Genomic DNA, 55,892 nt, shown 5'->3' with positions numbered 1-55,892 from the left:
TCCCTGCTGCGCGGTATCCAGCGATATCGCCGCGAGCGGCGCGGCGTGATGACCACCAATTTCGCCGAATGCGGCGGCTTCCTGAAAACCCGGCCTGATCTCGACGTGCCTGATATCCAGCTCCACTTCGTCATCGCGATGCTCGACGACCACGGCCGCAAGAAACACAAGGAGGCGGGCTTCTCATGCCATTTTTGTCTGCTCAGGCCGAAGAGCCGCGGCAGCATTTGGCTGAAAAGCGCCGATCCGCTCGCAGCGCCGATGATCGACCCGAACTTTCTGGGCGAGGCGGAGGATCTCGAGGCGATGGTCGCCGGCTTTAAGACGACGCGGCGACTGATGGAGACACCTGCGATGCGGGCGCTGCAGAAGAAGGACATGTTCACATCCGACGTGAAGACGGATGACGACATCCGCGCTATTCTGCGCGCGCGTGTCGACACCGTCTATCACCCCGTCGGCACCTGTAAGATGGGCACCGACGCGATGGCCGTGGTCGATCCGGCGTTGAAGGTGCATGGCATCGGAGGATTGCGCGTCGTCGACGCCTCGATCATGCCGACGCTGGTCGGCGGCAACACCAATGCGCCGACCATCATGATCGGGGAGAAGGCGGCGGATATGATCCGTGGAGAGATGCGCTAAGTCGTTTTCCGTCATTGCGAGCGCAGCGAAGCAATCCAGAGTCTTTCCGCGGTGGGATTCTGGATTGCTTCGCTACGCTCGCAATGACGACGCGGATAGAGCGACGCGTGTACTCGCCGTCTCGAATCGCGGAGGCTCGCCCTCACCCGGAATTTGCTTTCGCAAATTCCGGCCTCTCCGCACGCGGGAAGAGGCGAAGACACGTTCAACTCAGCAAGAACCCGCCGTCCACGGTCACCACGCTGCCCGTCATGTAGCGCGACGCATTCGACGCCAGCAGCAGAATCGCGCCGTCGAGATCGGACTCGGCGCCGACGCGGCGTTGCGGGATGCGCTTGGCGAGGCGCTCGCCTGCCGGCGTCGACCAGAAGGCGTGGTTCATCTCGGTATCGATATAGCCGGGCGCAAGCGCGTTGATGCGGATGTTCTGGCCAGCGAGCTCGAGCGCCATCGCTTTCGTCGCCTGGATGATGCCGGCCTTGGAGATCGCGTAAGGCGAGAGCGCCTTCAAGACGCCGGTGCCGAGCACGGAGGCGATGTTGACGATGTTGCCCGGCTGCTTGCGCGCGATCATGCGCCGCGCTACTTCGGTTGCGAGGAAATAGGCGCCTTTGAGATTGGCACCGATCACGGCGTCCCAATCCGCCTCGGTCTGCTCGGTCGCGAGCTTCTCGATGGCGATGCCGGCATTGTTGATCAGCACGGTGACGGGGCCCAGCGCGGCCTCAGCGGCATCGACCGCCTTGGCGATCGAGGCAGTGTCGGTGACGTCGAGCGCGACCGCAGCGGCGCGACCACCCTTGCCGCGGATCTCCTCTTCCAGGCCCTTCAATTTGTCGGTCTGCCGCGCAGCGAGCGCCACGGCCGCACCATGCGCCGCCAGCACCCGGGCAAATTGCCGGCCGAGCCCCTGGCTCGCACCCGTGACGAGGATGGTTTCTTTACTGACGTCGAATAGGTCTGACATGACGCGTTCCTTGGACGGTTCCTTTAAGCTTTGAAGCCACCAATACAGACGATTTTAGCGATCTGAAACCGGAATGATCGGCTCGGCGTTCATTCGTTCCGTCGAGGCAGGGCTTTCGCGCATGAACAGTTTCGATCTCGCCGTCTGTGCCGCGCTGGCAGTGGCGGTCGGCTTGGGGTTCAGGACCGGGCTGCTACGCAGCGCCATGACCATCCTCGCCTATCTGCTCGCCGCCCCGATCGCGGTGGCGCTGATGCCGCTGATCGCACCGCAGATCGCCGGCAATCCGAACTCGCCGCTGCTGCAGAACTGGATCTGGTTCTTCGCCATCTTCGTGGTCGTCGGCATGCTGTTCGGCCATATCGGCCGCATCGCGCTGAACGACACGATCGGCGAGGCCGGCATCGGCGACCGGCTCGGCGGCGCGGCGCTCGGCGCCGTCAGGGTCGGCCTCGTCGCCACCACCTTGGTGCTGGTGTTCGATCAGATCGTGCCGACGAACCGCCAGCCGCCCTTCCTCGCGGGCTCGCATCTGCGGCCGCTGTTCTCGACCGCGGGCCAGATGGGCTTCAAGTCCCTGCCGCCGGAGGCTGCCGCCGCGATCGACCGCCTCAAGCAGGAGCGGCGGATCTGATCTGGCGCATTTGCATCGCTAGCCGCGAGGCGCATGCATTTTGGTGCGGGCCGATCCCTTATCAGCGGCATCACAGTTGGCTAATGTAGCCGCCGTCCAAAACCTGCCTGACATTTACGGGAGTGAAACAGTGGATCTTGGGATCAAAGGTCGCCGCGCCATCGTCTGTGCATCCAGCAAGGGTCTCGGGCGCGCCTGCGCCTTCTCGCTGGCGGAGGCCGGCGTTGACGTCACGCTGACCGCGCGCGGCGCTGATGCGCTGAAGAAGACCGCCGACGAGATCCGCAAGGCCTATCCCGACGTGACGGTCACCGAGATCGTCGGCGACATCACGACGCCGGCGGGCCGGGAGGCGGTGCTGAAGGCCTGCCCCGAGCCCGACATCCTGATCAACAATGCCGGCGGCCCGCCGCCCGGCGATTTCCGCAACTGGACCCGCGACGACTGGATCAAGGCGATCGACGCCAACATGCTGACCCCGATCGAGCTGATCAAGGCGACCGTCGACGGCATGATGGCGCGCAAGTTCGGCCGCATCGTCAACATCACCTCGGCCGCGGTGAAGGCGCCGATCGATATCCTCGGCCTCTCCAACGGAGCCCGCGCCGGCCTCACCGGCTTCATCGCCGGCCTGTCGCGCAAGACCGTCATCAACAACGTCACCATCAACGGCTTGCTGCCGGGCCCGTTCGAGACCGATCGCCTGACCAGCACCGCGAAGGGCGAAGCAGACAAGCGCGGTGTCACACCGCAGCAGATCCTGGCCGAGCGCGCCAAGCTCAACCCGGCGGGGCGCTTCGGTCAGCCCGACGAATTCGGCTATGCCTGCGCCTTCCTGTGCGGCGCCAAGGCCGGCTTCATCACCGGACAGAACATTCTGCTGGATGGTGGCGCGTTCCCGGGGACGCTGTAGTCGCGTTTGCAGATGTACTCCCTCGCCCCGTTCTTACGGGGGAGAGGGTTGGGGTGAGGGGCTCTCTCCGCAAGCACGGTGACAGTCGGACTCGCGGAGACTCCCCCTCACCCGGCGCTTCGCGCCCACCTCTCCCCGCAAGCGGGGCGAGGTAAAATCATCACCGCTGCTTGGTCGGCTCGTCCTCATCCTGCTGGCTCGGAGCGGAGGAATCGGCGGTGGTGCGCTCATCGGTCCAGTCGATGCCGAATTCGTCGAGCCCGTTCGCGAGCAGATCGCCCAGCATGGGCTCGCCGAGCAGATAGTGCACCGTTTCGCGGCGTGGGCTGCCATATTCACGGCGCGCCTCCGACGCGCGGGCGCGCAGATCGTCCCAGTCATCGATCGTGCCATCGCCGCGTCCGAGCCAGGTCAGCGCGACGAGATCGAGCTGCTCGTCCTCGTTCAAGGCGATCATGAAGCTTCCGAGCTCCTGGACGACAGGATCGGAGCCATCGTCGTCGAGGACGTCCATCATATCGTCGTCGGCCGCGTTCGAGCCGGAGTCCGGATCAGAAGCCCCCTCCTTGACGTCGAATTCGCGCGCCTTCTCGATGATAAAGGCGACCTTTTCCGCGGAAATCGCAAGCTCTGGCATGGCGTCCTCTTCGGCTAGCATCCAGTTCCCCGCGATAACGCCACATCACCTCAGATGATCCATTGCGCCCGATGGCAGAAAACGTGCATGTTCCAGCGCAAGAGCAAGAAAATGGGAGGCGGCGGATGCAGTGGAAGGTCGGCAAGGTCAGGATCACGAAATTCGTCGAAATGGACACGGTCGGCTCGACCCGCTTCATCCTGCCGGCAGCCACCCATGACGAGATCCAGAAGCTGCCCTGGCTGATCCCGCATTTCGCCACCGACGAAGGCCGGCTGAAAATGTCGATCCACTCGCTGGTGGTGGAGACGCCGACGCGCCGGATCGTGGTGGACACCGGCCTCGGCAACGACAAGCAAGGCCGCGGCGTCCCCACCTGGAACAACCGCAGCACGCCGTTCTTGGAGACCATGACCGCGGCGGGGTTTCCGCCTGACAGCATCGACACCGTGCTGTGCACGCATCTTCACGTTGACCATGTCGGCTGGAATACGCGGCTGGTTGACGGCCGATGGGTGCCGACGTTCCCGAAGGCGCGCTATGTTTTCGGCAGGACCGAATATGATCATTGGCGTGATTACACGGCCGAGCCGGACAAGGTCGCGGTGTTCAACGACTCCGTGAAGCCAGTGGTCGATGCCGGCCAGGCCGATCTGGTTCCGAGTGACCATCGGCTTTGCGAGGAGATCGAAATGATCCCAACCCCCGGTCACAGCCCGGGGCACATGAGCGTCCTGATCGAGTCCGATGGCGAGCAGGCGCTTCTGACCGGCGACGTTGCCCATCATCCCTGCCAGATGGCCCATCTCGACTGGTGCTCGACCGTGGATACCGATCCCGCGCGTTCGGCGGCAAGCCGGCACGCGGTGTTCTCGCGCTTTGCCGACACACCCACACTGGTGATCGGCGGTCACTATTCCGCCGGACATATCAAGCGAGACGGCGACGCATTCAGGTTCGTGGCGCTGGGGTGATGCCCGTTTTGGGCGGTTGAATTTCCCGCCGCCCTGTTCCATGAAGCAGTTAACCGATCGGTCCATTCCCAGGGAGAAACGAGAATGAAGCTTGTTCGTTATGGCGAGAAGGGTGCGGAAAAGCCCGGCCTGATCGACAGATCCGGCCAGTTGCGCGACCTGTCGGCGCATGTGAAGGACCTCACCGGCGAGGCCTATTCGCCTGAATCCCTGAAGAAGCTGGCCGCGCTCGATCCCGCCTCGCTGCCCGCCGTCTCCGGCAAGCCGCGGTTCGGTGCCCCCGTCACCGGCATCTCGAAGTTCGTGGCGATCGGCCTCAACTATTCCGACCATGCCAAGGAGACCGGCGCCGAGATTCCGAGCGAGCCGATCATCTTCATGAAGGCCAATACCTCGCTGTCGGGCCCGAATGATCCCGTCGAAAAGCCGCGCGGCTCGACCAAGCTCGACTGGGAGGTCGAGATCGCCGCCATCATCGGCACCCGCGCCAAATACGTCTCGGAAGCCGACGCGCTGAACCACGTCGCCGGCTATTGCGTCTGCAACGACGTCTCCGAGCGCGCTTTCCAGATCGAGCGCCTGGGCCAGTGGACCAAGGGCAAGTCGCACGACACGTTCGGCCCGCTCGGGCCGTGGCTCGCCACCAAGGACGAGATCAAGGACGTGCAGAACCTGTCGATGTGGCTCGACGTCAACGGCCAGCGCCGACAGACCGGCTCGACCAAGACCATGATCTTCTCGATGGCCAAGTGCATCTCCTACGTCTCGCAGTTCATGACGCTCCTGCCCGGCGACGTCATCACCACGGGCACCCCGCCCGGCGTTGGCCTCGGCATGAAGCCGCCGACCTTCCTCAATGTCGGCGACGTCATCACGCTCGGCATCGAAGGCCTCGGCGAGCAGCGCCAGGAGATCGTGGCGGCGTAAGCCTCCGCCCTCTCGCCGTCATTGCGAGCGAAGCGAAGCAATCCAGAATCCCTCCGCGGCAACACTCTGGATTGCTTCGTCGCTTCGCTCCTCGCAATGACGAAACAAAACGTTCATTTGTGGGATACTCTCCATGAAGCTCACCTTCTCCCCCGCCTCGCCCTTTGCCCGCAAGGTGCGCATCGCTGCGATCGAGCTCGGGCTGATCGACAAGATCGAGCTCGTGCCCGCGAGCGTCACGCCGGGCACCGCCAACGAGGATTATTCGAAGATCACGCCGCTGAAGAAGCTGCCGGTGCTGCTCACCAATGACGGCGATGTCATCCTGGATTCCTACGTCATCGTCGAATATCTCAACGAGATCGGCGGCGGCAGCCTGATCCCGGATTACGGCCCGCGGCGCTGGAAAGCCAAGACCAATCACTCGCTGATCAACGGCATGCTCGACTCCATGCTGCTGTGCCGCTACGAGAAGATGGTGCGGCCGCAGGGCCTGCAATGGCAGGCTTGGTCGGACGACCACTGGAACAGGGCCTGGACCGGCATGGCGCGGTTCGAGAACATGCCTGACGTGCTGAACGGCCCGTTCGACATCTCGCAGATCGGCCTCGTTTGCGTGCTCGGCTATGCCGACTTCCGCTTCGCCGATTGCGGCTGGCGTAAGGCCTTTCCGAAGCTCGACGCATTCCACCAGAAGATGCTGGAGCGGCCCTCCGTCAAGATCTCGGTGCCGCCAGCGGCATAAGTCTCGGGAGTCCTCATGAGCCTCAGATTCTCGGTCGGCGATCTCACCATCCATCGCATCATCGAGCAGGAGACCTCGTTCGTCCCGGCGCTGGAGATGCTGCCGGGGCTGACGGCCGAGGTGCTGGCCGAGAACCGGGCTTGGATGCGCGAGGCGAAGGCACTGGACGATGAGGACGTGCTGCTGCTGTGCTTCCAGTCCTACGTGGTGAAGACGCCGCACCACACCATCCTGGTCGACAGCTGCATCGGCAACGACAAGCCGCGGCCGCGGCCGAAATGGAACATGAAGACCGACGACACCTATTTGCGCGGCCTCGGCGCCGCGGGGTTTTCGGTCGACGACATCGACTTCGTGATGTGCACGCATCTGCATGTCGATCACGTCGGCTGGAATACGCGGCTTGAGAACGGCCGCTGGGTGCCGACCTTCCCCAAGGCGCGCTATCTGTTCGCCAAGCAAGAGTTCGATCACTGGTCCGCGCAGAACGCGAAGACGGAGATTCCGCCCTTCGTCGACAGCGTGTTGCCGGTCGTCGAGGCCAACAGGCACGAGCTCGTCGGCAATGACCACGAAATCGGCGACCACGTCCGCATCCTGCCGACGCCGGGTCACACGCCCGGCCATATCGCCATCACGATGGGCCGCGGCAAGGACGATGCGGTGTTCTCCGGCGATCTCATGCACTCGCCGCTGCAGACGCTCTATCCGGAGCTGTCGATCAAGTTCGACGTCGATCCGGCCGCAGCCGCGAAGACGCGCCGCAGCTTCCTGGAACGCTATTGCGACACCGACACGCTGTGCTGCACCGCGCATTTCCCCTCGCCGTCGGTCGGGAAGATCAGGAGCAAGGGCAACGCGTTCGAATGTGTGGCGGTTTAGTCTGGCTGTCGTAGGGTGGGTTAGCTCTGCGGCTGCGCGAAGCGCAGACGCCGAGCGTAACCCACCACTTCTGCCTCCGCGGAGAATAAAGAGGTGGGTTACGCCGCGCGGCTTGCGCTTCGCGCAATCCCCGGGGCTAACCCACCCGCCGATACTGCCCGTGTGGAGAATACGATGACCGCACTCCCCGACATTCCCCTGCCCGCCGGAATCCGCTCGCGCACCGTCGACGGCATCAACGGCTTGCGGATGCATGTGCTGGAGGCCGGTTTCGAGACCAAGGGACGGCGCTGTATCCTCTTGCTGCACGGCTTTCCCGAGCTCGCCTTCTCCTGGCGCAAGGTGATGCCGGCGCTCAGCGCGGCCGGCTACCACGTGATCGCACCGGACCAGCGCGGCTACGGACGCACCACGGGATGGAGCGCGGAGTACGACGGCCCTCTCGCGCCGTTCTCGCTTCTCAGTCTCGTGCGCGATGCGCTCGGCCTGGTGTCGGCGTTCGGCTACAGGCAGGTCGATGTGGTCGGACATGATTTTGGCAGCCCGGTCGCAGCCTGGTGCGCCTTGATCCGGCCCGACGTGTTTCGTTCGGTGACGATGATGAGCGCGCCGTTCGGCGGACCGCCGCCGCTGCCGTTCGGCACGGTCGACAATCCGGCAAAGCCCGCGGTGGAAGACCCGGTGCATCGTGAGCTCGCCTCGCTGCCGCGGCCACGCAAGCACTATCAATGGTATTATTCGACACGGGAAGCCAATGCCGATATGCAGCAGGCACCGCAGGGCGTGCATGATTTCCTGCGCGCCTACTATCATCACAAGAGCGCGGACTGGACCGACAACAAGCCCTATCCGCTGCAAGCATGGTCGGCGCAGGAGCTGGCGAAGCTGCCGACCTATTACGTGATGGACTTGCACGAGACCATGGCCGAGACGGTCGCGAAGGAGATGCCCTCGCCGGCCGCGATCGCCGCGAACCAATGGCTGCGGGACAGCGACCTTGCCTATTACAGCGCCGAGTACAGCCGCACCGGATTTCAGGGCGGGCTGCAATGGTACCGCTACGGCACATCGGGCATGCTCAATGACGAGATGCAATTGTTTGCCGGCCGCAGCATCGATGTGCCCTCCTGCTTCATCTCGGGCAAGCAGGATTGGGGCACCTATCAACGGGCCGGCGCTTTCGAGACAATGCAGCGCAGCGCGTGCACGAAGATGCTCGGCTGCCATCTCGTCGACGGCGCCGGCCATTGGGTCCAGCAGGAGCAGCCGGCCGCGGTCAGCCGGTTGCTGCTCGACTTCCTCGCCAGGGCCGGCATGGCCTGATTTGACCGGGAACCACAATCTTCATCAAACAGCCGTTGCGAGATTCGGCCAGACTGCGCATCATCTTCGAGCAACCAGAGCGGGAGAAGCGCCGTGGCCGGATCGGAATGGAGTTTCAAGAGTGCGGGCGAATTGTCGGCCGCGTTGCGTGCGAAGAAGGTCTCGGTGGTCGAGCTCACGCAGGATTCGATTGCGCGTATCGAACGGCACGACGGCAGGATCAACGCGGTGTGCGTGCGCGATTTCGATCGCGCGCTCGTTGCGGCGCGCGAGGCGGATGCGGCGCTGGCGCGCGGCGAGCACAAGCCGCTGCTCGGCCTGCCCACGACGATCAAGGAATCCTTCAACATCGCAGGCCTGCCGACGACCTGGGGATTCGTGCCGCAGAAGGGCTTCAAGCCCGTGGAAGACGCGCTGGCGGTGACCCGCATCAAGCAGGCCGGCGGCGTGATCCTCGGCAAGACCAACGTGCCGGTCGGCCTCGGCGACTGGCAGAGTTACAACGACATCTATGGCACCACCAACAACCCCTACGATCTCGGCCGCACGCCGGGCGGTTCGTCCGGGGGATCGGCGGCAGCCCTCGCCGCAGGCTATTGCGCGCTCGCCACCGGCTCGGACATCGGCGGCTCCCTGCGTGTGCCGGCATTTCATTGCGGCGTGTTCGCGCACAAGCCGACCCTTAATCTCTGCGCGGCGCGCGGCGAGACCCCGCCGCCGTTTCCAGCCATTCCGCGCGAGGGCGACCTCGCCGTCATCGGGCCGATGGCGCGCACGGCGGCGGATCTGTCCTTGCTGCTCGACGTCATGGCGGGACCCGATCCGCTCGACGTCGGGATCGCCTACAAGCTCGACTTGCCGGCCGCGCGACATCAATCGCTGCGGGATTTTCGTGTCCTGGTGATCGACAGCCATCCCCTGCTGCCGAGCGACCGGGATGTCCGCGCCGCAATCGACAAGCTCGCGGCCGATCTTGCGAAGGCCGGCGTCACCGTCGCACGCGAGAGCGCGCTGCTCCCGGACTTCGCGGAGACGTCGCGGCTTTACATGCGCATGCTGCTGGGCTTCCTCGGCGCGTTCCTACCTCCCGACGAGCTGGCGGATGCGCAGGCGCGGGCGAGCCAGCTGTCACCGGAGGACACCAGCCTTGACGCGGAGCGGCTGCGCGGCATCACCGCGAGCCACCGCGACTGGGTGCTCGATGCGGGTAGCCGCGCCGTCCTGCGCGCGCAATGGCGGGCGTTGTTCGGGAGCTTCGACGCGGTGATCTGCCCGATCATGCCGACGCCGGCCTTTCAGCACGATCATTCGTCGGAACAACGCCTGCGAACGATCAGCATCGACGGCAAGAATTACTCCTATTCCGACCAGCTCGCCTGGCCGGGCATCGCAACGCTTCCGGGCCTGCCGGCGACGGCCGTTCCGCTCGGCCTGTCGAAGGACGGTCTGCCTGTCGGTGTGCAGATCGTCGGTCCCTTCCTCGAGGACAGGACGCCGCTCAAGCTCGCCGAGCTGATCGAGCGCGAGTTCGCCGGCTTCGTGCCGCCGAAGATGTTCGATGATTGATGCTTCGAAGTCCTGTAGCCCGGATGGAGCGAAGCGAAATCCGGGACAGCCGATCCGCGACAAAGATCCCGGATTGCGCTTCGCTCCATCCGGGCTACGAACTGTCATGCCCGGCTTGACCGGGCGATGACACCGTAACGGCCGCTAGCTATCGAACACGATCACGCTGCGTAGCGTCTTGCCTGCCTTCATGTTGGCAAAACCCTCGTTGATCTCGGAGAGCTTCAGCTTGGCCGAGATCCAGTCTTCCAGATGCAGCCGGCCGCGCAAATAGAAGTCGACCAGGCGCGGCATGTCGACCCGAAAGTGGTTCGAGCCCATCGAGGAGCCCTGGATCTTGCGCTCGCGCAGAAAGTCGAAGCCGTGCAGCTCGATCTTCTGCCCAAACGGGATCATGCCGACGATGGTGGCGGTGCCGCCGGAGGCGAGCATCGCAAAAGCCTGCTCGGCCGTCTCCTTGCGGCCCAGCACCTCGAAGGAATGGTGCACGCCGCCATTGGTGAGGTCGCGGACCTGCTTGACGACATCGCCGTCGGCCGGGTTGATGATGTCGGTCGCGCCAAGCTTGGTCGCGAGCTGGAGTTTTGCGGGATTGGTATCGATGGCGATGATACGGCCGGCGCCGGCGATCTGCGCGCCGTTGATCGCGGCCATGCCGACGCCGCCGCAGCCGATCACCGCCACGGTCTCGCCGGCCGTCACCTTCGCCGTGTTCACCACCGCGCCATAGCCGGTGATGACACCGCAGCCGATCAGCGCGGCGAGATCGAGCGGCATGTCCTTGCGGATCTTCACGATGGCATTCTCGTGCACCAGCATCTGCTCGGCGAAGGAGGAGAGATTGAGGAATTGGTGCAGCTTCTCCGGCTTCGACCACTGCATCCGGTTCGAGACGCCCGGCAGCATCTTCACCGTCGCGTCGGTGCAGAGCACGGTGCGGCCGGTGGTGCAATTGTCGCAGGTGCCGCAGAAGACGGAGAGACATGTGACGACATGGTCGCCGGGCTTCACATAGGTGACATCGGAGCCGACCTGCTCGACCACGCCGGCGGATTCGTGCCCGAGCACCGCCGGCAGCGGATGCGGATAGAGCCCTTCCATGAAATGCAGGTCGGAGTGGCAGAGGCCGGCGACGGCGGTGCGGATCAGCACCTCGCGCGGTCCCGGCTTCGGCAGGCTGATGTCCTCGATGACGAGCGGCTGGTTGACTTCATAGAGGACGGCGGCCTTCATCGAACACTCCCTATCGCGCTTTTTGTTTGATCGCAGCGCGCAGCCTACGCCGCCAGAACCAGTTCGCCAACCTCGCTCATGCCGGCTGCGCGATCGCCGAGCAGCAGTTCGGCCATCTTCGCCTGCGCGGCATTTTCCGTCAGCCGGAACGGATCGCTCGGCGTCACGCGGTGGTCGATCACGAGACGCGAGAGCAGCAGCCGGCGTGCATCGCCACGCATCTCGTGAATGCGGTGTGCTTCCCAGGCGAGCGCCACCGCGCCGGCGACATGATAGAGCACGCTGGTGGCGCGGCGCGCATCGGCTTCGTTCTCGGACTTGGCCGCGACTTCCCGTGCGAAGCCGACGGCGCGGTCGGTGAGGCCACGCAGATGATCGCGCCAGGCCTGCGGTACCGAGCCACTGTCGCCGAGCCGGGCGTGCAGATCGGCTGCGAGCGCGGATTCCGCGCCGTGGCGGCCGACTGCCCGCCGCAGCGCATCGATCGCGACGATGTTACCGGTGCCTTCCCAGACCGAGCCGAGATGCGCATCGCGCAGCAGGCGGGCGGTGGCGAACTCCTCGATATAGCCGATGCCGCCGCGCATCTCGAGCGCATCGCCGCAGACCTTGCGCGCATCGCGCGTGGCGCGGAACTTCAGCGTCGGGGTGAGAATGCGCAGCAGCGCGGCGGCGTCCTGGCTGCCGGCCTCGGCACGGTCGAGGGCATCAGCAGTGAGGAAGCTCATCGACAGGCCCTGCTCCACCGGCAGCATGATCTTCAGCATCTGCCGCCGTCCCAGCGGTAGATCGATGATGCGCTGCCCGAACACGACGCGGTTGGTCGCGACCGTCATCGCATCGTGATAGGCGCGGCGCATCAGTGCGGTGGACTTGACGCCGTTGGAGAGCCGCGAGGAGTTCACCATCTCGGCCATCTGCACGAAGCCGCGGTCGAGCTTGCCGACGGCATAGGCGATCGCGCCTTCAAGCTTGATCTCGCCAGAGGCCATCGAGCGGGTGCCGAGCTTGTCCTTGAGGCGCACGATCCGATAGTGGTTCTGCGAACCGTCGTCGAGGAAGCGCGGCATCAGAAACAGGCCGACGCCGCGCGTACCGGGGCCGGCGCCGTCAGGGCGCGCCAACAGCATCACGACCTTGGCGTCGGCATTCGAGCAGAACCATTTCTCGCCATAGAGGCGCCAATGGTCGCCCTCCTGCACGGCGCGCGTGGTCAGCGTGCCGACATCGGAGCCGCCTTCCTTCTCGGTCATGAACTGGCCGCCCTGGGTCAGCTTGCTCATGTCGGTCGAGGTCAGGCCATCCAGATATTTCGCCTTGAGCGCCTCGCTGCCGAAATTCGCCAACAGCTTGGCGCAGCCATCGGTGACGTTGATCGGGCAGCCCATGCCGAATTCGGTCTGGTTGAACAGGAAGGTGAAGGCGTGCTTGGCCACAACAGGGTATTTGTCCGACCAGCCCATGATGCCTTTGCGGATTGAAAGCGCGTGGATGCCGAACTCGCCGAACGCGGCGTTCTCCAGCTCGCGATAGGCCGGGTGATATTCGATCCATTGCACGTCGCGGCCGAACTTGTCGCGCTGGTGCAGGATTGGCGTGTGCCGGTCGGCGAGCCGCGCGCATTCGTCGAGATGGCCGCCGGCGAGCTCACCGAGCCGGTCGAGATGCGGCTCGATGTGGCGGAACAGATTCTCCGGCAGATGGATGCGGAGCAGGTCCGTGAGCGCGGGATCGGCGCGATAGAAATTCATCCCCGAAGTATCGGGCGCCAGCAGGCCGGAGGGTGCGGCCGCGATATCTTTTGGCTGCGCTTTAACCGGTCCGGGCATGATCGTCCTCTTCGTTTCCGTCCGACGGCAATTCTTTGCGCTTGCCGCTTTGGATGATGTCGATCATGCTCCAGTCGCGGACAGCGATAAAGCCGCAAAATGTCAGGGCGGCATGATCGCCGCGAGGGAGCAACTCGCCCTGCGGAATTGTGATCGCGCCGGCTGGTTGTCTGCGCGGACCATGCATAGATCAGCGGCTCCTACTTCCGAGAGATCACGCCATGGAACACCCGAAGTACAAGATCGCCCTCATCGTCGGTGCCGGCGAAGGCCTCAGCGCATCGCTGGCGCGCCTGCTATCGGCGCAGGGCATCCGCATCGCGCTCGCCGCACGCAAGATCGAGAAGCTTGGCGCGCTCTGCACCGAGACCGGGGCCAAGGCCTATGCCTGCAACGCCACCGAGCCCGACGAGGTGGAGCGGCTGTTCGGTCTGGTCGAGCGCGAGATCGGCACGCCCGACCTCGTCGTCTACAACGCCTCCGGCCGCACGCGCGGGCCGTTCGTCGATCTCGTGCCGGCCGACGTCGCGCAGGCGATTGCGGTCAGCGCCTATGGCGGCTTCCTGGTGGCGCAGCAGGCCGCCAAGCGCATGCTGCCGAACCAGCACGGCGCGATCCTGTTCACCGGCGCCTCCGCCAGCGTCAAGGGCTATGCGCAGTCCGCTCCCTTCGCGATGGGCAAGTTCGCGCTGCGGGGCCTTGCCCAGAGCATGGCGCGCGAACTCTCGCCGCAGGGCATCCATGTCGCGCATTTCGTCATCGACGGCGGCATCAGGAGCGCCGCGCGGACGGATCCGGCGGACAAGCCGGACTCGATGCTCGATCCCGACGCAATCGCACAGAGCTATTGGAACGTGCTGCAGCAGCCGCGCAGCGCCTGGAGCTGGGAGCTGGAGCTGCGGCCCTGGGTGGAGAGGTTTTGAGCGCAAGCTAACAACAATACCCGTCATTGCGAAGAGCGAAGCGACGAAGCAATCCAGACTGTCTCCGCCGAAAGATTCTGGATTGCTTCGCTTCGCTCGCAATGACGAAGGAAGGGAGAAACCATGACCACGGAAACCACCATCGATACCGGCACTAATGAGCTCCTCTGCACGATCCGCGACCGCGTCGCTGTGATCACGCTGAACCGGCCGGAGGCGCGCAATTCGCTGTCGGACGCGCTGACGCCGGCGCTGCGCACGATGATCCGGAGCTGCGGCGAGAATCCCGATGTCGGCGCACTGCTGCTGACCGGCGCGGGCGAAGCCTTCTGCGCCGGCGGCAACGTCAAGGGCATGGGTGCGCATCGCGACAAGGCGAAGCTCGACATGTCCTTCGACGACAAGGTCGCCGACCTGCAGGAGCGGCAGCGGCTGCTCACCGGCGCGCTGGTGTCTGTGCGTAAGCCGACGATCGCTGCGCTGCCCGGCCCCGCAGTCGGCGCCGGGCTCGCCATCGCCATGGCCTGCGACATCCGCATCGCCGCGCAATCCGCCTTCGTCGCCACCGGCTATGCCCGCATCGCGCTCAGCGGCGATTATGGCATCGCCTGGTTGCTCACTCGGCTGGTCGGCACCGCGCGGGCGCGCGAATTGATGTTCACCGGCGACCGCGTCGATGCCGCGCGCGCCGAGGCGATCGGCCTCGTCAACCGCGTCGTGCCCGACGACAAACTGCAGACCGAGGCCTTCGCACTGGCCAAATCGCTCGCCGAAGGCCCGCGCCTCGCGCTGCGCTACATGAAGGACAATCTCGACGAGGCCCTGCTGTTCGACTTCGAAACCGCGCGCGACCACGAGGCCGAAAGGCTGGTCCGCCTCACCACGACCGCCGACCACAAGGAGGCCGTGCAGGCCTTCATCGACAAGCGCAAGGCGGTGTTCACGGGGAAGTAGGCGCGCCTAACATTCACAGCGGGCTCGCGCTCCCCGCGCCCTGTAATGACGTTGAGACGAGACCGCGCAGCAAAAAAGGCCCGGCTCTGGATAACCAGGCCGGGCTGCAGTGGTGTCAGGCCGAGGCTGAGGGGCTATCGGCCTGACGGGAAAGGGCGGCGAGGCGCCAGCTGGCGCAGGGAATGTCTTGCGGCGCGAGGTTGATCTCCTTGTCGAAGCGCACCAGCTTCCAGTCATCGGGGTGGTTGATGAACGTGAAACCGGATTTGCGCGCGAGCGAGACCATGGCCTCGTTGGAGCGCAGCGTGTCGCCGTAGATGTGCTCGGCTCGAAGCGCGGCCGCGCGGCATTCGAGGTTCTTCATCAGCGCGGTGGCGATCCCGTGGCCCTGCCAGCGGTCATCGACCGAGAGGCCGAACTCGAGCATCGCGGTCTCGGCATGGAAGGCATAGCGGGCTTCAGCCACAATGGTCTCGAAGCCATCGACCATCATGGTCGCGACGACAGTGAAGCGATCGTGCTCGCCGACCTCGAGGAAATCGTGCAGCAGGCCCTTCGGCAATTCGCTGATCGCGCCGAAGAAGCGGTTGTAGCGCGAGCGGGTCGAGAGCGACCGGAAATAGTGCTGCACCTCGTCGGTGTCGCGCGGCTCGACGAAACGGACATTGAGCCGCTCGCCATGCCTCGCGCGCAGCACGTCCGAATATTGCTTGAGGTCGTCGAGGCGAAGGGTGCTCATGACACATGCCTTGCGGAAAAGGGACCGCCGGCGCCCCTGTGCTCAGGCGGCGCCGGCCTGGCGGCCTTTCAGGCCCGCCAGAAGGGTTTTTCGGCCTCGTAGGCAATGTCGGACCAGGACAGCCCGACGTCGTGGAGGTCGCGGGCGGTCCAGTGGGTCAGCTCGCGCCGGGTCCGGTAGCGTTCGTGCCAGAGGTGAAGGGTCTCGCCGATCTGGTAAAGGAGTCCGTGCGCATGATGATTTGTCATCGAATTGTTGGTCAATGTAGACATTTTCAGCTCCTTGAGCTAAGTTGACCGCTAATATCTGCCTTCTGTTGCGCCGCGACAAACGACAATTTGTACCTTTTCGCATGAAATAACGTCATGCATCCTGCTGCCAAATGACTGCCAGATTGCCCTCCCTGAACGGATTGCGGGCGTTCGAGGCCGCCGCGCGCCATCTCAGCTTCACGCTCGCAGCCAGCGAGCTGAACGTGACCCAGACCGCGATCAGCCATCAGATCCGCAGGCTGGAGGAGGAGCTCGGCATCCGCCTGTTCATCCGGCAGAACCGCGCGCTGGCGCTGACGCCGGAGGCGCGCGACTATTTGCCGGGCGTCCGCGCCGCCTTCAACGATTTGCGCCTCGCCACGGACCGTCTCCTGCGCAAGGACGACGACAAGGTGCTGACAGTGTCGACGCTGGCCTCGCTCGCCGCCAAATGGCTGCTGCCGCGGCTGACCGATTTCCAGGAGCAGCACCCCGGCATCGATGTGCGCATCACCACCTCGACCAGCCTCGTCGACTTCCAGCGCGACAATGTCGATGCCGCGATCCGCTATGGTCGCGGCCAATGGCCCGGCCTGCGCGCCGACTGGCTGATGGCGGACGAGCTGTTTCCGGTGTGCAGCCCATCGCTGCTGCGCGGCGACAAGCCGCTGCGCCGCCCCGAGGATCTGCGCAACCATCCGCTGCTGCACACGTCGAGCACCAACAGCGACGACTGGCGGCTGTGGCTGACCGCGGCGGGCCTGCCGGCCGATATCGCAAGGCACCCCGGCATCACCTTCGACATGATCTTCATGACCATCCAGGCCGCCATCGACGGCATCGGCGTCGCGATGGGACGGACCTCCTATGTGCAGGACGACATCGCCAAGGGCCGGCTCGTGGTCCCCTTCAAGATCGCGCTGCCGGCGGACGCCGGCTTTTACCTGGTCGCGCCGGACGGCCGTCGGGAGGCGCCGAAGCTGGCTGCGTTCCGGCAATGGGTGCTCGCGGCGGCGCAGAATAAGGCGTGAAAATGCAGCGGCTTCCCTCGGTTGTCATTCCAGGGCGCGTAGCGCGAGCCCGGAATCCATTTCTCACAGGATGTGCTGCCCGATGGATTCCGGGTTCGGTCCTGCGGACCGCCCCGGAATGACAGCGGAGACCTACAGCTCGACCACCACGTAGTCGCTCTCGACTTTCACCGGGATGGTCTCGGCGACATAGGGCCCCTTCACCACGCTGGCGCCCGGCTCGACATGGGCGGGATAGGCCTTCACGCGGAAACGGCGGGGGTCGCAATAGGATTGGCCGGTGCGGATGTCGAACTCCCAGCCGTGCCATGGGCAGCGGATGATCTCACCTAACTTGGTGTATTCGATCTCGCCGGGGTTGCTCGACTGTGCGAGACCGATCAGCGGGCCCTCACACAGCGCCGCGCCTTGATGCGGGCAGCGGTTCATCAGGCCGAAATATTCGCCCTTGATGTTGAAGACTGCGATCGGCCGCCCATCGATCTCCAGGAGTTTTCGCGTGCCCGGCGGAAGCTCGTCGACCGCGGCAATCACATGCCGCGCCATGCTATGTTTTCCGCATGATCTGACCGAAAAACCGCTTCACACTTTTTCGCATCATGCGGTTATCCCGTACAGCTTCTTTGCGTTGCCGAGATAGAACGCTTCGCGATTGTCCTCGCTGACTCCCGCCGGCAGCACGCGCGATGGCTCGTCATAGTCCCAATGCGGATAGTCGGTTGCGAACAGCAGCTTGTCCCAGCCGATCCATTTGATGACGTCGAACAGATCCTCGCGCCTTTCAGGATCTTCCATCGGCTGCGTCGTCCACCACACCTGCTCGCGGATATATTCCGACGGCGGCCGTTTTACATGCGGCACCTCGCTCCTGAGCCGCTGCCAGGCCTTGTCCAGCCGCCACGCCAGTGACGGCGCCCAGCCGAAGCCGGCCTCGATCATCACCATCTTCAATTTCGGGAAGCGCTCGAACACGCCCTCCAGAACCAGGCTCGCAAGCGCCGATTGCTGGCACTGCGAATGCCCGACCATCTCCTCGATGTAATAGGATGGCCAGCCCGACGGCGTGATCGGGTTGCCGCCGAAGCCGAAGGCGTGGACGCCGACCGGGAGCCCCGCTTCTTCTGCGGCCTGGTAGATCGGCCAATAGCGACGCTGGCCGAGCGGCTCGACATTGCGGCTGAGCAGCAGCACCTGCACGAAATTCTTGTCCCCGGCGCGCTCCCGGATCTCGGCGGCGGCCGATAGCCCGTCCTCATTGCCGACCACGATCGAGGCCTTCAACCGCTTATCTTTGCTGGTCCATTTGTCGATCTGCCAATCGTTGATGGCCGAGCACAGCGCGGCCGAGAGCTCGTGATTGCGGATGCCCTGCCCGGTGTTGAGCGGATTGAGCACGCCCAGCTGCACGTTGTTGGGATCGAGCAATTGCTTCTGCATGAAGGCGAGCGAGGAGCCCTGCGGGCCGCCTTCCGGCGGATAGGCATCGCGGCGCGAGGCGTTGGGCTGGGCCTTCGGATAGGGCGGGCCTTCCATCATGCCCTGATAGGCATGGACGCCGTAGATCTCGAGATGATGCTGCCAGCGTTTGGCGAGGTAGGGATAGAGCTCGGTGGCGGTCGTTCGTGCCGGATGGATGTCGCAGTCCGCGATTGCGGTTTTGACGGTCAGTGGGGAAGCGGCTTCTTGGTTCTCGCGGAACTGGATATTCATCGCCTTGCCTCCTTTGGCAGCGGGCTCATTTCAGGCGGGGATAGGTTGCATGCGGATTGTCGATCATGATCTTGCGCACGAGATCGGGGGACAGACCTTCGGGCAGCGCGTCCTGGCCGTCGAACTGCCAGTGCGGATAGTCCGTGGAGAATAGGACCAATTCGTCCGACTGCATATGATCAAACAGGCGAATTAATGTCTGAGGTTCCGGCGGCGCATCAAATGGCTGTAACGAGAAGCGGATGTTGCTGCGCACAATCTCCAGCGGCGCGCGATCGACCCACGGCGTCTCCATCCGCACCCCGCGCCAGAACTTGTGCAGGCGCCACAGATAGGGCGCGATCCAGGACACGCCGGACTCCAGCATCACCATTTTCAGCCGCGGATATTTGGCGAATACGCCCTCCACGATCAGGCTGGTGAGCTGGGTCTGGAACGCCTGGGCCTGCCCGACATAATCCTCGATGTGATAGGACCCCCAACCCACGGCGGTCGGCGGATTGTGATAGGCGGACCCGGCGTGGATGCCGACCGGGAGTTCCAGACGTTCCGCGGCCTCGTAGATCGGCCACAGCGCGCGCTTGCCGAGCGGCGTATCGCCCATGACCAGCATCAGCACCTGCACGAAGCGCTTGTCCGGTGCACAGCGCTCGATCTCGGCAACCGCTTTCTCGACGCTTTGCGTGGGGATCACGATCGAGCCGCGCAGCCGCGAGTCGCGATCGAGCCATTCCTTCGCCAGCCAATCATTCAGCGCGCGGCAGAAGGCGGCCTGCATGTCTTCCGAAAACACCATCTGCACGCCGTAGAGCGGATTGCAGATGGCGTATTCGAGCTTGAAAGCATCGAGCACGTGACGCTGCATGTCCGCCAGACTCTCACCGGGCTTGCCGGTCTCGGGGCGCCAGTCCGGCCGCGCGGTAATCGGCGAGTTCTGCGGATAGGATTGCGAGATAAGGTCGACCATGCCGCGCGTCGTGACCTGATCGCGCCAATAATCGTTCAGGTACGGCAGCAGGCTGGTCAGATGCGGCACGGCCGGATGCACGTCGCAGTCGATGCCGCCGGCGATCAGGGACGCCATCACGTCTCCCTTCTCACGTTTCCTCGCATGTCTCTTCTTGTCCCCGCCATTCAAGCAGGCCTGCCCGCCGCCCGCAACTCGGCCAAGCGTCCTGTCATATGCTAGGAAGGCTGAGCTCGGTTGCGAAGGAATGAGGGGTTACGACATGAAAGAGCTCGTCGGCATTGCGGAACAGGTCGCCGCCAAACTGATCGCGCGCAAACAGACCATTGCGGTTGCCGAATCCTCCGCCGGCGGTCTGATCGCGGCCAGCCTGCTCGCGGTGCCCGGCGCATCCGCCTATTTCCTCGGCGGCGCGGTGATCTATACGCGCGATGCCAGGCGCGTGCTGATGGATATTTCGGACGAAGGAATGAAGGGCTTTCGGTCGTCGTCGGAGCCCTACGCGCAATTGCTGGCCGAGCAGATGCGAACGCGCTTCGACAGCGACTGGGGCCTGTCCGAGACCGGCGCCGCCGGCCCCACCGGCAACCGCTACGGCGATTCGGCGGGCCATAGCTGCATGGCGGTTGCAGGGCCCGCGTCAGAGGTGATGACGCTGGAGACGGGAAGCAACGACCGGTTCGGCAACATGCAGGTATTCGCGGCGACGGCGCTGAAGCTGTTGTTGAGAAAGCTTGAGGGATGAGCGGAGCCCACGCTCATCTCACCATCGATACCCCCGCTCAGGGGCAAGACAAGCTATTACCGGGTTCGCGGCACAGCTTCGCGCGGACCTCGACGGCATCGATCTTGTTATCCCTGGCTCGCCGCAGGCGCGAGGCGTAAGCCGAGTAAACTCTGTCTACTGACAGCAGATTGAGCTGCTTCTTGATGGCCGCGCTGCACATCAAAGCGGGGTTGCCGCCGAGGTATCTCGACTCTGCCCCGAGCTCCTGCCGGGTGAGCTCCGCGAAAGGCCCCCGACGCAATTGCATCTCGATCGCTCCGAGCTCCTCGTCACCAGCCTGCACCCGGGCGACACCCTTTGTCTTGCGTTCGAAACCGTTCGCGATCGCCGCCCCGTGAGCCGCCCCGAGCTCTGCAAGCTCTTGTGCTGCGTCCGAAAACTCGCCGCGCTGGGAACCCGCCATGAGGAAGGACTTGCATGCCAATGGGTCGCTCATCAGCTTCAGAAGGGCTGTCAGCTCTGCCCGGTCCACCGCATTGATGTGTTCGTCATCGGCATAGGCTTCCATCTCGTTCGCCAGAATGATGTTGAGCACGCCATTCGCGGCGGGCCATCCGCCTTCATTGAACGCCGCCTCGGTCTTTCGGAGCAAGACCTCCCGGAGGGCGGGATCGCTGCGGGCGATAGACGCCGCCAGTGGGAATCGCGCGAGGTTCTGATCGAAATCGCGTGCAAACCCGCTGGGCCCGGAGAGGCTGGCATATGCCAGATTTCCGGCCAGCAGGGCGACGGCGACGAGCAGCAGGAGTGATCTTCTGGTCATGCGAGAATGTTGGCGTGAAATACCGCGAGACATCATCGCACGCCGGGGTCGGCGCCATCCATTGCAACTACAGGCTGCCGTTAACGAATCCTTTCGCAGCCCTTTCACCGCCTGGCGGATCGCATGCAGGCTGGCTTATTTTGCCAAATGCCGCATGAAAATGCGCACCACATAGCCCGGGAATCGCGGTGCCTCGTCGTAGAGGTCCGACGCGATGCGCTCGATGGTCTCGCGCAGCGACAGGAACTGCGCCTGACGTGCGCTGCTTTCGGTGCCCTGCATGCCCGCGAGCTCGTCCATCGCGGCGTCGCTGATCTGGCACTGCACGACCTCGCCGTCGTTCAACATGGTGAAGCGAAAGGCCAGCCGTTCCAGATCATGGCCAATGATCTTGTGGCGCATGAGCGGCATCAAGTCGTCCCGGTCGAGCCCCGCGCCGGACAATGCTGAAAATCGCTGCGCTTGTCAGCAGCAAAGTGCGGCTTCGGCCCTACTGGAACGCCACTTCGGCAAAGCTGCGAAGCTTGCGCGAATGCAGCCGTTCCGATTCCTGCTGCTTGAGCCGCTCCAGCGCCTTCAGGCCGATCTCGAGGTGCTGGCCGACGCGGCGGCGGTAGAACTCGCTGGCCATGCCCGCGAGCTTGATCTCGCCATGCAGCGGCTTGTCGGAGACACACAGCAGCGTGCCGTAGGGAACGCGGAAGCGGTAGCCATTGGCGGCGATGGCGGCCGATTCCATGTCGAGCGCGACCGCGCGCGATTGCGACAGCCGGCGGATCACCTCAGGCCCGGAAATTTCCCAATTGCGGTTGTCGACGCTCGCGACCGTGCCGGTGCGCATCAGGCGCTTGAGCTCGAAGCCTTCAAGCCCGGTGACGTCCTCGACCGCCTCCTCGAGCGCGACCTGCATCTCGGCCAGCGCCGGGATCGGCACCCACAACGGCAGCTCGCGGTCGAGCACGTGATCCTCGCGCACATAGCCGTGCGCCAGCACGTAATCGCCGAGCCGCTGCGTGTTGCGCAGGCCCGCGCAATGGCCGAGCATCAGCCAGGCATGCGGCCGCAGCACCGCGACGTGGTCGGTGACGTTGCGCGCGTTGGACGGACCGGTGCCGATGTTGATCAACGTGATGCCGCGATAGCCAGGTGCGACCAGATGGAAGGCCGGCATCTGCGGTGCGCGAGCCGGCGCGGTGCCGCTGATCGCGCCGCCGCTGTTCGTGATCACGTTGCCGGGCGCGACGAAAGCTTCGAGCCCGGCTTCGCCGGACTGCAGCCGCTGCTGGCACGCTTGCGCGAAGGCATCGACATAGAACTGGTAGTTGGTGAAGATCACGAAGTTCTGGAAATATTCGGGATCGGTGCCGGTGTAGTGATAAAGCCGGCGCAACGAGTAATCGACGCGGGCGGCGCGGAACAGGGACAGCGGCTCCGGCGCGCCGGGCTGGAGCTCGAAAGTGCCGTCGGCGATCGAATCGTCCATGGTCGCGAGAACGGGCACGTCGAACGCATCGCGCAGCGAGCGTGTCACGGGCGAATTCTCGCTGGTGGTGATGGCGGCTTCGATATTGATGTCGCGCGGATAGGCGAAGTGGATCGGGATCGGCTCGGCGGACTCGCCGATCTCGACGGGCACGCCGTGGTTCTGAATCAAGAGGCCGATCTGCTCGGTGAAATAGCTGCGGAACAGATCCGGCCGCGTCACGCTGGTTTCATGCACGCCGGGTCCGGCGACGAAGCCGTAAGCAAGGCGCGAATCCAGCCGCGCATGCGTCGCGGTGGTGAGACGGACGAAGGGATAGTAGGCGCGAACCCGCGTCGTGATCGCCTCGCCGCCGACATAGGCTTCGAACCGGTCGCGCAGGAATTTCGTGTTGCGCTCGTAGATTTCCTCGAGGCGGGCAACGGCGAGGGACGCGTCGGAGAAGGATGCGGTGGGGATGGAGGGTGGAGATTGCATGGTTCGACCGCCGGGTGATTGGGCCTGAGTCGAACTATAGCAAAGAAGGCGGTGTTGTAGGGTGGGTTAGCGCAGCGTAACCCACCACTTCCGCATCCTCGGTTAGAGAAGCGGTGGGTTACGGCTTCGCCTAACCCACCCTACGAGACCACGACGCGCTGCCGCGCGTCACTTCTCGCGGAAGGCGCGCATCAGCTGGTCGTGAAGCGGCTTCATCAGATAGGACAGCATCGTGCGGTCGCCGGTCTGGACGAAGGCTTCCACCGGCATGCCGGGGATCATCTTGACGTCGCCGAGCCTGGCGATCTCTTCCGGCGGCATCGAGACGCGGATGGTGTAGTAGCCTTGGCCGGTGCGCTGGTCGGTGGTGACGTCGGGCGAGACGCGGCTGACGACACCGTTGAGCTCGGGCGTGGTGCGCTGGTTGAACGCGGACAGGCGCAGCAGCGTCTTCTGGCCGATCTGGAGCTTGTCGATGTCGACCGGATTGACCTTGGCCTCGACCTGGAGATCGTCGGTCTGCGGCACGATCAGCATCAAGGTATCGCCGGCGGTGACGACGCCGCCGATCGTGTGCACCGTCGATTGCAGCACCATGCCATCCTGCGGCGCGCGGATGTCGACGCGGCGGAGCTGGTCTTCGGCCGCGACCTTGCGCTCGATCAGCTCGCCGATCTTGTCGTTGGTTTCGCGCAGGTCCTTGGAGACCTCGCTGACCACGTCCTTGTCGATCTGGATGATCTGGAGCTCGGTCTCGGTGATCTTGCCCTTGGCCTGGGCGCGCGCGGCGATGTACTGCGCGCGCTCGCCGTTGAGGCGGGCCGAGTCGCGCTCGAGCTGGGTCAGGCGCGAGATCTGCACAAGACGCTTCTCGTAGAGCTCACGCACGCCGGTGAGCTCGTTCAGCACCAGCGCGATCTCCTGGTCCTTGGCTTTTTCCTGGGCGCTGAGACCGGCGATCTCCTCGTTGAGCTGCGTGATGCGCTCGCGCAGCTGCGCCTTCTGCCCGGTGCGGCCATTGACGCGGACCTCGAACAGCTTGGTCTCGGCCGCAAGCAGCGCCTTGACGTCGGGATCGCCCGCCCGCTCGATGAGGCCTTGCGGGAACTCGATTCGGTCGAGGCCGCGCTGCTCGGCCTGCAATCGCGCCGCACGCACCTGCGCCGCATCGAGGTTCTTGGTGACGATGGCAAGATTGGCCTTGGTGACGGTGTCGTCGAGCCGCACGACGATGTCGCCGGACTTGACCAGGTCGCCGTCGCGGGCGCGCACCTCGCCGACCACGCCGCCGGTCGGGTGCTGCACCTTCTTGACGTTGGATTCGACCACGATCTGGCCCGGCGCAATCAGCGCGCCCGAGATCAGGACGGTCGAGGCCCAGCCGCCGAGGCCGACGACCAGGACCAGCACGATCACAAGGCCGAGCATCAGGTGGAACCTGATGGAGTCGCGGACGGTCTTCGCGGCCGCCTTGGTGCCGCCGATGGCCAACGTGCTCATGGCTTCGTGCTCATGGTTTGGCCACTCCGCCTTCGCTGACGATCTTGATCGGCGCCGGCGGCGTCACGCGCGGCTGCAGCACCTGGGCGAGCACCTGCTCCTTCGGCCCAAAGGCCTGCATGCGACCGTCGCGCAGCACCAGGATCTGGTCGACCGCCTCGACGCCGATCGGGCGGTGCGCCACCACGACGACGATGGCACCGCGCTCGCGCGCCGAGCGGACGGCGCGGGTCAGCGCCTCGTCGCCTTCGGTGTCGAGATTGGAATTGGGCTCGTCGAGCACGATCAGGAAGGGGTTGCCGTAGAGCGCGCGCGCCAGCGCCACGCGCTGGGCCTGACCTGCGGAAAGCGCGGCGCCCTGCTCGCCGACTTGGGTGTTGTAGCCCTCGCGCATCTTGATGATCATCTCGTGCACGCCGGCCTCCTTGGCCGCGGCGATGATCGCCTCGGAGGTGGCCTCGGGATCGAACCGGCTGATGTTCTGCGCGATGGTGCCGCCGAACAATTCGACGTCCTGCGGCAGATAGCCGATATGGCGGCCGAGCGCGTCGCTCGTCCATTGATCGAGCGCCGCGCCGTCGAGCCGCACCTTGCCGCGCACCGGCTGCCAGACCCCGACCAGCGCGCGGATCAGCGACGACTTGCCGGAACCGCTCGGGCCGATCACGCCGAGGCCGTTGCCGGCGGCGAGCGCGAAGGTGACATCCTGCACCACGAGACGCTGATCGCCGGGCGGCACCATGGCGACGCCTTCGACCGAGAGCCGGCTGGTCGGCGCCTGCAGCTGGGTTGGCATCGCCTGCGCCGGCATCTGCTCCAACAGGCGCGTCAGACGCTGCCAGCTCTGGCGCGCCGCGACGAAGGATTTCCAATGCGCGATGGCGAGATCGACCGGCGCGAGCGCGCGGGCGGACAGGATCGAGCCGGCGATGATGATGCCGGCCGTCGCCTCCTGGTGGATGACGAGATAGGCGCCGACCGCGAGCACGGCCGATTGCAGCATCATCCGCAGCACCTTTGCGACCGCGCCGAGACCACCGGCGACGTCGCTCGCCCGCTGATTGCCGGCGAGGTATTTTTCGTTGGCCTCGCTCCAGCGCTGGTTCATCCGGCCGGCCATCCCCATCGACACCATCACTTCGGCGTTGCGGCGGCTGGCCTGGGCGAGATCGTTGCGCTGGGCGGCGAGGCCCATCGCTTCCTTCGCCGGCTGGCGGGACATGAACTCGGTGACCAGCGTCAGCCCGACCAGGATGATGGCACCGACCAGCGCGGTGACGCCGATCAGGACATGGAAGGCGAAGCAGATGGCGAGATAGAGCGGCAGCCAGGGCAGGTCGAAGAATGCGCTGGGGCCCATGCTGCCGAGGAAGGAGCGGACATTGTCGAGATCGCGCAGCGGCTGCAGGCCCTCGTTGCGGCTGCCGACCAGCAGCGGCAGGCGCACGATGGTGTCGAACACGCGCTTATTGAGGGCCTCGTCGAGCGCGGTGCCGATCCGCCCCAGGATGCGGTTGCGGATCATGTCCAGCACGCCCTGCGCCATGTAGAGGAAGCTGGCGAGGATGATCAGGCCGACCAGGGTGGGGATGCTGCGGCTCGGCAGCACCCGGTCATAGACCTCCAGCATGAAGATCGACCCGGTCAGATAGAGCAGGTTGATCATGCAGCTCATCAGGCCGACGCCGATGAAGGCCGTGCGACAAGCGCGCAAGGCGTCACCGAGCTCCGAACGGCGGACGCCAGGGATGGCTGCCATCAGTCTGATCTCTTTCGGCTAACGGGCAAAGCCCTGATTTCAAAGGCGATTCAAGGAGTACTCGCCTTGGATTAACATCTGTTTTCCGGCCGTCCAACGCGGTCGAATTTAATCCGAGGCCTCATGGGCCACATCTACCCCCGATAGCCTTCCGCGCAAGTCCGGAATTCCACAGGCTTGCGGCTTTTTCTTGCAGGCTTTCAGCCGCTTCCGCGAAAAGCGCGGCTCAAGTTCCGCTCAGCCGAATGCAGAGGCTAGAGCCGGCCCCCGCCGCGCACAAGGCGTACCACCAGCAGCAGGATGACCGCGCCGATGGCAGAATAGACAATTTGGGAGATCAAGCCGCTGCCGAGGCGGATGCCGAGCTTTGGAAACAGCAGGCTCGCCACCAGCGCACCGCAGATGCCGATCACGATGTCGCCGATCAGGCCGAACCCGGCGCCCCGCACGATCTTGCCGGCGAGCCAACCGGCGACGAGACCGACGAACAGGATGACGAGAAGGCCTTCGTTGGAAATGTACATCCGTGAGGTCCCTCTCCGTGAAAGGCGCCATGGAACGGGAACCGGAATGAACGGGGTGTGAATGCTGGAAAGGCTCGCACAGCCCGGTTCAACTCATCCGAACTATGACAGCACGGTGGCCGGCTCCGCCAGGACGCATCTGGCGGCCCGACCCGGCCCGACCGCGACATTCCCGGGCAATTGCTCCAGGCAGCGCGGCTCGGCGAGCTTGCAGCGGGGAGCGAAGGAGCAATTGTGCGGCTTCTCGGCCAGCGACGGCGGCGTGCCGGGGATGGTCTCCAGCCGCTGTCCGCGCTTGGCGCCGTGGATGGTGGAGGCGAGCAGGCCCTTGGCATAGGGATGCACCGGCGAGCGGACGATGTCGCGCAAGGTGCCCTGCTCCACGATCTGGCCCGCATACATCACCGCGACGCGGTCGCAGATCTCGATGGCGACGCCGATGTCGTGGGTGACGAAGATGACGGACATGCCGAACTCGCGCTGCAGCTCCCGCAGCAAGAGCAGAATCTGGATCTGCACGGTGGCATCGAGCGCCGTCGTCGGTTCGTCCGCCAGCAGGATTTTTGGCCGGCAGGCCAGCGCCAGCGCAATCATCGCGCGCTGGCGCATGCCGCCGGACATTTCGTGCGGATAGGCATCCAGCCGGCGCTTGGCCGAGGGAATGCGCACGACCTCGAGCATCTCCAGCGCCCGTGCGCGCCCTTCTGCAAAGCTCTTGCCTTCGTGGCGCACCACGCTTTCGGCGATCTGCGCGCCGATCGTGTAGACCGGATCGAGCGCAAGCGCCGGCTCCTGGAAGATCATCGAGACGGTCTGGCCGCGGAACGACGACAGCTGCTCGTCGTTCATGGCCAGCACGTCCTGTCCCATGACGTTGACCGTCCCCGAAATCTGCGTGCGCTTCTTCGGCAATAGGCGCATCAAGGCACGCAGCGTCACGCTCTTGCCCGAACCGGATTCGCCGAGCAGGCCCAGCACCTCGCTATTGCCGAGCGAGAGACTGAGATCGTTCACGGCATAGACCGTGCGCTCGCCGGTGAAGCGGATGTTGAGGCCTGAGATCTCGACGAGGTTTCTCATGACGGCAGCTTCGGCAATCGGTCGTGATAGTCGGTGACGCGCTGGTACGCGGCGCCAATGGTCAGCAGGGTGGCTTCGTCGAAGGAGCGGCCGATCAGCTGCATGCCGACCGGCAGGCCGGTCGTGGTGAAGCCCGAAGGAATGGTCAGTGACGGCAAGCCCAGGAAATTCACCGGGCGGGTGAACAGCGTCAGCCGCTGCAACAGCGCCGGCGCGTTCGGGCCGCCGCCGACGTCGCTCTCCTCGATCGTCGGCGCCGGCACCGGGGACGCCGGCGCGATCACCGCATCGACGCCTGCCGTCGCGGCATTGTGGGCCGCGAGCGCCGGCCCGCGCCAACGCATCGCCTCGAGATAGGTGATGGCGGGAACGGCGAGGCCGTTCTGAAGCCGCATCAAGACCTGCGGGCCATAGTCCTGCGGGCGCTCGATCATCCAGCGCTTGTGGAAGGCGGCGGCTTCCGCGGCGAGCACGAGCTGGCTGGCCGAGGACAATTGCCGCTGGTCCGGCAGCTCGACCTTGACGATGTCGGCGCCCTCGCGCTTGAGCACCGCGACGGTCTCGTCCAGCACGCGCGCGACCTCGCTGTCGAGATCGTCGACATAGAACGAGGCGGGCACGCCGATCTTGAGACCCCTCAGCGAAGCCTTGGTGGCTGCGACGTAGTCCGCGAGCGGCTCGTGGCTGCAGGTCGAATCGGCGGGATCAGGTCCGGCCATCAGCGCCAGCAAGAGCGCGCAATCCTCGGCAGTGCGGGCCAGCGGGCCGACGGTGTCGAGCGATTGCGACAGCGGCATTGCGCCGGCGCGGCTGACGCGGCCCACCGTGGTCTTGAGCCCCGTGACGCCACAGAAATGCGCGGGCATGCGGATCGAGCCGCCGGTGTCCGAGCCAAGCGCCGCATAGGTCAGGCGCGCGGCCACCGCCGAGCCGGAGCCGGATGAGGAGCCGCCGGTGATATGGGCGACGTTCCAGGGATTGCGCACCGGACCGTAATGAGCGTTGTGCCCGGTCGGGCCATAGGCGAACTCGGCGAGATGCAGCGTGCCGAGCCGGACCTGGCCGGCGTCCTTGAGCCGCTGCAAGGCGGTGGACGTGACGTTCGGCACGAAGTCGCGGCGGATCAGCGAGCCGCAAGTCGCGACGTGGCCGGCATCGTAATACATGTCCTTGTGCGCGAGCGGCACGCCATGCAGGGGACCGCGGACATTGCCCTTGGCGAGCTCGGCATCGGCGGCATCCGCCGCTTTCAATGCAGCCTCGGCCTCGATCGACATGAAGGCGTTGAGATGCGGCTGCCACTGCGCGATGCGCTGCAGCAGCGCCCGCGTCGCCTCGTGCGAGGACACCTGCTTCATCGCGATCGCGCGCGCGACCTCGGTGAGCGTCATCAAGGCGGGCTCGCGGCTCATTTCGACACCTTCTGCGTCTGCGCGAGCCCGTAAGTTGCGGGCTCCAGATCGAACGGCAGCGTACCCGCGATGGCGGCGAAGCCCTCGAAGGCGGGGCCGATGGCGCTGGAGATGCGGGTTGCGATCTCGTCGTCCACGGGCACGCCGGCGATATGCGCGATCGGCTTGATCTCTTTCGGTGTCGGTCTCGTCATGCGGTTTCTCCCCTGGGGGCGCGGCTGTGGCCTGAACCCGGTATCGCCATGTAGCACGCGGCCTCGTGGCCCATATTATCCAGCGCGGTGAGCTTTGGTGTCGCATTTGCGCAGAGCGGCTCCGCAAACGGGCAGCGGGTGTGGAAACGGCAGCCGGAGGGCGGATCGATCGGATTGGGTGGGTCGCCCGTGATCGGCGGCGTTTCGGTGCGGCGATCAGGATCGGAGGACGGCATCGCGGCGAGCAGCGCGCGGGTATAGGGATGCGCCGGGCTGTCCCAGACCTGGTCGACCGGGCCGAGCTCGACGACCTCGCCGAGATACATCACCAGCACGCGGTCCGAGATGTAGCGGACGACATTGAGGTCGTGACTGATGAAGAGATAGGTGAGGCCGAATTCGCGCTTGAGATCGGCGAGCAGGTTGAGCACCTGCGCCTCGACCGATTTGTCGAGCGCCGAGACGGCTTCGTCCAGGATCACCAGCCGCGGCGACAGCGCCAGCGCGCGCGCGATGTTGACACGCTGGCGCTGGCCGCCGGAGATCTCGTGCGGATAGCGGTTGGCGAAGTTTTCCGGGCGCAGGCCGACCTTGCCGAGCAGCTCTCGCGCCAGGTTGCGCGCCGCGCCATCGGCCATGCCATGGACCTTTGGACCGAAGGCGACGGATTCCTCGATCGTCAGGCGCGGGTTGAGCGAGGCGTAGGAATCCTGGAACACCATCTGCATGCCGCGGCGCAGCTCGCGCAAGCTTAGCGACTGGCCGACGGTCATGCCGTCATAGATGATGTCGCCGTCATCGCGCGGCATCAGGTGCATCAGCAGCCGCGCGGTGGTGGACTTGCCGCAGCCGGACTCGCCGACGATGCCGACCGTCTCGCCCTTGGCGACGGAGAAGGAGACATTGTCGACGGCACGCACCGTGCGCTTGGCGGCGAACAGGCCGCCGCGCACCGGGAAATGCTTGGTCAGGCCGTTGACCTGCAGCAGCGGCTGCGCGAGCCCACCGCGGTCCTCGACCGGCTCCAGCATTTCGACGGAGGTGTTGGTTTCGCTCATGGCCTAGTTCCTGATGTCCATGGCGCTACGCAGGCCGTCCGAGAGCAGATTGAAGCAGATCGAGACCGCGAAGATCATCGCGCCCGGCAAGGCTGCGACCCAGGGATTGACGTAGATCGCGGTGCGCAGCGTGTTCAGCATCAGGCCCCATTCCGGCTCCGGCGGCTTGGTGCCGAGGCCGAGGAAGGACAGACCGGCCGCCAGGATCATCGAGACCGAGATCAGACTGGTGGCATAGACGAAGATCGCGCCCAGCACGTTGCCGAGGATGTGGACGCGCATGATGGTGAAGGCGCCCGCGCCGGAGGCACGTGCGGCCTCGACGAAGTCCATGTTGCGTACGCCCGTGGTGACGCTCTCGGCGACGCGGGTGATCTGCGGCACGAACACGATGGTCAGCGCCACGATGGAGTTGAGGATGCCGGCGCCGAGCGCGCCGGAGATCGCGATCGCCAGCAGCACCGACGGGAAGGCGTAGAACACGTCCACCGTGCGCATGATCGCGGTGTTGAGCTTGCCGCCGACATAGCCGGCAATGATGCCGAGCGAGGTACCGATGCAGAAGGCCAGGATCACGGGCAGGATGCCGATGACCAGCGACAGGCGCCCGCCATAGATCAGCCGCGCCAGCATGTCGCGGCCGAGCTCGTCGGTGCCGAGCGGATAGCCTGTGGTGCCGATGTGGCGGAGGCGGCGGATCATCGAACCCTTGTAGGGGTCTTCGAGACCGAGCCACGGCGCGAGGATCGCGGAAAGGAAGATCAGCAGCAGCACCAGCGCGCAGGCCATGCTGACCTTGTCGCGCATGATGCGGCGGCCGACGGTCGCCCAATAACCGCGCGCCTTGGTGGCGGGCGCGGCCTGCAGCGCGGCATCGCTGGCGGTGGCGGACAACGGAAGCTCGCTCATCGGCTAGCCCCGCTTGATGCGCGGGTCGATCGCGGCTTGGGCGATGTCGACCAGAAGATTGAGGAAGACGAAGAACAGCGCCAGGATCAGGATCGTGCCCTGCAGCAGCGGCAGGTCACGCTGGAAGATCGCCGAGTTGAGCAGGAAGCCCGAGCCAGGCCAGGAGAACACGGTCTCGATCAGGATCGAGCCGCCGAGCATATAGCCGAGCTGAAGCCCCATCACCGCGAGCGCGGTGGGCGCGGCATTCTTGATGACGTGGCGGAACACGCCGGTTTCGCGCAGGCCCTTTGCACGCAAAGCCTCGACGAAGTCCTGCGAGAGAATGTCGCCAGTGAGCGCGCGGACCGTGCGGGTGACGATGCCCATCGGGATCACCGACGTCGTGATCGCGGGCAGCACGAGATATTTGAGGTGCGCCCAATCCCAGGCCCAGGAGTTGGAGCCGCTGGGGCCGGCGCCGACCGCGGGCAGCCAGTTCAGCTGGACCGAGAAAATGATGACGAGCAGCATGCCGAGCCAGTAATGCGGCACCGAGACGCCGGCGATGGCAAAGGAGGTCGCGACCTTGTCGACCCAGGTCTCGCGGAAATAGCCGGCGATCAGGCCGAGCAGGACGCCCATGGTGAAGCCGATGATGGCGGCGGCAATCGCGAGCGTGACGGTGTTGCCGACCGCGCGCATCACCTCGGCCAGCACCGGACGCCCCGTCGCGATGGAATTGCCGAGATCGCCGTGAAGGGCACGCAACAGCCACAGGCCGAACTGCACCGGCAGCGGCCGGTCGAAGCCGTAGGCGGCGCGCAGCTGCGCGGCGAGCTCCTGCGACGCATCGGCCGGCAGCACGGCGACCAGCGGATCGCCCGGCGTGATGTGCACGAGTAGGAAGCACACCAGCGCCACGCTGATGACGATCGGGACGACGTAGACAATGCGTCTGGCGGTATAGGCGAGCACTGGTCTTCTTTCTTCCTTCTCCCCTTGCGGGAGAAGGTGGCGCGCAAGCGCCGGATGAGGGGTTCGGTCCGCGGACGCAACTTTTCCAATCGAAGGGTCCGCATCCGCGGAGAGAGACCCCTCACCCGGCTTCGCTAAAGCGAAGCCACCCTCCCCCACAAGGGGAGAGGGTGCACCGAGCAAATCGACAGAGCTACTGCGCGATCGACACCGGCGAGAAGTCGATGAACCAGCTCTTCGGTTGCACGACGCCTGTCACCTTCGGGCTCATGGCGCGCGGGCCGACGTCGTGGGCGACGTAGAGGAAGGCGGCGTCATCGACGGAGGCTGCGTGCAATTCAGCGAGTGCGGCGTCGCGCGCGGCGGGATCGAAGGTCTGGCGCGCCTTCTTCACCAGCTCGTCGAATTTGGGGTTGTTGATGAAGCCCCAATTGTTCGAGACCGGCGGCGCCATGCCCGACTGCAGGAAGCGCACCAGCGCGAAGAACGGGTCCATCGCCGCGTAGGTGACGTTGGTCGCGTGCGAGCCGTTGGCGCTGGGATCCTTGGCGCCGCGGCGCCAGTTGGTGAACAGCGTATTCCATTCGATGACGTCGAGCTGGACGTCGAAATAGCATTCGGCCAGCGCCTGCTGGAGATACTCGTTCATCGGCAAGGGCTGCATCTGGCCCGAGCCGGACGCCGACGTCTGCGTCTTCACGGTCAGCTTCTTGTTGGGACCGTAGCCGGCCTCCTGCATCAGCTTTTGCGCAGCCGCCTTGTCGTACTTGATCTGGAAGGTGGGATTGCCGCGCCAGGGGTGGCCGGGCTCGAAGGTGCCGGTCGCTGGCACCATCAGGCCCGCGAGCAGACCGTCCCTGAGGCCTTCGCGGTCGACGCAGAGGTTCGCGGCCTTGCGCACCCGGATATCGTTCCAGGGCGAGCCCTCGACGCGCGAGAACTGCCACGGCCAGACGTGCGGCTGCTCGTTGGAGTAGAGCTTGAAGCCGCGCTGCTTCAATTCGGGAATCGCGTCCGGCGCCGGCGCCTCGACCCAATCGACCTGCCCGGACAGCAGCGCCGCTGTGCGTGCGTTCGCCTCCGGCATCGGCAGCAGCACCATCTTGTCGATCTTGGGCACGCGATCCTTGTTCCAGTAGCTCGCATTCTTGACCAGCTCGAGCCGCTCGCGCGGGGTGAAGCTCGCCATCTTCCACGGGCCGGTGCCCGAGGCGCTCCTGGCGAAGGCGGTCCATGCGGCCTGCGACTTCGCCTTGGCGTCGGCGCCTTCGGCCTTGTCGTAGAAGGACTGCCACTTCGCAGGGCTTGCCATGAACAGGTTGGTGAGGTTGATCGGCAGGAAGCTGTCGGGCTCCTTGGTGGTGAGCTCGACGGTCATGTCGTCGATCTTCTTCGCGGAGGCCAGCGTCGGCATGCGCGAGGCCGTGACGCCGACCTGGCTGGCGTCGAATTGCGGCGCATCCTGCTTCAGCACCTTCTCGACATTCCACACCACCGCATCGGCATTGAACGGCGAGCCGTCATGGAAGGTGACGCCTGGGCGCAGCTTGAAGGTCCATTTGGTCTTGTCGGCATCGTCGACCTTCCATTCGGTGGCAAGGCCGGGGATCACCACGCTCGCCTTGTCGGCAGAGGACAGGTCCCAGCTGGTCAGCGCATCGTACATGGTGAGGCCGGTGAAGCGGTTGCCCTCGAAACCTTGATCGGGCTGGCCGAGCGTGCGCGGAATATCGGCAGCAGTCATGCCGATGCGCAGCACAGTTTCGGCAGCCGCCACCCGCGGCCATGCAGCTGCGCTGCCAAGCGCCAACAGCGCGATCAGCGCCGCCCGTGTGTTGTTGTTCTTGATAAACATTGCCTCAGTCCCTTTCCGGCTTCCGATGATTAATTTTGATGCAATCGTATGCAATGGCTATGCCAAGGGAAAACTTTTTCTGCGAATTGCCCCTGCGACGACAAGTCCTTGTGATGACGCACGGGCGAAATCGGCCCCCTGCCTATTCTGGCATCAAGATTGCAGGTTTGGTCCCAGATCCCCCTGGAGCTTTGGGCCATGCGTATTCGTCTATCGACCTGTCTCGCCGTGCTTGCACTGGCGGTGTCCGCAATCACGGCGCACGCCGAAACGGTGGTGCGTTACGGCATCTCGATGGCAGATATTCCACTCACCACTGGACAGCCCGATCGTGGCGCCGGCGCCTATCAGTTCACGGCCTACACGATCTACGATCCGCTGGTGGCCTGGGAGATGGATGTCGCCGACCGCCCCGGCAAGCTGGTGCCGGGCCTCGCCACCGAATGGAAGGTGGACGACGCCGACAAGACGAAGTGGCGCTTCGCCCTGCGCAAGGGCGTGAAGTTTCACGACGGCAGCGATTTCAACGCCGATGCGGTGATCTGGAATCTCGACAAGGTGCTCAACGACAAGGCGCCGCAATTCGACAAGCGGCAGAGCGCGCAGGTCAAGACCCGCCTTCCCTCCGTCGCCAGCTACGCCAAGATCGACGACTTCACCGTGGAGATCACCACCAAGACGGTGGATTCCTTCTTCCCCTATCAGATGCTGTGGTTCCTGGTCTCGAGCCCGGCGCAATATGAAAAGCTCGGCAAGGACTGGGACAAGTTCGCCAGCCAGCCCTCCGGAACCGGCCCGTTCAAGCTGACGAAGCTGGTGCCGCGCGAACTCGCCGAGCTCAGCAAAAATCCGGACTACTGGAACAAGAAGCGCATTCCCAAGGCCGACAAGATCGTGCTGGTGCCGATGCCGGAAGCGCTGACGCGCACCAATGCGCTGCTCGCCGGCCAGGTCGACCTGATCGAGACGCCGGCGCCGGATGCCGTGCCGCAGCTGAAGGCGGCCGGCATGAAGCTGGTCGACAACGTCACGCCGCATGTGTGGAATTATCACCTCAGCGTGCTGCCGGGCTCGCCCTGGACCGACATCCGCCTGCGCAAGGCGCTGAACCTTGCGATCAACCGCGACGAAGTCGTCGGCCTGATGAACGGCCTCGCCAAGCCCGCCAAGGGCCAGGTCGACCCGTCGAGCCCGTGGTTCGGCAAGCCTAGCTTCGAGCTGAAATATGATCTCGCCGCCGCCAAGAAGCTGGTGGAGGAAGCGGGCTATTCCAAAGCAAAGCCGCTGAAGACCACCTTCATCATCGCGCAAGGCGGCACCGGCCAGATGCTGTCGCTGCCGATGAACGAATTCCTGCAGCAGAGCTTCAAGGAGATCGGCATCGAGATCGACTTCAAAGTGGTCGAGCTGGAGACGCTCTATACGCACTGGCGCAAGGGCGCCGCCGACGAGATGAACGCCGGCATCACCTCCAACAACATCGCCTATGTCACCTCGGATCCGCTCTACGCCATCGTCCGCTTCTTCCATTCCGGCCAGATCGCGCCGGTTGGCGTCAATTGGGGCGGCTACAAGAACCCGAAGGTCGACGCGCTGATCGACGAGGCCAAGCAGACTTTCGACAGCACCAAGCAGGACCAATTGCTGGCGCAGGCGCATGCGCTGATCGTGGACGATGCCACGCTGGTGTGGGTCGTCCACGACACCAACCCGCACGCGCTGTCACCGAAGATCAAGCAGTTCGTGCAGGCGCAGCACTGGTTCCAGGACCTGACGACGATCGGGGTGGAGTGAGCAACGGGCAAGGGCGGGCACGGCGCTTTGCGCCGTTCCCCACCCGGGATAGCCGCGCTGCGCGCGATCACCGCCCCTTGGTCGGGATCTTGTTGTACGGCACGTCCTTGTCGACGCGGATGTCGCCCGGCAGGCCCAGCACGCGCTCGGCGATGATGTTGCGCAGGATCTCGTCGGTACCGCCGGCGATGCGCATCGAGGGCGAGGACAGCAGCATCTGCTGGAATTGGCCCTGCGCCGTTTCCTCGTCGTTGCCGGTGAGAACACCGGCCGCGCCCTGCAGGTCCATGGCGTAAGTCGCGATGTCCTGCAGCATCATGCCCGAGACCAGCTTGCCGATCGAATTCTCCGGGCCCGGCCGCTCGCCCTTCGACAGCGCCGAGATCGTGCGGTAGCTGGTGTATTTCAGGCCGTTCGACTTGGCCGCCCAGCTCGCAAGCTTCGAGCGCACGGCGGGATCGTCGATGGCGAGGCCATCCTCCAGCATCAGGTTCGAGCAGAGCTCGAACATCTCGGGCACGCCGGTCGCGAGCCGCGCACCGATCGACATGCGCTCGTTCATCAGCGTGGTCAGCGAGACGTTCCAGCCGTCGCCGACGGCGCCCAGCCGCTGGCTATCCGGGATCACCACATCGGTGAAATAGACCTCGTTGAACTCCTGCATGCCGTTGGCCTGCTTGATCGGCCGCACTTCGACGCCGGGGCTCTTCATGTCCAGGAAGAACATGGTGAGGCCCTTGTGCTTGGGCACGTTCGGATCGGTGCGCGCGATCAAAAGACCATAGTCGGAATAATGCGCGCCCGAGGTCCAGATCTTCTGGCCGTTGACGACCCAAACGTCGCCCCTCTTCTCCGCGCGGGTGCGAAGCCCTGCGACGTCGGAGCCGGCAGACGGTTCGGAGAACAGCTGGCACCAGATCTCCTCGCCCGATGCGAGCTTCGGCAAGTAACGGCGCTTGGCCTCCTCGCTGCCGAACGCCATCACGGTCGGGCCGCACATGCCTTCGCCGATCTGGAACGGCTGCGTCAGCTTGCCGTAGACGCCCTCCTCCTGCTGCCAGATCACCTTCTCGATCGGCGTCGCGCCGCGGCCGCCATACTCCTTCGGCCAGTGCAGGCAGGCCCAATTGCCCTCGAACTTCTTCTTCTGCCAGGCCTTGCCGACATCGACGATGTCGCGATTGGCAAGGCGGATGCGGCCGAGCGAGGACTTTGACAGCTCGGCCTGCAATTCCTTCGGCGCATTGGCCTCGATCCATTTGCGCGCGGTCTCGCGGAATGCGGCTTCCTGCGGGGTGTCGTCGAAATTCATGGCGGACCTCTACCCTCTTCCCTTCGTCGGGATCTTGTTGAACGGCACGTCCTTGTCGACCCTGATATCGCCGGGCAGGCCCAGCACCCGCTCGGCGATGATGTTGCGCATGATCTCGTCGGTGCCGCCTTCGACGCGGGTACCGGGCGCGCGCAGCAGCATGGCCTGGAAACGGCCGGCCAGCTCGGCATCCTCGCCGCTGACGACGCCGGACGCGCCCTGCAGATCGAGCGCATAGGTCGCGACGTCCTGGATCATGGAGCCCGCCACCAGCTTGCCGATCGAGTTCTCCGGCCCCGGACGTTCGCCCCTCGACAGCGCCGAGATCGCGCGCATGCTGGTGTATTTCAGGCCGCTCGCCTTCACCGCCCAGTTCGCCAGCTTGGATCGCACCGCGCGATCCTCGATCGCCGGGCCGTCGTCGAGCATCAGGCTGGAGCAGTACTCGAACAATTCAGGGAAACCGGTCGAGACGGCCGCGCCGATCGCACTGCGCTCGTTCATCAGCGTGGTCAGCGAGACGTTCCAGCCGTCACCGACCTCGCCGAGGCGCTGATGGTCGGGGATGCGGACATTGGTGAAATAGACCTCGTTGAAATCCGAGGCACCGCTCGCCTGCTTGATCGGCCGCACCTCGACGCCGGGGCTCCTCATGTCCAGGAAGAACATGGTGAGGCCCTTGTGCTTGGGCACGGTCGGATCGGTGCGCGTGAGCAGGATGCCGTAGTCTGAATAATGTGCACCCGAGGTCCAGATTTTCTGGCCGTTGATGATCCAGTCGTCGCCGTCCTTCTCGGCGCGCGTGCGCAGGCCCGCGACATCCGAGCCGCCGGCGGGCTCGGAGAACAGCTGGCACCAGACCTTCTCGCCGGAGGCGAGCGGCGGCAGATAGGTGCGCTTATGCTCCTCGCGCGCGAACGCCATCATGGTCGGCCCGCACATGCCGTGACCGATGATGAACATGCGGGACAGCTGGCCGAACGGCCCCTCCTCCTGCTGCCAGATCACGCGCTCGATCGGCGAGGCGCCGCAGCCGCCATATTCCTTCGGCCAGTGCAGGCAGGCCCAGCCGGCGTCGGCCTTTTTCTTCTGCCAGGCTTTTGCCACTTCGAGAATGTCAGCGTTCTTGAGCACGGTGCGGCCGAGTGAGGATTTGCGCAGCTCGTCCTCGTATTGCTTGGGCGCGTTCGCACTGATCCAGGCGCGGGCGGTGGCGCGGAACTCGGCTTCCTGCGGGGTGTCGTCGAAGTTCATCTTGGTTCTCTGTTGTCCGTAGGGTGGATTAGCTGGAGGCGTAATCCACCAATTCTGTCGAGCACTGCCGGTCGGTGGTGGGTTACGCCTTCGGCTAACCCACCCTACGCACCTGTCGTTACGCTGCGTTCTTCTTCCGCATCCGATCGATCAGCTGATCTTCCCAATAAGTGAGGCTGCCGAGCCCGAGCGCCATCGCGTTGGCGCGGCGATAGTACATGTGGCAGTCGAACTCCCAGGTGAAACCCATGCCGCCGTGGACCTGGATGTTGTTCTTGGCGCAGTGCTGGAACGCCTGCGTCGCGCTGATGCGCGCGGCGGCGGCGGCTTCCGGCAGTTCGGCCGCATTGGTCGAGAGCGCCCAGGCGCCGTAATAGCTGTTGGAGCGCGCCAGCGTCGCCGAGACGTACATGTCCGCGAGCATGTGCTTGACCGCCTGAAACGAGCCGATCTGGCGGCCGAAGGCGATGCGGTCCAACGCGTAGTCGCGGCCCATCTCCAGCGCGCGATCGGCGCCGCCGACCTGCTCGAACGCGCACAGCACCGCGGCGCGGTCGAGCACCTGGGTGAGGATGCTCCAGCCGTCGCCCGCAGCGCCCAGCGGCTCGGCTTTGGCGTCCTTGAAGGTGATCTCGGCCTGTCCGCGGGTCGGATCGAGATTGGTGAGGCTCTTCACATCGACGCCGCCGGCTTTGAGATCGACCAGGAACAGCGAAATGTCATCGTCGCGCCCACTCGATCCCGTGCGCGCGGCGACCACCGCAAAATCGGCAATCGCACCGTCGGCGACCGGCTTCTTGACGCCGTTGAGCACGCCGTTCGCAGCCGTCAGCTTGACGTTCTTCGGCGACGGGTTGCCCTTGCCCTCGAACAGCGCCAGCGTGCCAATGGCCTCGCCGGAAGCAATCGCCGGCAGCCATTTCTTCTTCTGCGCGTCACTGCCGGCGATCAGCAGCGCTTCGGCGGCGAGGTACACGGTCGAGGAAAACGGCACCGGCGCGTTGGCCCGGCCCATTTCTTCCGCGATTACGCACAGCTCAAGATGACCGGCGCCGGCGCCGCCGAACTCCTCGGGAATCGCGACGCCGAGGAAGCCCATCTCGGCGAGGCCTTTCCACAGCTCCTTGTCGTAAGGCGCCTTGCCGTCGAGCACGACACGCACCGCCTTGGGCGAGCATTTCTCGGCGAGGAACTTGCGCGCCTGGTCGCGGAGCTGCTTTTGATCGTCGGAGAAGTCGAAGTTCATGGCGGGCTTACCTCTTATTCGTTGTCATTTATTGCCGTCATTCCGGGGCGCCGCGCAGCGGCGAACCCGGAATCCATTTCGCCACGCATATGCGGCCCGATGGATTCCGGGCTCGCGCTGCGCGCGCCCCGGAATGACGAATGGAGCGAGTGTCGTCTTCATTTCAGCACGATCACATCCTGATCCGGCTTGTCCGCATAGAGCCGCTCCACCAGCGCCGCGCGGCGTTCCAGGCCGGCGCGCTGGTTGATGTAGCCCTTGTCGGTGAGCTCGTTGCCGTCGATCGAGGGCGGCTCGACCATCAGCATCGCGCGCGCGATGATACGGCTGCTGGCCCCTTCGCATTCACGGTTGTGGGCTTCCAGGCCGCGCCTGAAGCAAGCGATCACCTCGGGATGCTTCACAGCATCCGCAAAGCTGAGATCGGGATTGCCGACCAGCTGCCGGCAGGCGTGCAGGTTCGGCCAGGCCAGGAGGCCGATGAAGGGACGGTCCTGCCCCGCGACCAGCGCGTCGTGCACCACGGGCGTGGCGGCCGCGATCGCATCGGTCCGCAGCGAGCCGACATGTACGAATGTGCCCGTGGTGAGCTTGAAGTCCTCCACCACGCGGCCGGCGAAGATGATGCCTTGCACCGGATCGGAATCGTCGACGAAGACGCCGGCATCGCCGATGCAATAAAAACCTTCCTCGTCGAACATCTTCTTCGTCAGCTCAGGCTGGCCGAAATAGCCGGGCGTGACATTGACGCCGCGCAGGCGCAACTCGTATTTCGAGCCGCACGGCACCATCTTCAACTCGACGCCGGGGAACGGCAGGCCGATCAGGCCGACGCGCTCGGTGTCCCAATAGGTGCCGGTCGAGGTCGGCGCGGTCTCGGTCGAACCCCAGCCGGTGTAGAACACGATGCGCTCGCCGGTGGTCTTCACTGCGAGGGCCTGCATGCGCTCGTAGAGATCGTCGGGCAGACGCGCGCCGCCATAGGCCATGATCGAGAGATTCTTGAAGAAGGAACGGCAGAGCGCGTCGTCCTTCTCCATGGCCGCTGCCAGCGCGGCATAGCCGGCCGGCACGTTGGCATAATAGGTCGGCGAGATCTCGCGCAGATTGCGCAGGGTCTCCTCGAACTGGCCCGGCATCGGCCTTCCGTCGTCGATATAGAGCGTGCCGCCGTCGACCAGGATCGGGTGGAACGCGGCATTGCCGCCCATGGTGTGGTTCCAGGGCATCCAGTCCAGCATGGTCGAGATCGGTCCGTTCGGATCGCGCGGCCGCACTTGCATCATCATCGCTGCATTGGCGCACATCATCTCCTGCGTGTTGATGACGGCTTTGGGCATGCCGGTCGAGCCTGATGTGAACAGCAGCTTGCCGACGGTCTGCGGCGTGATCTTCGCGATCGAGGCCTCGACATCGGCCGTGACACGCGTTGCCGCGAGCTCGGCAAAGCTGACGCTCTTGATGCCCTCGCAGGGCCGCGCGACGTGAACCACGGTGACGCCGCTGAGGTCGAGCGCCTTCAGCGCCTTCTCGAAGATCGGTCCGTCCTGCACCATCAGTACGGCCGGCTTGATCAGGTCGAACAGGTACTTGAGCTTGACGTGGTCGTGGCTCATCAACGAGTAGGCCGGCGATACCGGCGCTGCCGGAACGCGCGCCTGCATCGCGGCCTGCGTCATCAGCGCATGCTCGATCGAATTGCCGGAGAGGATCGTGACGGGCCGGCCCTTGAGCTCGAGATTGAGCAGGCCTTGCGTCAGCGCGTCCACGATGCGCTTGGCTTCGCCATAGGACACCTTGCGCCATTCGCGGTTCGGGCCGCCGCGCTGCGCCAGCCAGATGCGCTCGGGTGCTTCCTTGGCCCATTTCGCCAGCGAGGCCGGGATGTGCTTCTCATGAGGCTGCAGCGGAATGCGCGACTTCAGCACCACCGTGCCGTCGCCGCGACGCTCGACGTCGATGTCGCGCGCGAGCCACTGCACCTTGCGAAAGGCGGGCTTCGTCATCACTGCCGCCGCGCTTCCACTCATTTTGCGTCTCCCGGAATTACTGTCCTTTGCGGATCTTCATCGTTCAGCGCCTGATATAGACAGGCTTTCGCTTCTCAAGGAAGGCCCTGATGCCTTCCGAAAACTCTTCCGAGCGGCTGCACAGGACCTGGTTGCGATCCTCCATCGCGATCACAGCTTCCAGCGAGCTGGCATCGACGCTCATGTTGAGGCATTCCTTGGATAGCCGCAGGCCCACGGGCGAGGCCGTCATCATCGCCTCGACATAAGGCGCGGCCGCGTCATCGAGCTTGTCCTCGTCCACGATCTCCGAGACGAGGCCGACCGCGAGCGCGCGCTCCGCTCCGATGAAGCGCCCGGTGAGGATCAGCTCGGATGCGACGGAGACGCCGACGAGGCGCGGCAGAAAATAGCTGGTGCCGATATCGCAGCCGCCGAGCCCGAGCTTGATGAAGCGCAATTCATCCGCGCCGATCTCGTCGCGATGCGGATGTCGGAGGCCAGCGCCAGCGCGAAGCCGCCGCCGGCCGCCGCGCCCCTGCACCAGCGCCAGGATCGGCTGCGGACAGCGCCGCATCAGCATCACGATGTCGGCGATGCGCCGCTGCGAATCCAGCGACTCCGTGACGCCCGGCGGCTCCTGCTGTCCGGCCCGGCGCGCCATCGCAGCTTTGAGATCGAGCCCGGCACAAAAATTCCTGCCGGCGCCCTTGAGCACGACGACGCGCGTGTCGCGATTGCGTTGCAGGCCCTGGAAATAGTCGTTGAGCGCATCGATCAGCGCCGGATCGAGGGCGTTGAGGTGCTCGGGCCGATTGAGCGTCACCCGGTCGACGCCATCGTCATGCTCGATCAGCAGCGGTTGGGACATGGGTGCCTCGCACTTGCCGCGAGTCGCGGCGCCGATTGCTGCGCCCTCTCCCCTTGCGGGAGAGGGCATGTAAATCGCTAGCCGCACAATCGCTTGTGTGAGGGGTCTGCCTCCACAAATGAGATTGTGGAGACAACCCCTCATCCGGCGCCGTAGCCGAAGCTTCGCTTCGGCGTTCTTAAGAACGGCGGCCTAAGGCCGCCTATGCCACCTTCTCCCACAAGGGGAGAAGGAAGAAAGCACCTACCTCGGCGCCATCCTGATCGCGCCGTCGAGGCGGATGGTCTCGCCGTTCAGCATCGGGTTCTCGACGATGTGCACCGCGAGCATGCCGTATTCGTTGGCATCGCCGAGACGCGAGGGATGCGGCACCTGGGCGCCCAGGCTCTTGCGGGCCTCTTCGTTCAGGCCCATCAGCAGCGGCGTGAAGAACAGGCCGGGCGCAATGGTGTTGACGCGGATCTTCTGGCTGGCGAGATCGCGCGCGGCCGGCAGCGTCAGGCCGACGACGCCACCCTTCGAGGCCGAATAAGCGATCTGGCCGATCTGGCCTTCGTAGGCGGCAACCGAGGCCGTGTTGATGATGACGCCGCGCTCTTCGCCGATCGGCTCCGCGGTGACGAGACGCTCGGCGAACAGACGCAGGCAGTTGAACGTGCCGATCAGGTTGACGTTGATGATGCGCGCGAACTTTTCGAGCGGATAGACGCCGTCGCGGCCGACGATGCGCTGCGAGCCGCCGATGCCGGCGCAGTTCATCAGCACGCGGGCGACGCCGTGTGCAGCTTCCGCCTTCGCAATCGCGGCCTTGATCTGCTCTTCGCTGGTGACGTCGGCATGCAGCGCGACGCCCTTCACTTCGGCGGCGACCTTCTCGGCGTTTTCCTTGCTCTGATCGATCACGCCGATCTTGGCGCCCTTGGCCGCCATGGCGCGGGCGGTCGCGGCACCAAGGCCCGAGCCACCGCCGGTGATGAGAACGGCCAACTCTTTCAATTGCATCGCTTGTACCTTTCCTTGAGCGTTTCTTCTCTAGACTCGTCACGTGTCGGCCGGACTATCCGGCCGCAGCGGCTTCCTCGGCTTGCGTGAGGATGCCGCCGCAGATCAGCGTTTCCATGTGCTTGATGTATTGCCGGCAGACATCGTCGGTGACCGGGCCGACGCCGGTCGCGCGGGACATCGCATGCCGGCCGAAGAACAAATGATCGCAGGCGCCAATCAGGCTGGTGTAGAACAGTACCGGATCAGTCGGGCGGAATTCGCCGCGGCTGACGCCTTCAGCCAGCAGGCGGCGGTGGAAGTCCAGGAGCGGCGCAACGAAGAACTTGGAGACTTCGTCGGCAGAGCTCGCGCTGGTTTCGTGCAAGAGATAGTGGATCAGCCGGTTCATATAGGGGAACCGGTGATAGGCGCGGATGATGCCGGCGATATGCAGCTTCAGCTTCGCCGTCGACGTGATCGGCTGCGCCAGCAGATATTCGAGATTGGACATCTCGGTCGCGGCATCCCGCGCCAGCAGCGCCAGCAAGAGGCCGTCCTTGTTGCCGAAGTGATATTTGACCAGGGCCGCGTTGGCGCCCGACTTCTGCGCAATATCGGACAGCGAGATCTCGATCGAGGAGCGTTCGATCATCAGCTCGCTCGCGGCCACCAGCAATTTCTCTGCCGTGGAATTTTTCCCGCTGAGGAGCCTGTTCGGTACGCTGGTCGCCACGGAGATCCCTGTTTGGCCGCTGGAAGCGGGGCGCAGATAAGCGCAAGCAGCGCCTCATCACAAGAGTTAATTGATCGATTGACTAAACGATGGTCCGACCCTTAAATCGGCCCGACAACCCACCCAATAAAGAATTCAGGGAGAGACCGACATGGCCGAGGCTTACATCGTCGCCGCTGCGCGCACCGCCGGCGGGCGCAAGGGGGGCCGCCTCGCCGGCTGGCATCCGGCCGATCTCGCCGCGAAGGTGCTGGACGAGCTGGTCGACCGCACCAAGGTCGATCCGGCCCAGGTCGAGGACGTGATCATGGGCTGCGTGATGCAGGTCGGCGAACAGTCCAACAACGTCGCGCGCAACGCGGTCATGGCCTCGAAGCTTCCGGAGAGTGTGCCAGGCACCTCGATTGATCGTCAGTGCGGCTCCTCGCAGCAGGCGCTGCACTTCGCCGCGCAGGCGGTGATGTCGGGTGCGATGGACGTCGTGATCGCGGCCGGGGTGGAATCGATGACGCGGGTGCCGATGGGCCTGTCATCGCAGCTTCCGGCCAAGAACGGCTTTGGCAACTACAAGAGCCCGGGCATCGAGAAGAAGTATCCGAACATCGTGTTCAGCCAGTTCACCGGCGCGGAGATGATGGCCGAGAAGTACGGCCTCTCCAAGGACGAGCTCGACCAGTACTCCTACGACAGCCATCAGCGCGCGATCGCGGCGACGCAAGGAGGTCACTTCAAGAAGGAGATCGTGCCGCTCGACATCACCCGCGCCGACGGCAGCAAGGACACCCACCACATCGACGAAGGCATCCGCTTCGACGTCACGCTCGACGGCATCAAGGGGGTCAAGCTGATCGCCGAGAACGGCAAGCTGACCGCAGCCAGCGCCAGCCAGATCTGCGACGGCGCCTCCGGCGTCATGGTGGTGAACGAGAAGGGCCTGAAGCAGCTCGGCGTCAAGCCGCTCGCCCGCATCCATCACATGACCATGACGGGCGGCGATCCCGTGATCATGCTCGATGCTCCCCTGCACGCCACCAAGCGCGCGCTGGAGAAGGCCGGCATGAAGATCGGCGACATCGACCTGTTCGAGGTCAACGAGGCCTTCGCCTCGGTGCCGACCGCCTGGCTGAAGACCACCGGCGCCGACCCGGAGCGTCTCAACGTCAACGGCGGCGCCATCGCGCTCGGCCATCCGCTCGGCGGCTCCGGCACCAAGCTGATGACGACGCTGGTCCACGCCCTGCACCAGCGCGGCAAGCGCTATGGCCTGCAGACCATGTGCGAAGGCGGCGGCATGGCGAATGTGACGATCGTGGAGCGGCTGTAAGAAGAACAAAAGCGAGTAGCGAGTGGCGAGTAGCGAGTGGTGAGTAGACGAAGAGCGGTTTGCCCTTCTTCCCTATTCGCCACTCGCTACTCGCCATTCGCGTTTTGAGGAAACGCCATGACCCACCCCTGTATCCACGCCAAGACGACGCCCGACAAGATCGCCTACCAGATGGCCGGGACCGGCAAGGCGATCACCTATCGCGAGCTCGACGAGCTCTCGAACCAGGGCGCGCATCTGTTCCGCTCGCTTGGCCTCAAGGCCGGCGACCACATTGCGCTGTTGATGGAGAACCGCCTCGCCTTCATGGAGCTGTGCTGGGCGGCACAGCGCAGCGGGCTCTATTACACCGCGATCAGCCGCTACCTGAAGCAGGACGAGATCGATTACATCATTGCCGATTGCGGCGCCAAGGTCGTGATCACGACGCCGAAATGCGCCGACCAGATCAAGGGCCTGATCAAAGGCACGCCCGGCGAGCCGATCTTCTACATGATGGACGACCCGCTGCCCGGCTTCCGCTCCTACGACAAGGAAGCCGCCGCGCAGCCGACGACGCCGATCGCCGACGAGGTCGCCGGCTACGACATGCTGTATTCGTCGGGCACCACCGGGCGCCCTAAGGGAATCAAGAAGGCTTTCGAAGGCAACAGGATCGACGTGCCGAACGCCTTCCTCCGCGTGCTCTGCGCCGACATGTGCGGCATGAATGCGGAGAGCACCTATCTGTCGCCGGCGCCGCTCTATCATGCGGCACCCCTGCGCTTCAACATGATGGCGATCGTGCTCGGCGGCACCTCCATCATCATGGAGCATTTCGACGCCGAAGAGTTCCTGAAGCTGGTCGAGAAGTACAAGGTGACGCAATCGCAGCTGGTGCCGACCATGTTCGTGCGCATGCTGAAGCTGCCGGACGAGGTGCGCACGAGGTACGACGTCTCCACCCTGAAGGGCGCGATCCACGCCGCCGCGCCCTGCCCCATCGACGTCAAGGCCAAGATGATCGAATGGTGGGGGCCGATCCTGATCGAGTATTACGCCGGGTCTGAAGGCAATGGCGTCACCGTCTGCAACTCGCAGCAATGGCTGGAGCATCGCGGCAGCGTCGGCCGCGCCGTGGTCGGCAAGATCAAGATTCTCGACGAGAACGACGAGGAGCAGCCGGTCGGCGAAATCGGTACCGTCTATTTCGCCGACGCGCCCGCCTTTACCTATCACAATGATCCCGAGAAGACGAAGAAGGCCTACAACGCCAAGGGATGGTCGACGCTCGGCGACGTCGGCTATCTCGACAAGGACGGCTTCCTCTATCTCACCGACCGCAAGTCCTACATGATCATCTCGGGCGGCGTGAACATCTATCCGCAGGAGACCGAGGACGTGCTGATCACGCACCCCGAGGTCGCCGACGTCGCGGTGTTCGGCGTGCCGAACGAGGAGATGGGCGAAGAGGTCAAGGCGGTGGTGCAGCCCCACGACATGAGCCGCGCCGGCAAGGCGCTGGAGGCCGATTTGATCGCCTATTGCAAGAGCCGCCTCTCCGCCATCAAGTGCCCGCGCTCGGTCGATTTCGAAGCCGAGCTGCCGCGCACGCCGACCGGCAAGCTGGTGAAGCGGCATTTGCGCGATCGGTATTGGCCGAAGACGGCGACGAAGACTTAGGGCGAGCGGCCGCTCTCAACACCGTCATGCCCGGGCTTGTCCCGGGCATCCACGTTCTTTGTACTGCAAAGGAAGACGTGGATGGCCGGGTCAAGCCCGGCCATGACGCCGAGCAAGCTTCGGCATCCTCAATCGAACAGGCTCGGAGTGTGGTTCACCAGCGCGCCTTCGATCTCCAGCATCTTCAGCTTCGTGACCACGCCGCCATTCGCCGAGAAGCCGCCGGGCTTGTTGCCCGCGGCGAGCACGCGATGGCAGGGCACGACGATCGGGCACGGGTTGCGGCCGAGCGCCTGGCCGACGTCGCGAGACAGCTGGACGCCGCCGAGCTGTTTTGCGATGTCGCCATAGGTGATGGTCTTACCCGGCGGAATCGCCCGGGCGATGTCGTAGACGCTGCGATTGAACTCGGGCACGCCGTCGAGGTCGAGCGGAATGTCGGTGAGATCATCCGGCTCGCCGGCGAGCAGTTTTGTCATGCGATCGATCGCCTGTTGCACCTCGGCGGTCGGCTCGGCCTCAACGGCGTCGGCATGACGCTGGCTGATGCGGGTGCGGATCTTCTGCTCGCCGCCCATCGGCAATTGCGTGCCGTTGATGCCCCGCGGGCCCCAGGCGATGGCGCACAGGCCGATCCTTGTGTCGAACAGAGCAAAATGCTGGTCGGTCATGTCTAGGTTCCTGGCTTGCTTCCGTTGCAGGCCCCCACTTTGATGTCGTGCCAAATCTAGGCTTGGAAATAGTTGCGATCCACCCGGTTTCCGGGAATCTTGCACAGGCGTTCCAATCCTCTCCCGAGTCCATCATGCAGAGCCTCCACGTCAACGGTTACGACATGCCCTATCTCGATGTGGGCGAAGATAGGGGCCGTCCGCCTCTGGTCTGCGTGCATGGATCGCTGAATGACTTCCGCGTCTGGGGCTGCGTGCTGGGGCCGCTGACGCAGCGGCACCGGGTGATCGCCGTCAGCCTGCGGCACTTCTTCCCGGAGCGCTGGGACAGCGTCGGTGACACCTATTCGATCGCCCAGCATGTCGAGGACGTCATCGCCTTCATCGACAAGCTCGATGTGGGACCGGTCGATTTGATGGGCCATTCCCGCGGCGGGCATATCTGCTTCCGCGTGGCGCAGCAGCGGCCCGATCTCTTACGCCGGCTGATCCTGGCCGAGCCCGGGGGCGAGCTCGATGCGAGCCTTGATCCGGACTACGTCGGCGGCCCCTCGCCGCTGCTGGCGCGCTTCACGGCCTCGGCCGAGAAGATCGCGGCCGGCGATGTCGACGGCGGGCTCGCCGTCTTCGTTGACACGCTGGAAGGCCCAGGCACCTGGCCGCGATTGCCCGCGATGGTGAAGCAGAACCTGCGCGACAATGCCTTTACGCTGATCGGCCAGGTCCGCGACAGCCGCCCGCCGTTCTCGAAGGCGGATGCGGAGGCGATCAAGATGCCGACGCTGTTCATCCTGGGCGCGCGGACCAAGGGCCTCTTGCCGAAAGTGCTGCATGCGCTGGCCACGCATGTGCCCTATTCCAAGACGGCGATCATCCCGAACGCGACGCATCCGATGTTCGAGCAGGCGCCGCAGAAATTCTCCGAAGTGGTTTTGGATTTTCTGGCGAGCTGACCATGCAAAGCTTCCGCGTCAATGGTTACGACATGGCCTATCTCGAGGTCGGTGAGGGCCCGCCACTGGTCTGTGTGCACGGCACACTCGGTGATTTCCGCACCTGGTATTCGGTGCTCGGTCCGCTGTCGAAATCCCATCGCGTGATCGCGGTCAGCCTGCGGCACTTCTTTCCCGAGCATTGGGACGCCGTCGGCGACGACTACAAGATGGCGCAGCACGTCGCCGATACGATTGCCTTCATCGAGCAGGTCAGGCCCGGCCCCGTCGACCTGATGGGCCATTCGCGCGGCGGACACATCGCCTTTCGCGTGGCGCAGGCGCGGCCTGATCTGTTGCACAAGCTGGTGCTGGCCGAGCCCGGCGGCGATCTCGACCCATCCCTGCCTGTGCCCGAAGGCACGCCCGCGCATCCGTCGCTGGCGGCCCGCACGGCGCGATCGGTCGAGATGATCCGCGGCGGCGACCTCGAGGGCGCGGTGCGGAATTTCTACGAAGGCATCGAGGGCGACGGTTCCTGGCGGCGCGTGCCGGCTGCGGCCAAGCAACAACTCCGCGACAACGCGCTCACCTTCCTTGGCCAGATCAACGAGCAGCGCCGGCCCTACACCCTCAGCGATGCGCAGGCGATCAGGACGCCGACGCTGCTGATCGGCGGCGGCGCCACCACCGGCAGCCTGTCGGTGATGTGGCGCGTGCTGGCCGCGCACATCGCGGGCGCCGAGACGGCAGTGATCGCGAACGCCGGCCACTGGATGTTCGAGCAGGCGCCGCTCGAGTTCGGCGAGGTGGTGAGCAGATTCCTGACGGAGTAGCTCACACCTTCCACACGCCGACCGGCATCTTGATCGTCGCGTTCAGGCGGTTCCAGACGTTGATCGTCGCGATCGCAACGATCAGCGTGGCGAGCTCGCGCTCGTCGAAGTGCTTGGCGGCTTCGTTCCAGATCGCATCGGGCACCGGATCCTCGCGATCGGCGAGGCGCGTGACGGCTTCGGTCAGGGCCAGCGCGGCGCGCTCGGCGTCCGTGAAGTAGGGCGCTTCGCGCCAGGCGGAGACGGCGAACAAGCGCTCGTCGGTTTCGCCCAGCCGGCGGGCGACCTTCGGGTGCATATCGACGCACACGCTGCAACCATTGATCTGGCTGGCGCGCAGGTGCACCAGTTCGAGGAGCCTTTCCGGCAGACCCTGCTTTGTCAGGTTGCCGAGGGACTGAAGGACCTTCATGGCCTCCGGCAGGACCATGACGGGATGATTCATGCGGGCGTGCATCATGTTGCGTCTCCATCTGTCGAATTTCGAAGGTTCCGGTCACATCGGCCGGATTGGCTTCGTCATGGGCATGACGGATCGCGACGAGGGAATGTGACCGATGACCGAAGAAAATTTTCTGACCGGGCAGTTCGAGGCGAGCAGGGATCATTTGCGTGCGGTCGCCTATCGAATGCTGGGCTCGCGCGCCGAGGTCGACGATGCCGTGCAGGAGGCTTGGCTGCGGGTCAGCCGCTACGACCTGTCCGACATCGCGAATTTGCGCGGCTGGCTGACCACGGTCGTGGCGCGCATCTGCCTCGACATGCTGCGCGCCCGGAAGTCGCGTCGCGAGGATCCGATGGGTCCGCACGTACCCGAGCCGGTCGACGATACAAGCGAGCGAGAGGCGGAGATGGCCGATTCCGTCGGCGCGGCACTGCTGGTCGTGCTGGAAACGCTGCAGCCCGCGGAGCGGCTCGCCTTCGTGCTGCACGACATGTTCGCCGTCCCGTTCGAGGAGATCGCGCCGATCGTCGGCCGTTCGGTCGATGCCTCGCGGCAACTGGCGAGCCGCGCCCGGCGGCGCGTGCAGGGCGCACCGGTGCCCGAGACGGATCTGACGCAGCAGCGAAGGATCGTCGATGCATTTCTTAAAGCCTCGCGCGAGGGCAATTTCGAAGGGCTGCTCGCGGTGCTGGATCCCGAGGTCGTCTTCCGCGCCGATCAGGCCGCGGTGCGGCTCGGCTCGCTGGCGGAGGTGCGCGGCGCCGAGGCTGTCGCGCAGTTCTACAAGGGCCGCGCCCGGACGGCGCGCACGGCGCTGGTCGATGGTGAGTTGGGTGCTGCCGTCATCCTCGGCGGACAGCTGCGCATTGCCCTGCGCGTGACGTTCGTGGGCGAGCGGATCGGGGCGATCGAGGCGGTGGCCGATGCGGACGACATCGCCACGATGGAGGTGGAGGTGCTGGATGGGTCAGATCCGGACCCGTTGTCGCGAAAACAACCCCATGCACAGTAGACGGACTCAGGAAATTCAACAGCTTACCCGGGTGACGTGGAGCCCTTGGGATCGCCCGAGATACGGCTTGACGCTCCACCTTGCCGAGCGTAAGTTCGAATACGGAATTCCGTATTTCTTCGTTCTTCTGGAGCTGCCGGTGTGATCCCTCTCGACCCGCTCCCGAACCTGATCGACCAAGTCTATGCGCGGATCCTGGAGGCGATCTCCGACCGCACGCTTCGGCCCGGCCAGCGCATCCGGCAGAACGAGCTCGCCGATCGGCTCGGCGTGTCGCGCCAGCCGGTGTCGCATGCGCTGCATCTGTTGCATCGGCAGGGCCTGGTCGCCGAGAGCGGCCGCCGCGGCTTTGAAGTGACACAGCTCGATCCCGCGCGCATCCGTCAGCTCTACGAGGTGCGCGGCGCCATCGATGCGCTGGCGGCCGGGCTGGCCGCTCAGCGCGCGGCCAGCGACGCAGCGGGACGCGCGCGACTGGAGGCAGCGCTCGCCGCCGGACGCCGCAGCGACCGCGACACCACGCTATCCGAGCTCATCGCGCTCGACGTCGATTTTCACCGCGCGATCTATCAGCTCGCCGGCAATCCCGTGATCGAGGAGACCATGGCGCCGCAATGGCCGCACATGCGGCGCTCGATGGCGACGGTGCTCTCCGAGCTCGATTATCGCGCCAGCGCCTGGGCGGAGCATGCCGAGATTGCCGCGCACATTTTCAGCGGCAACGCGACGGCGGCCGAACGCGCCGCGCTTGCGCATGCGCAGACGGCGGGACGGATGACCGAGGAGAGATTGCGGGCGACGGAAGAGGCGGCGGCGTAGCACGCCGTCATTCCGGGGCGACGCGACGGGACCGCGCGAAGCGCGGCCCGGGAGCGTCGAGCCCGGAATCCATCGGGCGGCAGAGACTGCGGAGGAATGGATTCCGGGCTCACGCTTCGCGTGCCCCGGAATGACAAAACAAAGCAAACAGGAGGACGACCCATGAAACTGTCTCAGGAGCAATTGGAGTTCTTCCACCGCGAGGGCTGGCTGTTCCTGCCCGAATTGTTCGCCCAGGAGGAGGTCGACCTGCTCGCGCGCGAGGCGGTCGCAATCTACGACGCCAACCGGCCCGAGGTCTGGCGCGAGAAGAGCGGAGCGCCGCGCACGGCCTTTGCCGCGCATCTCTACAACGAGGCGTTCGCGATCCTCGGCGCGCATCCGCGCATGATCGAGCCGGTCGAGCAATTGTTCGGCGAGCCCGTCTACATGCACCAGTTCAAGATCAACGCGAAATCGGCCTTCACCGGCGACGTCTGGCAATGGCACCAGGACTACGGCACCTGGAAGCGCGACGACGGCATGCCGGAGCCGCGGGCGATGAACATCGCGATCTTCCTCGACGAGGTGATGCCGATCAACGGCCCCCTGATGCTGGTGCCGCGCAGCCAGAACGCCGGCGATCTCGAGGCTTCGCACGATCTCGCCACCACCTCTTATCCGCTGTGGACGCTGGACGAGGATACGGTGACGCGCCTCGTCAAGCAGGGCGGCATCGTCGCGCCCACCGGCAAGCCCGGCGGCATGCTGATGTTCCACGGCAATCTCGTGCACGGCTCCAGCGGCAACATCACGCCCTATCCGCGCAAGATCGTGTACCTGACGCTGAATGCGGTCTCGAACCATATCCGCACACCGACCCGGCCGGACTACATCGCGCATCGCGATTTCACGCCGATCAAGACGGTGGACGACGACGCGCTGCTGCGGCTGGCACGGGCACCGCGGCAGGCGGCGGAGTAACCTGTCATTCCGGGGCGACGCGGAGCGTTGAGCCCGGAATCCATCGGGCCGCAGTGCTTGTGGAGAAATGGATTCCGGGCTCGCGCTTCGCGCGCCCCGGAATGACGAAGTTTGACAGTGTCACCTGACAGCCATAGCGATCTCGGACCCCCCATGAACCTCTTCCGCCTCCTGCAAGCCCGCGCATCCGCCGGCAAGCCTGTCCGTGTCGCGCTGATCGGCGCCGGCAAGTTCGGCTCGATGTTCCTTGCACAGGTGCCGCACACGCCGGGGCTGGAGGTGCCCATCATCGTCGACATCGACCGCGACCGGGCCCGCGAGGCCTGCCGGACCGTCGGCTGGGATGCCGAACGCATCGCCGCGACCGTGTTCACCGATGACGGCGCGCGCGCCATTGCCGGCGGCGCCATGGACGTGGTGGTAGAGGCGACCGGCAATCCCGCCGTCGGCATTGCCCACGCGCGCGCCGCGATCGCGGCGGGCAAGCATATCGTGATGGTCAATGTCGAAGCCGACGTGCTGGCGGGCCCGCTGCTCGCCGACGAAGCGCGAAAAGCGGGCGTGGTCTATTCGCTCGCCTATGGCGACCAGCCGGCGCTGACGGCGGAGATGGTCGATTGGGCCCGCGCCACCGGATTTCACGTCATTGCCGCCGGCAAGGGCACGAAGTACCTGCCGGCCTATCACGACGTGACGCCCGACGGTGTCTGGCAGCATTACGGCCTGACCGCGGGCGAAGCGCAGTCGGCCGGCATGAATCCGCAGATGTTCAACTCGTTCCTCGACGGCACCAAATCGGCGATCGAGATGGCCGCAATCGCCAATGCCTGCGGCCTCGACGTGCCCGCGGACGGCCTGGCGTTTCCGCCGTGCGGCGTCGATGATCTGCCGCACATCATGCGGCCGCGCTCGCGCGGCGGTGTGCTGGAGCGATCCGGTGTCGTCGAAGTCGTCTCCTCGCTCGAGCGCGACGGCCGGCCGGTGTTTCGCGACCTGCGCTGGGGCGTCTATGTAGTACTGGAGGCGCCCAACGACTATGCCGCCGATTGCTTCAGGCAATACGGCCTCAAGACCGATGGGAGCGGACGCTATGCCGCGATGTACAAGCCCTACCATCTGATCGGGCTCGAGCTGAACATCTCGGTGCTGTCGGCCGCGCTGCGGGGCGAGCCCACCGGGCAGCCTTACGGCTTTCGCGGCGACGTCGCCGCCGTGGCCAAACGTAACTTGCGTGCCGGGGAGATGCTCGACGGCGAAGGCGGCTACACGGTATGGGGCAAGCTGATACCGGCGGCCGCGAGCCTCAGGGCTGGGGCCCTGCCGATCGGGCTCGCACATCGCCTCAAGCTTAAGCACGACGTCGCCCATGGCACGTTGGTACGCTGGAGCGATGTCGAATTCGACCCGGGCAACGAAACGGTGAAGGCGCGCAAGGCCATGGAAGCCGCGTTCGCGCCGCAGCATTGATCGGCTTGGCAGGCGCACAACCAAAGCGAGCTTGATTTGCTGTTCCCCTTTGGTCATGCTGCCTGCGATCCGGGAACATTGAATTTCGGACACCAAGAAACGTCGGCCACCGGCGAAAGATGAAGCGGTGTCAAGACCGCGATCCCTCGTCGAGGACACGACACCGCAGGAGGGAAACGCATGGAACGTCGTAAATTTCTGAAGGCAGGCGGACTGGGCCTTGCCGCAAGCGCAATTGCAGCGCCGGCTGTCGCACAATCAATGCCCGAGGTGAAATGGCGGCTGGCGGCGAGCTGGCCGAAATCACTGGATACGCTCTACGGCGGCTGCGAGTATTTCTGCAAGCGGGTCGCGGAGATCACCGACAACAGATTCCAGATCCAACCCTTCGCGGCCGGCGAAATCGTCGGGGGCCTGCAAGTGCTCGATGCCGTGTCCAACGGCACCGTCGAAATGGGCAACACCGCGCTCTACTATTATTGGGGCAAGAATCCGGCATTCACCTTCGGCACCTCGCTGCCGTTCGGCCTCAATACGCGTCAGCACATTTCCTGGCTGATATGGGGCGGCGGTCAGGACATGCTCAATGATCTCTTGAAAGAGCACAACGCGATCGGCGTGCCGACCGGCTCGACCGGGGCTCAGATGGGCGGCTGGTTCCGCAAGGAGATCAAGACCGTCGATGATCTCAAGGGCCTGAAATTCCGGGTTGGCGGCTTCGCCGGCACCATTGTCGCAAAGGTCGGGGGCGTGCCGCAACAGATCGCGGCCGGCGACATCTATCCCGCGCTGGAGAAAGGGACGATCGACGCTGCCGAGTGGGTCGGTCCGTATGACGACGAGAAGCTCGGCTTCGTCAAGGTGGCGAAGTACTACTACTATCCCGGTTGGTGGGAAGGCACCGGCCAGGGCCACAACATCATGAACCTCGAAAAGTGGAATGGGCTGCC

General features: G+C 64.9%; 55 protein-coding genes (2 of these 55 only partly in view). 23 read left to right on the top strand and 32 right to left on the bottom strand.

The features are described 5' to 3' along the window. Positions 1-645 carry the final stretch of a GMC family oxidoreductase gene (locus I6F20_RS29700; RefSeq protein ID WP_225129059.1) on the top strand. The gene continues 948 nt to the left of window position 1, outside the view, so 645 of the gene's 1,593 nt are visible here — the last part of the coding sequence; its start codon lies beyond the left edge, outside the window; it ends in the stop codon at positions 643-645. A gap of 205 nt (positions 646-850) precedes the next feature. On the opposite strand, the gene I6F20_RS29695 is transcribed toward I6F20_RS29700, so the two are convergent. Next, entirely contained in the window at positions 851-1,612 is a 762-nt protein-coding gene (locus tag I6F20_RS29695; RefSeq protein ID WP_036020969.1) for an SDR family oxidoreductase, read from the bottom strand. Between the two features lie 121 nt (positions 1,613-1,733). On the opposite strand from I6F20_RS29695, the gene I6F20_RS29690 reads away from it, so the two are divergent. Both I6F20_RS29690 and I6F20_RS29685 read left to right on the top strand, forming a co-directional pair. Then, the gene (locus I6F20_RS29690) at positions 1,734-2,246 is read left to right on the top strand and encodes a CvpA family protein (RefSeq protein ID WP_225129058.1); all 513 of its coding nucleotides are present in this window, start codon (positions 1,734-1,736) and stop codon (positions 2,244-2,246) included. 130 nt (positions 2,247-2,376) lie between these two features. Continuing rightward, entirely contained in the window at positions 2,377-3,159 is a 783-nt protein-coding gene (locus tag I6F20_RS29685; RefSeq protein ID WP_035997153.1) for an SDR family oxidoreductase, read from the top strand. A gap of 160 nt (positions 3,160-3,319) precedes the next feature. Here I6F20_RS29685 and I6F20_RS29680 read toward each other — a convergent pair whose 3' ends face one another. Continuing rightward, the gene (locus I6F20_RS29680; protein WP_035997316.1) at positions 3,320-3,796 is read right to left on the bottom strand and encodes a DUF3775 domain-containing protein; all 477 of its coding nucleotides are present in this window, start codon (positions 3,794-3,796) and stop codon (positions 3,320-3,322) included. Between the two features lie 125 nt (positions 3,797-3,921). Here I6F20_RS29680 and I6F20_RS29675 point away from each other — a divergent pair, with 125 nt between their 5' ends. The 6 genes from I6F20_RS29675 (at position 3,922) to I6F20_RS29650 (ending at position 10,213) form a co-directional block, all read left to right on the top strand. Next, positions 3,922-4,770, top strand: a complete 849-nt coding sequence (locus I6F20_RS29675) for an MBL fold metallo-hydrolase (protein WP_225129057.1) — start codon at positions 3,922-3,924, stop codon at positions 4,768-4,770. Between the two features lie 84 nt (positions 4,771-4,854). After that, positions 4,855-5,697, top strand: a complete 843-nt coding sequence (locus I6F20_RS29670) for a fumarylacetoacetate hydrolase family protein (protein WP_225129056.1) — start codon at positions 4,855-4,857, stop codon at positions 5,695-5,697. 133 nt (positions 5,698-5,830) lie between these two features. Next, positions 5,831-6,442: a glutathione S-transferase family protein gene (locus I6F20_RS29665; protein WP_225129055.1), complete on the top strand. Its 612-nt coding sequence runs from the start codon at positions 5,831-5,833 to the stop codon at positions 6,440-6,442. Positions 6,443-6,457: 15 nt separating this feature from the next. Then, positions 6,458-7,324 (top strand): MBL fold metallo-hydrolase, encoded by an 867-nt coding sequence (locus I6F20_RS29660; protein ID WP_225129054.1) that lies wholly within the window; start codon positions 6,458-6,460, stop codon positions 7,322-7,324. Positions 7,325-7,498: 174 nt separating this feature from the next. Then, positions 7,499-8,647 carry an alpha/beta hydrolase gene (locus tag I6F20_RS29655; RefSeq protein WP_275945411.1) on the top strand — a complete coding sequence of 383 codons (1,149 nt, stop codon included), beginning with the start codon at positions 7,499-7,501 and terminating at the stop codon, positions 8,645-8,647. Between the two features lie 93 nt (positions 8,648-8,740). Beyond that, positions 8,741-10,213, top strand: a complete 1,473-nt coding sequence (locus I6F20_RS29650) for an amidase (protein ID WP_225129053.1) — start codon at positions 8,741-8,743, stop codon at positions 10,211-10,213. Positions 10,214-10,357: 144 nt separating this feature from the next. Here I6F20_RS29650 and I6F20_RS29645 read toward each other — a convergent pair whose 3' ends face one another. From I6F20_RS29645 to I6F20_RS29635, 3 genes are read right to left on the bottom strand one after another with little or no spacing between them, the layout of a single operon-like run. After that, complete coding sequence (locus I6F20_RS29645; protein ID WP_035997137.1) at positions 10,358-11,446, bottom strand: Zn-dependent alcohol dehydrogenase; 1,089 nt, start codon at positions 11,444-11,446, stop codon at positions 10,358-10,360. Positions 11,447-11,490: 44 nt separating this feature from the next. After that, the gene (locus I6F20_RS29640) at positions 11,491-13,275 is read right to left on the bottom strand and encodes an acyl-CoA dehydrogenase family protein (RefSeq protein ID WP_225129052.1); all 1,785 of its coding nucleotides are present in this window, start codon (positions 13,273-13,275) and stop codon (positions 11,491-11,493) included. Then, positions 13,259-13,462 carry a hypothetical protein gene (locus I6F20_RS29635; RefSeq protein WP_035997131.1) on the bottom strand — a complete coding sequence of 68 codons (204 nt, stop codon included), beginning with the start codon at positions 13,460-13,462 and terminating at the stop codon, positions 13,259-13,261. The genes I6F20_RS29640 and I6F20_RS29635 overlap by 17 nt, the downstream gene beginning before the upstream one ends. Positions 13,463-13,496: 34 nt before the next feature. Between I6F20_RS29635 and I6F20_RS29630 the strand changes: the two genes are divergently transcribed. Then, positions 13,497-14,198, top strand: a complete 702-nt coding sequence (locus tag I6F20_RS29630) for an SDR family oxidoreductase (protein WP_036040521.1) — start codon at positions 13,497-13,499, stop codon at positions 14,196-14,198. 123 nt (positions 14,199-14,321) lie between these two features. Next, positions 14,322-15,152, top strand: coding sequence for an enoyl-CoA hydratase (locus tag I6F20_RS29625; RefSeq protein ID WP_036040518.1), 831 nt, complete (start codon positions 14,322-14,324; stop codon positions 15,150-15,152). A gap of 115 nt (positions 15,153-15,267) precedes the next feature. Here the strand turns inward: I6F20_RS29625 and I6F20_RS29620 are convergent, their stop codons facing one another. Next, a complete protein-coding gene (locus tag I6F20_RS29620; RefSeq protein ID WP_225129050.1) occupies positions 15,268-15,891 on the bottom strand; it encodes a GNAT family N-acetyltransferase in 624 nt (207 codons plus the stop codon). 68 nt (positions 15,892-15,959) lie between these two features. Further along, positions 15,960-16,163, bottom strand: coding sequence for a DUF1127 domain-containing protein (locus I6F20_RS29615; RefSeq protein WP_225129049.1), 204 nt, complete (start codon positions 16,161-16,163; stop codon positions 15,960-15,962). Positions 16,164-16,273: 110 nt separating this feature from the next. Between I6F20_RS29615 and I6F20_RS29610 the strand changes: the two genes are divergently transcribed. Continuing rightward, positions 16,274-17,173, top strand: a complete 900-nt coding sequence (locus tag I6F20_RS29610; protein ID WP_036040512.1) for a transcriptional regulator GcvA — start codon at positions 16,274-16,276, stop codon at positions 17,171-17,173. Between the two features lie 132 nt (positions 17,174-17,305). Here the strand turns inward: I6F20_RS29610 and I6F20_RS29605 are convergent, their stop codons facing one another. From I6F20_RS29605 to I6F20_RS29595, 3 genes are read right to left on the bottom strand one after another with little or no spacing between them, the layout of a single operon-like run. Continuing rightward, positions 17,306-17,719 (bottom strand): Rieske (2Fe-2S) protein, encoded by a 414-nt coding sequence (locus I6F20_RS29605; RefSeq protein ID WP_225129048.1) that lies wholly within the window; start codon positions 17,717-17,719, stop codon positions 17,306-17,308. A gap of 51 nt (positions 17,720-17,770) precedes the next feature. Beyond that, positions 17,771-18,883: an amidohydrolase family protein gene (locus tag I6F20_RS29600; RefSeq protein WP_225129047.1), complete on the bottom strand. Its 1,113-nt coding sequence runs from the start codon at positions 18,881-18,883 to the stop codon at positions 17,771-17,773. A 25-nt stretch (positions 18,884-18,908) separates the two neighbouring features. Then, positions 18,909-19,967, bottom strand: coding sequence for an amidohydrolase family protein (locus I6F20_RS29595; RefSeq protein ID WP_225129046.1), 1,059 nt, complete (start codon positions 19,965-19,967; stop codon positions 18,909-18,911). 145 nt (positions 19,968-20,112) lie between these two features. Here I6F20_RS29595 and I6F20_RS29590 point away from each other — a divergent pair, with 145 nt between their 5' ends. Then, positions 20,113-20,595, top strand: coding sequence for a CinA family protein (locus tag I6F20_RS29590; protein WP_225129045.1), 483 nt, complete (start codon positions 20,113-20,115; stop codon positions 20,593-20,595). 37 nt (positions 20,596-20,632) lie between these two features. Here I6F20_RS29590 and I6F20_RS29585 read toward each other — a convergent pair whose 3' ends face one another. The 13 genes from I6F20_RS29585 to I6F20_RS29525 all read right to left on the bottom strand — a co-directional run bounded on the left by I6F20_RS29585 (position 20,633) and on the right by I6F20_RS29525 (position 34,608). Continuing rightward, a complete protein-coding gene (locus I6F20_RS29585) occupies positions 20,633-21,400 on the bottom strand; it encodes a hypothetical protein (protein WP_225129044.1) in 768 nt (255 codons plus the stop codon). Between the two features lie 135 nt (positions 21,401-21,535). Beyond that, a complete protein-coding gene (locus I6F20_RS29580; protein WP_225129043.1) occupies positions 21,536-21,844 on the bottom strand; it encodes a DUF1488 family protein in 309 nt (102 codons plus the stop codon). A 46-nt stretch (positions 21,845-21,890) separates the two neighbouring features. Further along, entirely contained in the window at positions 21,891-23,360 is a 1,470-nt protein-coding gene (locus I6F20_RS29575) for an AMP nucleosidase (RefSeq protein ID WP_225129042.1), read from the bottom strand. A gap of 168 nt (positions 23,361-23,528) precedes the next feature. Further along, positions 23,529-24,860, bottom strand: coding sequence for an HlyD family type I secretion periplasmic adaptor subunit (locus I6F20_RS29570; protein WP_036020913.1), 1,332 nt, complete (start codon positions 24,858-24,860; stop codon positions 23,529-23,531). 10 nt (positions 24,861-24,870) lie between these two features. Continuing rightward, positions 24,871-26,619: a type I secretion system permease/ATPase gene (locus I6F20_RS29565; RefSeq protein WP_035997082.1), complete on the bottom strand. Its 1,749-nt coding sequence runs from the start codon at positions 26,617-26,619 to the stop codon at positions 24,871-24,873. Positions 26,620-26,873: 254 nt separating this feature from the next. After that, positions 26,874-27,143: a GlsB/YeaQ/YmgE family stress response membrane protein gene (locus I6F20_RS29560; protein ID WP_109142276.1), complete on the bottom strand. Its 270-nt coding sequence runs from the start codon at positions 27,141-27,143 to the stop codon at positions 26,874-26,876. Between the two features lie 102 nt (positions 27,144-27,245). Further along, positions 27,246-28,223, bottom strand: coding sequence for an ABC transporter ATP-binding protein (locus tag I6F20_RS29555; protein ID WP_035997077.1), 978 nt, complete (start codon positions 28,221-28,223; stop codon positions 27,246-27,248). After that, entirely contained in the window at positions 28,220-29,635 is a 1,416-nt protein-coding gene (locus I6F20_RS29550) for an amidase (protein WP_225129041.1), read from the bottom strand. The genes I6F20_RS29555 and I6F20_RS29550 overlap by 4 nt, the downstream gene beginning before the upstream one ends. After that, positions 29,632-29,829, bottom strand: coding sequence for a hypothetical protein (locus I6F20_RS29545; protein WP_225129039.1), 198 nt, complete (start codon positions 29,827-29,829; stop codon positions 29,632-29,634). The genes I6F20_RS29550 and I6F20_RS29545 overlap by 4 nt, the downstream gene beginning before the upstream one ends. Beyond that, on the bottom strand, positions 29,826-30,887 hold the full coding sequence (locus I6F20_RS29540) for an ABC transporter ATP-binding protein (protein WP_035997070.1): 1,062 nt from the start codon (positions 30,885-30,887) through the stop codon (positions 29,826-29,828). Before I6F20_RS29540 ends, I6F20_RS29545 begins: the two co-directional genes overlap by 4 nt. Before the next feature lie 3 nt (positions 30,888-30,890). Then, positions 30,891-31,796: an ABC transporter permease gene (locus tag I6F20_RS29535; RefSeq protein ID WP_035997066.1), complete on the bottom strand. Its 906-nt coding sequence runs from the start codon at positions 31,794-31,796 to the stop codon at positions 30,891-30,893. 3 nt (positions 31,797-31,799) lie between these two features. Next, the gene (locus tag I6F20_RS29530; RefSeq protein ID WP_074447673.1) at positions 31,800-32,753 is read right to left on the bottom strand and encodes an ABC transporter permease; all 954 of its coding nucleotides are present in this window, start codon (positions 32,751-32,753) and stop codon (positions 31,800-31,802) included. 193 nt (positions 32,754-32,946) lie between these two features. Then, a complete protein-coding gene (locus I6F20_RS29525) occupies positions 32,947-34,608 on the bottom strand; it encodes an ABC transporter substrate-binding protein (protein WP_225129037.1) in 1,662 nt (553 codons plus the stop codon). A 198-nt stretch (positions 34,609-34,806) separates the two neighbouring features. Between I6F20_RS29525 and I6F20_RS29520 the strand changes: the two genes are divergently transcribed. Further along, positions 34,807-36,402, top strand: a complete 1,596-nt coding sequence (locus I6F20_RS29520) for an ABC transporter substrate-binding protein (protein WP_225129036.1) — start codon at positions 34,807-34,809, stop codon at positions 36,400-36,402. A 67-nt stretch (positions 36,403-36,469) separates the two neighbouring features. Here I6F20_RS29520 and I6F20_RS29515 read toward each other — a convergent pair whose 3' ends face one another. The 7 genes from I6F20_RS29515 to I6F20_RS29485 all read right to left on the bottom strand — a co-directional run bounded on the left by I6F20_RS29515 (position 36,470) and on the right by I6F20_RS29485 (position 44,730). Next, entirely contained in the window at positions 36,470-37,714 is a 1,245-nt protein-coding gene (locus I6F20_RS29515; RefSeq protein WP_035997043.1) for an acyl-CoA dehydrogenase, read from the bottom strand. A gap of 9 nt (positions 37,715-37,723) precedes the next feature. Next, complete coding sequence (locus I6F20_RS29510) at positions 37,724-38,968, bottom strand: acyl-CoA dehydrogenase (protein WP_225129035.1); 1,245 nt, start codon at positions 38,966-38,968, stop codon at positions 37,724-37,726. 118 nt (positions 38,969-39,086) lie between these two features. Then, positions 39,087-40,214 (bottom strand): acyl-CoA dehydrogenase family protein, encoded by a 1,128-nt coding sequence (locus I6F20_RS29505; protein WP_225129034.1) that lies wholly within the window; start codon positions 40,212-40,214, stop codon positions 39,087-39,089. A gap of 158 nt (positions 40,215-40,372) precedes the next feature. Beyond that, positions 40,373-42,244 carry an AMP-binding protein gene (locus I6F20_RS29500; RefSeq protein ID WP_109142271.1) on the bottom strand — a complete coding sequence of 624 codons (1,872 nt, stop codon included), beginning with the start codon at positions 42,242-42,244 and terminating at the stop codon, positions 40,373-40,375. A gap of 43 nt (positions 42,245-42,287) precedes the next feature. Further along, positions 42,288-43,094 carry an enoyl-CoA hydratase/isomerase family protein gene (locus tag I6F20_RS29495; protein WP_225129033.1) on the bottom strand — a complete coding sequence of 269 codons (807 nt, stop codon included), beginning with the start codon at positions 43,092-43,094 and terminating at the stop codon, positions 42,288-42,290. Positions 43,095-43,337: 243 nt separating this feature from the next. Further along, positions 43,338-44,096: an SDR family NAD(P)-dependent oxidoreductase gene (locus I6F20_RS29490; RefSeq protein WP_225129032.1), complete on the bottom strand. Its 759-nt coding sequence runs from the start codon at positions 44,094-44,096 to the stop codon at positions 43,338-43,340. Between the two features lie 55 nt (positions 44,097-44,151). Beyond that, complete coding sequence (locus I6F20_RS29485; protein WP_249787271.1) at positions 44,152-44,730, bottom strand: TetR family transcriptional regulator; 579 nt, start codon at positions 44,728-44,730, stop codon at positions 44,152-44,154. A 232-nt stretch (positions 44,731-44,962) separates the two neighbouring features. Between I6F20_RS29485 and I6F20_RS29480 the strand changes: the two genes are divergently transcribed. Both I6F20_RS29480 and I6F20_RS29475 read left to right on the top strand, forming a co-directional pair. Continuing rightward, complete coding sequence (locus tag I6F20_RS29480; RefSeq protein ID WP_225129030.1) at positions 44,963-46,135, top strand: acetyl-CoA C-acetyltransferase; 1,173 nt, start codon at positions 44,963-44,965, stop codon at positions 46,133-46,135. Between the two features lie 117 nt (positions 46,136-46,252). Beyond that, positions 46,253-47,797 (top strand): acyl-CoA synthetase, encoded by a 1,545-nt coding sequence (locus I6F20_RS29475; protein ID WP_225129029.1) that lies wholly within the window; start codon positions 46,253-46,255, stop codon positions 47,795-47,797. A gap of 128 nt (positions 47,798-47,925) precedes the next feature. On the opposite strand, the gene I6F20_RS29470 is transcribed toward I6F20_RS29475, so the two are convergent. Further along, positions 47,926-48,468 (bottom strand): methylated-DNA--[protein]-cysteine S-methyltransferase, encoded by a 543-nt coding sequence (locus I6F20_RS29470; protein WP_225129028.1) that lies wholly within the window; start codon positions 48,466-48,468, stop codon positions 47,926-47,928. A 134-nt stretch (positions 48,469-48,602) separates the two neighbouring features. Here I6F20_RS29470 and I6F20_RS29465 point away from each other — a divergent pair, with 134 nt between their 5' ends. Further along, positions 48,603-49,421: an alpha/beta fold hydrolase gene (locus I6F20_RS29465; RefSeq protein ID WP_225129027.1), complete on the top strand. Its 819-nt coding sequence runs from the start codon at positions 48,603-48,605 to the stop codon at positions 49,419-49,421. A gap of 2 nt (positions 49,422-49,423) precedes the next feature. Further along, the gene (locus tag I6F20_RS29460; protein ID WP_225129025.1) at positions 49,424-50,236 is read left to right on the top strand and encodes an alpha/beta fold hydrolase; all 813 of its coding nucleotides are present in this window, start codon (positions 49,424-49,426) and stop codon (positions 50,234-50,236) included. A gap of 1 nt (position 50,237) precedes the next feature. Here I6F20_RS29460 and I6F20_RS29455 read toward each other — a convergent pair whose 3' ends face one another. After that, the gene (locus I6F20_RS29455; RefSeq protein WP_128266519.1) at positions 50,238-50,693 is read right to left on the bottom strand and encodes a carboxymuconolactone decarboxylase family protein; all 456 of its coding nucleotides are present in this window, start codon (positions 50,691-50,693) and stop codon (positions 50,238-50,240) included. Between the two features lie 100 nt (positions 50,694-50,793). On the opposite strand from I6F20_RS29455, the gene I6F20_RS29450 reads away from it, so the two are divergent. From I6F20_RS29450 to I6F20_RS29430, 5 genes are all read left to right on the top strand, one after another. Continuing rightward, on the top strand, positions 50,794-51,693 hold the full coding sequence (locus I6F20_RS29450) for a sigma-70 family RNA polymerase sigma factor (protein WP_225129023.1): 900 nt from the start codon (positions 50,794-50,796) through the stop codon (positions 51,691-51,693). A 141-nt stretch (positions 51,694-51,834) separates the two neighbouring features. Continuing rightward, positions 51,835-52,512, top strand: a complete 678-nt coding sequence (locus tag I6F20_RS29445) for a GntR family transcriptional regulator (RefSeq protein WP_225129021.1) — start codon at positions 51,835-51,837, stop codon at positions 52,510-52,512. A gap of 162 nt (positions 52,513-52,674) precedes the next feature. Beyond that, positions 52,675-53,475, top strand: coding sequence for a phytanoyl-CoA dioxygenase family protein (locus I6F20_RS29440; protein WP_225129019.1), 801 nt, complete (start codon positions 52,675-52,677; stop codon positions 53,473-53,475). Positions 53,476-53,628: 153 nt separating this feature from the next. Next, on the top strand, positions 53,629-54,942 hold the full coding sequence (locus I6F20_RS29435; RefSeq protein ID WP_109142262.1) for an NAD(P)H-dependent oxidoreductase: 1,314 nt from the start codon (positions 53,629-53,631) through the stop codon (positions 54,940-54,942). Positions 54,943-55,122: 180 nt separating this feature from the next. Further along, on the top strand, positions 55,123-55,892 hold the 5' portion of the coding sequence (locus tag I6F20_RS29430; RefSeq protein ID WP_035996972.1) for a TRAP transporter substrate-binding protein. It continues 319 nt past the right edge of the window; the window shows 770 of its 1,089 coding nt (coding positions 1-770); the start codon lies at positions 55,123-55,125; the stop codon falls past the right edge of the window.

This window comes from Bradyrhizobium sp. IC3123 (assembly GCF_020193625.1).
Classification (GTDB): Bacteria; Pseudomonadota; Alphaproteobacteria; order Rhizobiales; family Xanthobacteraceae; genus Bradyrhizobium; species Bradyrhizobium yuanmingense.
The sequence above is the reverse complement of the archived record's forward strand: the minus strand, read 5'-3'. Positions and strand labels throughout refer to the sequence as shown.

Bases quoted from the DNA above. Each gene is read 5' to 3' on its own strand.
- I6F20_RS29565 (WP_035997082.1), bottom strand. From the start codon at position 26,619: ATGGCAGCCATCCCTGGCGTCCGCCGTTCGGAGCTCGGTGACGCCTTG.
- I6F20_RS29610 (WP_036040512.1), top strand. From the start codon at position 16,274: ATGACTGCCAGATTGCCCTCCCTGAACGGATTGCGGGCGTTCGAGGCC.
- I6F20_RS29545 (WP_225129039.1), bottom strand. From the start codon at position 29,829: ATGACGAGACCGACACCGAAAGAGATCAAGCCGATCGCGCATATCGCC.
- I6F20_RS29620 (WP_225129050.1), bottom strand. From the start codon at position 15,891: ATGAGCACCCTTCGCCTCGACGACCTCAAGCAATATTCGGACGTGCTG.
- I6F20_RS29570 (WP_036020913.1), bottom strand. From the start codon at position 24,860: ATGAGCACGTTGGCCATCGGCGGCACCAAGGCGGCCGCGAAGACCGTC.
- I6F20_RS29690 (WP_225129058.1), top strand. From the start codon at position 1,734: ATGAACAGTTTCGATCTCGCCGTCTGTGCCGCGCTGGCAGTGGCGGTC.
- I6F20_RS29660 (WP_225129054.1), top strand. From the start codon at position 6,458: ATGAGCCTCAGATTCTCGGTCGGCGATCTCACCATCCATCGCATCATC.
- I6F20_RS29680 (WP_035997316.1), bottom strand. From the start codon at position 3,796: ATGCCAGAGCTTGCGATTTCCGCGGAAAAGGTCGCCTTTATCATCGAG.
- I6F20_RS29655 (WP_275945411.1), top strand. From the start codon at position 7,499: ATGACCGCACTCCCCGACATTCCCCTGCCCGCCGGAATCCGCTCGCGC.
- I6F20_RS29550 (WP_225129041.1), bottom strand. From the start codon at position 29,635: ATGAGCCGCGAGCCCGCCTTGATGACGCTCACCGAGGTCGCGCGCGCG.
- I6F20_RS29595 (WP_225129046.1), bottom strand. From the start codon at position 19,967: ATGGCGTCCCTGATCGCCGGCGGCATCGACTGCGACGTGCATCCGGCC.
- I6F20_RS29435 (WP_109142262.1), top strand. From the start codon at position 53,629: ATGAACCTCTTCCGCCTCCTGCAAGCCCGCGCATCCGCCGGCAAGCCT.
- I6F20_RS29590 (WP_225129045.1), top strand. From the start codon at position 20,113: ATGAAAGAGCTCGTCGGCATTGCGGAACAGGTCGCCGCCAAACTGATC.
- I6F20_RS29535 (WP_035997066.1), bottom strand. From the start codon at position 31,796: ATGAGCGAGCTTCCGTTGTCCGCCACCGCCAGCGATGCCGCGCTGCAG.
- I6F20_RS29625 (WP_036040518.1), top strand. From the start codon at position 14,322: ATGACCACGGAAACCACCATCGATACCGGCACTAATGAGCTCCTCTGC.
- I6F20_RS29665 (WP_225129055.1), top strand. From the start codon at position 5,831: ATGAAGCTCACCTTCTCCCCCGCCTCGCCCTTTGCCCGCAAGGTGCGC.
- I6F20_RS29500 (WP_109142271.1), bottom strand. From the start codon at position 42,244: ATGAGTGGAAGCGCGGCGGCAGTGATGACGAAGCCCGCCTTTCGCAAG.
- I6F20_RS29600 (WP_225129047.1), bottom strand. From the start codon at position 18,883: ATGAATATCCAGTTCCGCGAGAACCAAGAAGCCGCTTCCCCACTGACC.
- I6F20_RS29615 (WP_225129049.1), bottom strand. From the start codon at position 16,163: ATGTCTACATTGACCAACAATTCGATGACAAATCATCATGCGCACGGA.
- I6F20_RS29490 (WP_225129032.1), bottom strand. From the start codon at position 44,096: ATGCAATTGAAAGAGTTGGCCGTTCTCATCACCGGCGGTGGCTCGGGC.
- I6F20_RS29470 (WP_225129028.1), bottom strand. From the start codon at position 48,468: ATGACCGACCAGCATTTTGCTCTGTTCGACACAAGGATCGGCCTGTGC.
- I6F20_RS29510 (WP_225129035.1), bottom strand. From the start codon at position 38,968: ATGAACTTCGACGACACCCCGCAGGAAGCCGAGTTCCGCGCCACCGCC.
- I6F20_RS29585 (WP_225129044.1), bottom strand. From the start codon at position 21,400: ATGACCAGAAGATCACTCCTGCTGCTCGTCGCCGTCGCCCTGCTGGCC.
- I6F20_RS29480 (WP_225129030.1), top strand. From the start codon at position 44,963: ATGGCCGAGGCTTACATCGTCGCCGCTGCGCGCACCGCCGGCGGGCGC.
- I6F20_RS29525 (WP_225129037.1), bottom strand. From the start codon at position 34,608: ATGTTTATCAAGAACAACAACACACGGGCGGCGCTGATCGCGCTGTTG.
- I6F20_RS29555 (WP_035997077.1), bottom strand. From the start codon at position 28,223: ATGAGAAACCTCGTCGAGATCTCAGGCCTCAACATCCGCTTCACCGGC.
- I6F20_RS29640 (WP_225129052.1), bottom strand. From the start codon at position 13,275: ATGCCCGGACCGGTTAAAGCGCAGCCAAAAGATATCGCGGCCGCACCC.
- I6F20_RS29675 (WP_225129057.1), top strand. From the start codon at position 3,922: ATGCAGTGGAAGGTCGGCAAGGTCAGGATCACGAAATTCGTCGAAATG.
- I6F20_RS29560 (WP_109142276.1), bottom strand. From the start codon at position 27,143: ATGTACATTTCCAACGAAGGCCTTCTCGTCATCCTGTTCGTCGGTCTC.
- I6F20_RS29450 (WP_225129023.1), top strand. From the start codon at position 50,794: ATGACCGAAGAAAATTTTCTGACCGGGCAGTTCGAGGCGAGCAGGGAT.
- I6F20_RS29520 (WP_225129036.1), top strand. From the start codon at position 34,807: ATGCGTATTCGTCTATCGACCTGTCTCGCCGTGCTTGCACTGGCGGTG.
- I6F20_RS29670 (WP_225129056.1), top strand. From the start codon at position 4,855: ATGAAGCTTGTTCGTTATGGCGAGAAGGGTGCGGAAAAGCCCGGCCTG.
- I6F20_RS29645 (WP_035997137.1), bottom strand. From the start codon at position 11,446: ATGAAGGCCGCCGTCCTCTATGAAGTCAACCAGCCGCTCGTCATCGAG.
- I6F20_RS29465 (WP_225129027.1), top strand. From the start codon at position 48,603: ATGCAGAGCCTCCACGTCAACGGTTACGACATGCCCTATCTCGATGTG.
- I6F20_RS29440 (WP_225129019.1), top strand. From the start codon at position 52,675: ATGAAACTGTCTCAGGAGCAATTGGAGTTCTTCCACCGCGAGGGCTGG.
- I6F20_RS29495 (WP_225129033.1), bottom strand. From the start codon at position 43,094: ATGTCCCAACCGCTGCTGATCGAGCATGACGATGGCGTCGACCGGGTG.
- I6F20_RS29635 (WP_035997131.1), bottom strand. From the start codon at position 13,462: ATGCATGGTCCGCGCAGACAACCAGCCGGCGCGATCACAATTCCGCAG.
- I6F20_RS29630 (WP_036040521.1), top strand. From the start codon at position 13,497: ATGGAACACCCGAAGTACAAGATCGCCCTCATCGTCGGTGCCGGCGAA.
- I6F20_RS29505 (WP_225129034.1), bottom strand. From the start codon at position 40,214: ATGAACTTCGACTTCTCCGACGATCAAAAGCAGCTCCGCGACCAGGCG.
- I6F20_RS29460 (WP_225129025.1), top strand. From the start codon at position 49,424: ATGCAAAGCTTCCGCGTCAATGGTTACGACATGGCCTATCTCGAGGTC.
- I6F20_RS29485 (WP_249787271.1), bottom strand. From the start codon at position 44,730: ATGATCGAACGCTCCTCGATCGAGATCTCGCTGTCCGATATTGCGCAG.
- I6F20_RS29475 (WP_225129029.1), top strand. From the start codon at position 46,253: ATGACCCACCCCTGTATCCACGCCAAGACGACGCCCGACAAGATCGCC.
- I6F20_RS29515 (WP_035997043.1), bottom strand. From the start codon at position 37,714: ATGAATTTCGACGACACCCCGCAGGAAGCCGCATTCCGCGAGACCGCG.
- I6F20_RS29605 (WP_225129048.1), bottom strand. From the start codon at position 17,719: ATGGCGCGGCATGTGATTGCCGCGGTCGACGAGCTTCCGCCGGGCACG.
- I6F20_RS29540 (WP_035997070.1), bottom strand. From the start codon at position 30,887: ATGAGCGAAACCAACACCTCCGTCGAAATGCTGGAGCCGGTCGAGGAC.
- I6F20_RS29695 (WP_036020969.1), bottom strand. From the start codon at position 1,612: ATGTCAGACCTATTCGACGTCAGTAAAGAAACCATCCTCGTCACGGGT.
- I6F20_RS29575 (WP_225129042.1), bottom strand. From the start codon at position 23,360: ATGCAATCTCCACCCTCCATCCCCACCGCATCCTTCTCCGACGCGTCC.
- I6F20_RS29455 (WP_128266519.1), bottom strand. From the start codon at position 50,693: ATGCACGCCCGCATGAATCATCCCGTCATGGTCCTGCCGGAGGCCATG.